The 55,910-nt window shown below is 67.2% G+C and carries 56 protein-coding genes (2 of these 56 only partly in view); 29 read left to right on the plus strand and 27 right to left on the minus strand.

The genetic code is table 11. From position 1 onward, the window contains the following. The 4 genes in view from gspF to gspC are tightly spaced (at most 18 nt apart) and all read right to left on the minus strand, a layout consistent with a single transcriptional unit that may run on beyond the window. On the minus strand, positions 1-165 hold the 5' end (the start) of the coding sequence (gene gspF, locus QT386_RS08100) for a type II secretion system inner membrane protein GspF (RefSeq protein ID WP_289273246.1). Its footprint begins 1,050 nt before the window's first position; only the first 165 of its 1,215 coding nucleotides appear in the window; the start codon lies at positions 163-165; the stop codon falls past the left edge of the window. Positions 166-183: 18 nt separating this feature from the next. Then, a complete protein-coding gene (gene gspE, locus QT386_RS08105; protein WP_289273247.1) occupies positions 184-1,668 on the minus strand; it encodes a type II secretion system ATPase GspE in 1,485 nt (494 codons plus the stop codon). 13 nt (positions 1,669-1,681) lie between these two features. Next, the gene (gene gspD / locus QT386_RS08110; RefSeq protein WP_289273248.1) at positions 1,682-3,748 is read right to left on the minus strand and encodes a type II secretion system secretin GspD; all 2,067 of its coding nucleotides are present in this window, start codon (positions 3,746-3,748) and stop codon (positions 1,682-1,684) included. A 7-nt stretch (positions 3,749-3,755) separates the two neighbouring features. Then, positions 3,756-4,637: a type II secretion system protein GspC gene (gspC, locus tag QT386_RS08115; RefSeq protein WP_289273249.1), complete on the minus strand. Its 882-nt coding sequence runs from the start codon at positions 4,635-4,637 to the stop codon at positions 3,756-3,758. A 99-nt stretch (positions 4,638-4,736) separates the two neighbouring features. On the opposite strand from gspC, the gene QT386_RS08120 reads away from it, so the two are divergent. The 3 genes from QT386_RS08120 to clpA all read left to right on the plus strand — a co-directional run bounded on the left by QT386_RS08120 (position 4,737) and on the right by clpA (position 9,841). After that, positions 4,737-6,962 carry a CHASE2 domain-containing protein gene (locus QT386_RS08120; protein ID WP_289273250.1) on the plus strand — a complete coding sequence of 742 codons (2,226 nt, stop codon included), beginning with the start codon at positions 4,737-4,739 and terminating at the stop codon, positions 6,960-6,962. A 247-nt stretch (positions 6,963-7,209) separates the two neighbouring features. Next, complete coding sequence (gene clpS, locus QT386_RS08125) at positions 7,210-7,530, plus strand: ATP-dependent Clp protease adapter ClpS (protein WP_289273251.1); 321 nt, start codon at positions 7,210-7,212, stop codon at positions 7,528-7,530. Between the two features lie 34 nt (positions 7,531-7,564). Continuing rightward, positions 7,565-9,841, plus strand: a complete 2,277-nt coding sequence (gene clpA / locus QT386_RS08130) for an ATP-dependent Clp protease ATP-binding subunit ClpA (RefSeq protein WP_289273252.1) — start codon at positions 7,565-7,567, stop codon at positions 9,839-9,841. Positions 9,842-9,986: 145 nt separating this feature from the next. Here clpA and infA read toward each other — a convergent pair whose 3' ends face one another. From infA to QT386_RS08155, 5 genes are all read right to left on the minus strand, one after another. After that, positions 9,987-10,205 carry a translation initiation factor IF-1 gene (infA, locus tag QT386_RS08135; protein WP_104231342.1) on the minus strand — a complete coding sequence of 73 codons (219 nt, stop codon included), beginning with the start codon at positions 10,203-10,205 and terminating at the stop codon, positions 9,987-9,989. Between the two features lie 93 nt (positions 10,206-10,298). Then, positions 10,299-11,015 (minus strand): arginyltransferase, encoded by a 717-nt coding sequence (locus QT386_RS08140; RefSeq protein WP_289273253.1) that lies wholly within the window; start codon positions 11,013-11,015, stop codon positions 10,299-10,301. 67 nt (positions 11,016-11,082) lie between these two features. After that, positions 11,083-11,838, minus strand: a complete 756-nt coding sequence (gene aat / locus QT386_RS08145) for a leucyl/phenylalanyl-tRNA--protein transferase (RefSeq protein ID WP_289273254.1) — start codon at positions 11,836-11,838, stop codon at positions 11,083-11,085. A gap of 2 nt (positions 11,839-11,840) precedes the next feature. After that, entirely contained in the window at positions 11,841-12,938 is a 1,098-nt protein-coding gene (locus QT386_RS08150) for a GNAT family N-acetyltransferase (protein ID WP_289273255.1), read from the minus strand. 47 nt (positions 12,939-12,985) lie between these two features. After that, a complete protein-coding gene (locus QT386_RS08155) occupies positions 12,986-13,318 on the minus strand; it encodes a hypothetical protein (protein ID WP_289273256.1) in 333 nt (110 codons plus the stop codon). A gap of 142 nt (positions 13,319-13,460) precedes the next feature. Here QT386_RS08155 and QT386_RS08160 point away from each other — a divergent pair, with 142 nt between their 5' ends. The 5 genes from QT386_RS08160 to serS all read left to right on the plus strand — a co-directional run bounded on the left by QT386_RS08160 (position 13,461) and on the right by serS (position 20,037). Then, positions 13,461-15,899 (plus strand): DNA translocase FtsK, encoded by a 2,439-nt coding sequence (locus QT386_RS08160; RefSeq protein ID WP_289273257.1) that lies wholly within the window; start codon positions 13,461-13,463, stop codon positions 15,897-15,899. 451 nt (positions 15,900-16,350) lie between these two features. After that, positions 16,351-16,974: an outer membrane lipoprotein chaperone LolA gene (lolA, locus tag QT386_RS08165; protein WP_289273258.1), complete on the plus strand. Its 624-nt coding sequence runs from the start codon at positions 16,351-16,353 to the stop codon at positions 16,972-16,974. After that, positions 16,971-18,305: a replication-associated recombination protein A gene (locus QT386_RS08170; protein WP_289273259.1), complete on the plus strand. Its 1,335-nt coding sequence runs from the start codon at positions 16,971-16,973 to the stop codon at positions 18,303-18,305. The genes lolA and QT386_RS08170 overlap by 4 nt, the downstream gene beginning before the upstream one ends. Beyond that, entirely contained in the window at positions 18,302-18,679 is a 378-nt protein-coding gene (gene crcB, locus QT386_RS08175) for a fluoride efflux transporter CrcB (protein WP_289273260.1), read from the plus strand. Before QT386_RS08170 ends, crcB begins: the two co-directional genes overlap by 4 nt. Positions 18,680-18,765: 86 nt before the next feature. Next, a complete protein-coding gene (gene serS / locus QT386_RS08180; RefSeq protein WP_289273261.1) occupies positions 18,766-20,037 on the plus strand; it encodes a serine--tRNA ligase in 1,272 nt (423 codons plus the stop codon). Between the two features lie 99 nt (positions 20,038-20,136). Here serS and QT386_RS08185 read toward each other — a convergent pair whose 3' ends face one another. The 5 genes from QT386_RS08185 to cysB all read right to left on the minus strand — a co-directional run bounded on the left by QT386_RS08185 (position 20,137) and on the right by cysB (position 24,657). After that, positions 20,137-20,334: a hypothetical protein gene (locus QT386_RS08185; RefSeq protein ID WP_289273262.1), complete on the minus strand. Its 198-nt coding sequence runs from the start codon at positions 20,332-20,334 to the stop codon at positions 20,137-20,139. Positions 20,335-20,362: 28 nt separating this feature from the next. After that, positions 20,363-21,148, minus strand: a complete 786-nt coding sequence (locus QT386_RS08190; protein ID WP_289273263.1) for a hypothetical protein — start codon at positions 21,146-21,148, stop codon at positions 20,363-20,365. A gap of 259 nt (positions 21,149-21,407) precedes the next feature. Then, positions 21,408-21,902: a DUF934 domain-containing protein gene (locus QT386_RS08195; RefSeq protein WP_289273264.1), complete on the minus strand. Its 495-nt coding sequence runs from the start codon at positions 21,900-21,902 to the stop codon at positions 21,408-21,410. An 8-nt stretch (positions 21,903-21,910) separates the two neighbouring features. Continuing rightward, complete coding sequence (locus tag QT386_RS08200) at positions 21,911-23,581, minus strand: nitrite/sulfite reductase (RefSeq protein ID WP_289273265.1); 1,671 nt, start codon at positions 23,579-23,581, stop codon at positions 21,911-21,913. An 89-nt stretch (positions 23,582-23,670) separates the two neighbouring features. Continuing rightward, complete coding sequence (gene cysB, locus QT386_RS08205; RefSeq protein ID WP_289273266.1) at positions 23,671-24,657, minus strand: HTH-type transcriptional regulator CysB; 987 nt, start codon at positions 24,655-24,657, stop codon at positions 23,671-23,673. Positions 24,658-24,757: 100 nt separating this feature from the next. Here cysB and QT386_RS08210 point away from each other — a divergent pair, with 100 nt between their 5' ends. Continuing rightward, the gene (locus QT386_RS08210; protein ID WP_289273267.1) at positions 24,758-25,555 is read left to right on the plus strand and encodes a sulfite exporter TauE/SafE family protein; all 798 of its coding nucleotides are present in this window, start codon (positions 24,758-24,760) and stop codon (positions 25,553-25,555) included. Positions 25,556-25,574: 19 nt separating this feature from the next. Then, positions 25,575-26,951 carry a siroheme synthase CysG gene (cysG, locus tag QT386_RS08215; RefSeq protein ID WP_289273268.1) on the plus strand — a complete coding sequence of 459 codons (1,377 nt, stop codon included), beginning with the start codon at positions 25,575-25,577 and terminating at the stop codon, positions 26,949-26,951. Here cysG and QT386_RS08220 read toward each other — a convergent pair. Continuing rightward, positions 26,935-27,975 (minus strand): AraC family transcriptional regulator, encoded by a 1,041-nt coding sequence (locus QT386_RS08220; RefSeq protein WP_289273269.1) that lies wholly within the window; start codon positions 27,973-27,975, stop codon positions 26,935-26,937. The genes cysG and QT386_RS08220 overlap by 17 nt on opposite strands. 176 nt (positions 27,976-28,151) lie before the next feature. Here QT386_RS08220 and QT386_RS08225 point away from each other — a divergent pair, with 176 nt between their 5' ends. From QT386_RS08225 to QT386_RS08255, 7 genes are all read left to right on the plus strand, one after another. Continuing rightward, positions 28,152-28,625, plus strand: a complete 474-nt coding sequence (locus QT386_RS08225; protein ID WP_289273270.1) for a DUF4282 domain-containing protein — start codon at positions 28,152-28,154, stop codon at positions 28,623-28,625. Then, positions 28,612-30,798, plus strand: coding sequence for a DUF1302 family protein (locus tag QT386_RS08230; RefSeq protein ID WP_289273271.1), 2,187 nt, complete (start codon positions 28,612-28,614; stop codon positions 30,796-30,798). The genes QT386_RS08225 and QT386_RS08230 overlap by 14 nt, the downstream gene beginning before the upstream one ends. Before the next feature lie 9 nt (positions 30,799-30,807). Continuing rightward, positions 30,808-31,536, plus strand: coding sequence for a hypothetical protein (locus tag QT386_RS08235; RefSeq protein WP_289273272.1), 729 nt, complete (start codon positions 30,808-30,810; stop codon positions 31,534-31,536). Next, complete coding sequence (locus tag QT386_RS08240) at positions 31,533-32,285, plus strand: hypothetical protein (RefSeq protein ID WP_289273273.1); 753 nt, start codon at positions 31,533-31,535, stop codon at positions 32,283-32,285. Before QT386_RS08235 ends, QT386_RS08240 begins: the two co-directional genes overlap by 4 nt. Further along, complete coding sequence (locus tag QT386_RS08245) at positions 32,282-33,001, plus strand: Abi-alpha family protein (protein ID WP_289273274.1); 720 nt, start codon at positions 32,282-32,284, stop codon at positions 32,999-33,001. Before QT386_RS08240 ends, QT386_RS08245 begins: the two co-directional genes overlap by 4 nt. A gap of 35 nt (positions 33,002-33,036) precedes the next feature. Then, a complete protein-coding gene (locus QT386_RS08250; RefSeq protein ID WP_289273275.1) occupies positions 33,037-34,290 on the plus strand; it encodes a DUF445 domain-containing protein in 1,254 nt (417 codons plus the stop codon). Between the two features lie 83 nt (positions 34,291-34,373). Beyond that, entirely contained in the window at positions 34,374-35,162 is a 789-nt protein-coding gene (locus QT386_RS08255) for an outer membrane lipoprotein-sorting protein (protein WP_289273276.1), read from the plus strand. A 13-nt stretch (positions 35,163-35,175) separates the two neighbouring features. On the opposite strand, the gene QT386_RS08260 is transcribed toward QT386_RS08255, so the two are convergent. Further along, positions 35,176-35,589 (minus strand): hypothetical protein, encoded by a 414-nt coding sequence (locus QT386_RS08260; RefSeq protein WP_289273277.1) that lies wholly within the window; start codon positions 35,587-35,589, stop codon positions 35,176-35,178. 130 nt (positions 35,590-35,719) lie between these two features. Here QT386_RS08260 and QT386_RS08265 point away from each other — a divergent pair, with 130 nt between their 5' ends. Beyond that, positions 35,720-36,091 carry a DUF4345 family protein gene (locus tag QT386_RS08265; RefSeq protein WP_289273278.1) on the plus strand — a complete coding sequence of 124 codons (372 nt, stop codon included), beginning with the start codon at positions 35,720-35,722 and terminating at the stop codon, positions 36,089-36,091. Between the two features lie 11 nt (positions 36,092-36,102). Beyond that, a complete protein-coding gene (locus tag QT386_RS08270; RefSeq protein WP_289273279.1) occupies positions 36,103-36,312 on the plus strand; it encodes a hypothetical protein in 210 nt (69 codons plus the stop codon). Here QT386_RS08270 and QT386_RS08275 read toward each other — a convergent pair. After that, positions 36,309-36,629: a hypothetical protein gene (locus QT386_RS08275; protein WP_289273280.1), complete on the minus strand. Its 321-nt coding sequence runs from the start codon at positions 36,627-36,629 to the stop codon at positions 36,309-36,311. The two genes, QT386_RS08270 and QT386_RS08275, sit on opposite strands and share 4 nt — an antisense overlap. Before the next feature lie 10 nt (positions 36,630-36,639). Next, the gene (gene crp, locus QT386_RS08280; protein WP_289273281.1) at positions 36,640-37,287 is read right to left on the minus strand and encodes a cAMP-activated global transcriptional regulator CRP; all 648 of its coding nucleotides are present in this window, start codon (positions 37,285-37,287) and stop codon (positions 36,640-36,642) included. Between the two features lie 267 nt (positions 37,288-37,554). On the opposite strand from crp, the gene QT386_RS08285 reads away from it, so the two are divergent. Genes QT386_RS08285 through QT386_RS08295 form a run of 3 tightly spaced genes read left to right on the plus strand, consistent with a single transcriptional unit; the run spans position 37,555 to position 45,046 of the window. Then, entirely contained in the window at positions 37,555-39,309 is a 1,755-nt protein-coding gene (locus tag QT386_RS08285; protein ID WP_289273282.1) for an ATP-binding protein, read from the plus strand. After that, positions 39,306-43,424: a GMC oxidoreductase gene (locus QT386_RS08290; RefSeq protein ID WP_289273283.1), complete on the plus strand. Its 4,119-nt coding sequence runs from the start codon at positions 39,306-39,308 to the stop codon at positions 43,422-43,424. Before QT386_RS08285 ends, QT386_RS08290 begins: the two co-directional genes overlap by 4 nt. Next, positions 43,418-45,046: an alkaline phosphatase D family protein gene (locus tag QT386_RS08295; protein WP_289273284.1), complete on the plus strand. Its 1,629-nt coding sequence runs from the start codon at positions 43,418-43,420 to the stop codon at positions 45,044-45,046. The genes QT386_RS08290 and QT386_RS08295 overlap by 7 nt, the downstream gene beginning before the upstream one ends. Here QT386_RS08295 and QT386_RS08300 read toward each other — a convergent pair. After that, positions 45,043-45,675 (minus strand): response regulator transcription factor, encoded by a 633-nt coding sequence (locus tag QT386_RS08300; protein ID WP_289273285.1) that lies wholly within the window; start codon positions 45,673-45,675, stop codon positions 45,043-45,045. The two genes, QT386_RS08295 and QT386_RS08300, sit on opposite strands and share 4 nt — an antisense overlap. Positions 45,676-45,760: 85 nt before the next feature. Next, on the minus strand, positions 45,761-47,392 hold the full coding sequence (locus QT386_RS08305; RefSeq protein WP_289273286.1) for an alpha-D-glucose phosphate-specific phosphoglucomutase: 1,632 nt from the start codon (positions 47,390-47,392) through the stop codon (positions 45,761-45,763). Between the two features lie 56 nt (positions 47,393-47,448). On the opposite strand from QT386_RS08305, the gene QT386_RS08310 reads away from it, so the two are divergent. After that, on the plus strand, positions 47,449-47,943 hold the full coding sequence (locus QT386_RS08310; protein WP_289273287.1) for a DUF1249 domain-containing protein: 495 nt from the start codon (positions 47,449-47,451) through the stop codon (positions 47,941-47,943). 24 nt (positions 47,944-47,967) lie between these two features. Here the strand turns inward: QT386_RS08310 and QT386_RS08315 are convergent, their stop codons facing one another. After that, positions 47,968-48,615, minus strand: a complete 648-nt coding sequence (locus QT386_RS08315; protein ID WP_289273288.1) for an arylesterase — start codon at positions 48,613-48,615, stop codon at positions 47,968-47,970. On the opposite strand from QT386_RS08315, the gene QT386_RS08320 reads away from it, so the two are divergent. Continuing rightward, positions 48,614-49,141: a gamma carbonic anhydrase family protein gene (locus QT386_RS08320; protein WP_289273289.1), complete on the plus strand. Its 528-nt coding sequence runs from the start codon at positions 48,614-48,616 to the stop codon at positions 49,139-49,141. The genes QT386_RS08315 and QT386_RS08320 overlap by 2 nt on opposite strands. A gap of 20 nt (positions 49,142-49,161) precedes the next feature. Here the strand turns inward: QT386_RS08320 and QT386_RS08325 are convergent, their stop codons facing one another. From QT386_RS08325 to QT386_RS08350, 6 genes are all read right to left on the minus strand, one after another. Next, positions 49,162-49,659: a histidine phosphatase family protein gene (locus QT386_RS08325; RefSeq protein ID WP_289273290.1), complete on the minus strand. Its 498-nt coding sequence runs from the start codon at positions 49,657-49,659 to the stop codon at positions 49,162-49,164. 69 nt (positions 49,660-49,728) lie between these two features. Further along, positions 49,729-50,442: a class I SAM-dependent methyltransferase gene (locus QT386_RS08330; protein ID WP_289273291.1), complete on the minus strand. Its 714-nt coding sequence runs from the start codon at positions 50,440-50,442 to the stop codon at positions 49,729-49,731. Further along, a complete protein-coding gene (locus tag QT386_RS08335) occupies positions 50,426-50,740 on the minus strand; it encodes an SCP2 sterol-binding domain-containing protein (RefSeq protein WP_289273292.1) in 315 nt (104 codons plus the stop codon). Before QT386_RS08335 ends, QT386_RS08330 begins: the two co-directional genes overlap by 17 nt. 96 nt (positions 50,741-50,836) lie before the next feature. Continuing rightward, positions 50,837-51,097: a hypothetical protein gene (locus QT386_RS08340; protein WP_289273293.1), complete on the minus strand. Its 261-nt coding sequence runs from the start codon at positions 51,095-51,097 to the stop codon at positions 50,837-50,839. Positions 51,098-51,104: 7 nt separating this feature from the next. Continuing rightward, a complete protein-coding gene (locus QT386_RS08345; RefSeq protein ID WP_289273294.1) occupies positions 51,105-51,575 on the minus strand; it encodes a PaaI family thioesterase in 471 nt (156 codons plus the stop codon). Further along, on the minus strand, positions 51,572-52,027 hold the full coding sequence (locus QT386_RS08350; protein WP_289273295.1) for a PaaI family thioesterase: 456 nt from the start codon (positions 52,025-52,027) through the stop codon (positions 51,572-51,574). Before QT386_RS08350 ends, QT386_RS08345 begins: the two co-directional genes overlap by 4 nt. Before the next feature lie 58 nt (positions 52,028-52,085). Between QT386_RS08350 and QT386_RS08355 the strand changes: the two genes are divergently transcribed. The 5 genes from QT386_RS08355 to carA all read left to right on the plus strand — a co-directional run. Next, positions 52,086-52,718 (plus strand): CoA pyrophosphatase, encoded by a 633-nt coding sequence (locus QT386_RS08355; RefSeq protein WP_289273296.1) that lies wholly within the window; start codon positions 52,086-52,088, stop codon positions 52,716-52,718. Next, complete coding sequence (locus QT386_RS08360) at positions 52,715-53,092, plus strand: MazG nucleotide pyrophosphohydrolase domain-containing protein (RefSeq protein WP_289273297.1); 378 nt, start codon at positions 52,715-52,717, stop codon at positions 53,090-53,092. Before QT386_RS08355 ends, QT386_RS08360 begins: the two co-directional genes overlap by 4 nt. A gap of 35 nt (positions 53,093-53,127) precedes the next feature. Beyond that, positions 53,128-53,937, plus strand: coding sequence for a 4-hydroxy-tetrahydrodipicolinate reductase (gene dapB, locus QT386_RS08365; RefSeq protein ID WP_289273298.1), 810 nt, complete (start codon positions 53,128-53,130; stop codon positions 53,935-53,937). Further along, the gene (locus QT386_RS08370) at positions 53,924-55,024 is read left to right on the plus strand and encodes a PA0069 family radical SAM protein (protein WP_289273299.1); all 1,101 of its coding nucleotides are present in this window, start codon (positions 53,924-53,926) and stop codon (positions 55,022-55,024) included. Before dapB ends, QT386_RS08370 begins: the two co-directional genes overlap by 14 nt. A 182-nt stretch (positions 55,025-55,206) precedes the next feature. After that, positions 55,207-55,910, plus strand: partial view of a glutamine-hydrolyzing carbamoyl-phosphate synthase small subunit gene (gene carA, locus QT386_RS08375; protein WP_289273300.1) — the 5' portion only. The gene runs 427 nt beyond the window's last position; 704 of the gene's 1,131 nt are visible here — the first part of the coding sequence; it begins with the start codon at positions 55,207-55,209; the stop codon falls past the right edge of the window.

The following is a 55,910-nucleotide window of genomic DNA, read 5'->3' on the forward strand; positions in this document are numbered from 1 at the left end:
CGGCATGCCGCCGGAGGAGCGGCGCTCGGCCACCTCGGTGATGTCCAGGGGCGACAGGCCGCGATCGCGCAGCAACTGGCGCGCCTGGCGCGCGGTATCGCCCTCGATCAGGCCCTTGACCTGGCGGCCGCGGGCGTCGAGTGCGCTGTATTCAAATGCCGACATGGCTTGGAAGGGGGCTCATCAATCTTCGATGGTCACGCGCAGGACTTCGCGCAGGGTCGTGAGGCCCTTGAGCACCTTGTTGCGGCCGGACTGGAGGATGCCGGGGCCGCGCGAGCGGGCGTAGGTTTCCATCGCTTGCTCGGATGCCTCGTCGTGGATCATGGTTTCCAGCTGACGGTCGATCTCGATGATCTCGTGGATGCCGCTGCGGCCGAGGAAGCCGGTGTGGCGGCAGGCCGGGCAGCCCATGGGCTTGTACAGCGTCAGCGGCGGTGCCAGCTCCACGCCCAGCTGTTCCTTCTCGGTGACGCTGGCCTCGTAGGGTTCCTTGCAATGTTTGCACAGGGAGCGCACCAGGCGCTGCGCCATCAGGCCGATCAGCGAGGACGAGAGCTGATAGGGCTCTACGCCCATGTCACGCAGGCGCGTGACCGCGCCCACGGCGGTATTGGTATGCAGGGTGGACAGCACCAGATGGCCGGTCTGCGAGGCCTGCACCGCGATCTGCGCGGTTTCCAGGTCACGGATTTCGCCCACCATCACCACGTCCGGGTCCTGGCGCAGGATGGCGCGCAGGCCGCGAGCAAAGGTCATCTCGACCTTGGTGTTGACCTGGGTCTGGCCGATGCCGTCGATGTAGTACTCGATCGGATCCTCGACCGTCATGATGTTGCGGCTGCGGTCGTTGAGCACCGACAGGCCGGAGTACAGCGTGGTGGTCTTGCCCGAGCCCGTGGGGCCAGTGACCAACATGATGCCGTAGGGCCGGAACAGGATGCGCCGCATCACGGCGATCTGCTCGTCGTCCAGGCCCAGTTGTTCCAGGTCGAGGCGTTCGGCCTGCTTGTCGAGGATACGCATCACCACGCGCTCGTTGTGCGCGCCGGTGGGGATCGTGGAGACACGCAGGTCCACCTTGCGGCCGCCGAAGGCACGCGAGATACGGCCATCCTGAGGCAGGCGCTTCTCGGCGATGTCGAGCTTGGCCATGACCTTGATGCGCGACACCAGGCGCGGTGCCAGCTGCTTGGGCGGCGACATGATCTCGCGCAGTACGCCATCGACGCGGAAGCGGATCTGCAGGCGGCTCTCGAAGCTCTCGATATGGATGTCCGAGGCGTTCTCCTTGATCGCCTCCACCAGCAGGCCGTTGATGAACTTGATTACCGGCGCGTCGTCGCTGGATTCCAGCAGGTCCTGGTTCTCACGCAGGGCCTGGGCCAGGGAGCCGAGATCCGCATCCTCTTCGCCGAGGCCATCCATCAGGCTGGCGCTGGCGGAACTCTGGCCTTCGTAGGTCTTCTGCAGCAGCGCGTCGAACTCCTGCGCACTGATGTTCTGCAGGCGCAGCGGGCGGCCGACGAAGCGGCGGGTCTCCTGGATCGCGTCCACCCCCACGCCGGGACGCGCCGATACCAGCACGTGGTCGCCCTGGTCCTCGGTGACGATCAGGCCGTGGCGCTTGGCGAAGGCGAACGGCGGGCGCCGCAATGCGGGTTCCATGCGCGGTGAAACCTCAGTTTGACGGCGGCGCCGGGGGCTGCGGGCGGGCCTGGCCGGCGACCGCGGGCGGCGGCACCTGCTGCTCGGCAACCGGCGGCGCCGGAGGCACGTCGCCCATCAGCTTGTCGAACGGCAGCAGCACCGGCGTTTCCCGGCGATTGGTCTGGGTGATGCGCGCCGCCTCGATCTGCGCCTGGCGCAGCGAGTCGTACTTCTTGCGGGTGTAGTAGTCCGCGTCCGACTGCTTGCGCAGGATCGTGGGGCGGATGAACACCATCAGGTTGCTCTTTTCCTTGCTGGTGGCGCGGGCCTTGAACAGGTTGCCCAGCAGCGGGATGTCGCCCAGGAAGGGCACCTGGTTCTTCGAGTCGGTGAGCCGGTCGTCGGTCAGGCCGCCGATCACCAGGATCTCGCCGGTTTCCACCACCACGGTATTGGTCAGCGTGCGCTTGTTGGTGGTCTGCTGCAGCGTACTGCTGGAGCTGGCGGTGAGGCTGGACGACTCCATGTCGATCTTCAGCTTGACCACGTTGCCTTCGTTGATCTGCGGCGTCACGCCCAGGGTCAGGCCCACGTCCTTGCGCTCGATGGTCTGGAACGGATTGACCGTGCCGGAGGTGGAGCCGGTATTGCTGAAGCTGCCGGTGAGGAAGGGCACTTCCTGGCCCACGGAGAACTTGGCTTCCTCGTTGTCCATGGTCAGCAGCGTCGGCGTGGACAGGATGTTGGTGTTGCCGTCGCCCTTCAGGGCCTTGAGCAGCAGTGCGAAGCTGGTGCCGTTCTCGTTGATGATGCCGCCGGCGGCGGTGGCACCCAGGCCCAGCAGAGACAGGGCCGCCGTGGTGGTGTTGCCGCTGCTGGAACTGCCGCTGGCCAGCGCGGTGGCGGCATTGCTCAGCGCCTGCGAGGTGCTGGGGTTGAGGATGCCCGCCGCGGCGATGCGCTCCTTGTTGAAGATGGCCCAGTCCACGCCCAGTTGGTTGCTGGTGGTGGCGCTGACCTCGGCGATGATGGCTTCCACCAGCACCTGCGAGCGCTGGATGTCGAGCTGGGCGATGACGTCACGGATCTGGCGCATCGCCTTGGGCGGCGCGGTGATGATCAGGGCGTTGGTGTCCTTGTCCGACAACACGCGGATGCCGTCGCGGCCGCCGCCGGAGGAAGCGCTGGATGCCGCCGCGGCCGGGGCGCTGCCTCCGGTGCTGCTCTTGCCGTCGGTCGAGGAGACCTGCTGGGCGTAGCCCTCCAGGATCGGGGCCAGGTTCTCCGCCGTGGCAAAGCGCAGGTACACCACCTGGGTGGCGCCGCCGTCGGCTACAGGCTGGTCGAGCTGGCGGATGATCTCGCGGTACTTCTGTCGCTCCGAGCGGTCGCCGCCGATCAGCACCGAGTTGCTGCGCTCGTCGGCGATGATCGCGGTCTGGCGCATGCTCGGATCGGCCTGCTTGTCCTGCTGGGTCAGCGAGGTGAGGATGCGCACCACTTCGGCCGCCGAGGCATTCTCCAGGCGGAAGCTCTCGATCTCGCGGTCGCCGACCTGGTCCATCTGGCGGATCAGCTGCTCCAGGCGGCGCACGTTGGCGGCGCGGTCGGAGATGATCAGGATGTTCGAGGGCTGGTAGGCGCCCAGGTGGCCCCACTGCGGGATCATCGGGCGCAGGATCGGCACCAGCTGGGTGGCCGATACGTTCTGCACCGGGAAGACCTTGGTGACGATCTCGTCCTTGGCCAGGCCGCCGGCCTCGCCCCCGTAGGAGGAGCCTTCCCAGCGGGCGTTGGTCTCCGGGATGATCTTGATCGTGTCGCCGGCCGGCACCGCGGCAAAGCCGTTCACCGCCAGCACCGCCAGGAAGGTCTCGTAGAGGCCGTCCGAGGACATCGGCGAGGACGAGATCACCGTGACCTTGCCCTTGACCCGGCTGTCGACGATGAAGTTCTTGCCGGTGACTTCGCTGACCGTGGCGATCAGCGTGCTGATCTCCGCGTCCTTCAGGTTCAGGGTCACGTCGGCGCGTACCGGCAGCGCAGCCAGGGCAAGGCCCAGCAGGGCGGCGCGCGTCGCAAGTTTGAGCAGGGTCATTAGAGGGCTAGTTCAGCGAGACGTTGACGGTTTGCGCCTGGCCGCCGCGATCGACGGTCAGGACGAAATTGCTGGCCCGGCTCAGGTCGTTGAGCATCTGCAGGGCCTTCTGGGCGTTGTCCAATTCTATGCCATTGACCGCGGTGACCACGTCGCCGGGGCGCAGGCCGGCGTTGTTGAACAGCTCGCGCTCGCGGCCGGGGTAGACGCGGTAGCCGCGCAACTGGCCGTTGACGCTGGCCGGCTGCACCCGGATGTACTCTGAGGCCCGGGACGGGTCCTGCAGGATCTGGTCGCGGGCGCTGGCCAGGTTGGCGGCCGTGGCGCTGTCCACGGCGGTGCTGTCGGACGGCCCGGCCGACGCCATCGCGCTGCTGGGCTGGTCCTTGTTGAGGCGCAGGGTCTCAGCCTTGCCGTTGCGCATCAGGATTACCCGGTCGGGGAAGATCGCTTCCAGGGTGACGCCGCGTGCGATGTCATCGCCCACGGCGTAGGGCTTCTCGTCGCCGGATCCGCTGGCGATCAGTGCCCGGGAGACCTGCTCCCCCCGGTCGGCCAGGATGCCCAGCAGGGTCAGGTCCAGGCGGGTGTCCGGTGCATTGTTCAGGTCCGTGGAGCCGGGGGCGGACTGGAAGCTGCCGAACAGGCTGGCGCCGATCAGGCGCTCGACATTGAAGGGGCCGGCGCTGGCCTGTGGCCCGGGCTGGGCGGGGGCGGCCGGGGCGGGGCGCCAGCGTCCCTCCTCCGGCACCGGCAGCAGGGTCCAGGCCAGGCGGGCGAGGGTGGCCGCGATCAGCACCAGCAATACCAGGTTGGCCAGCGGAGGCAGGCGCCGCCCGTAGCGCTCGTAGGCAGCGGTCAGCTTGTGAAGGGGGAGTGCAACGGTCATGTCGCATCATAACCCGCGAGTGTGATACGCAACACGCCCGGAATTGATGCAATCCGTCAGTTTCAGTAACTTGCCTGAAAGACTTGGGGGAGTCTCGCAATGTCGCGAACGGTTACTCGTTTTGCCATCAGTGGTTTTGTGCTCCTGCTGTTCCTGGCGCACAGCTCCGGCTGGGTGAACCTGCGCCTGCTGGAGCAGATCGAGCACTTCACCTATGACAACCGCGTACAGGCCACGCTGCCGGGAACCCTGGACCCGACGGTAGTGATCGTCGACATCGACGAGACGAGCCTGGCGGTGGAGGGGCAGTGGCCCTGGTCGCGCGACAAGCTGGCCACCATGGTGAACAACCTTTTCGAGACCTACCGGATCCGCGCCCTGGGCTTTGACATCGCCTTCCCCGAGGCCGACCGTAGCTCCGGCCTGCAGCTGCTGGATCGCCTTCAGCAGGGCGAACTGTCCGACCTGCCGGGCTTTGCCGAGCGCGCGGCGGCCCTGCGGTCCTCCATGGACAACGACCGCGCCCTGGCCGAGGCGGTGCGGGGCAAGCCGGTGGTCTGGGGTTACTACTTCAGCCAGCACCTGCAGTCGCAGCAGCAGGATGCGGTCGGGGCCGTATGTGCCCCCGCCATGGACTCCATGGCGGCCAAGCTCTACGACCTGGACTGGATCCGGCCCGAGGGCTACACCGGCAACCTGGCGGTGCTGCAGGGCACCGGAGCCGCCTGCGGCTTCTTCGACAACCCCACCCTGGACAACGACGGCGTCTACCGCCGGGTGCCGCTGGTGCAGCTCTACGGCGGGGCGGTCTACGAGTCCCTGGCCCTGGCCCTGGCGCGCCTGGCGTCGGGGCAGCCGGGCATCGAATTCGAGTTCGAGCCGCCCGATGTCCGTACCTCGCTGCACCTGGAGCGCCTGCGCGCCGGTCCGCTGCTGGCGCCGGTGGACGAGCGCATCGCGGTGATGGTGCCCTACCGCGGCCCTGAGGGCAGCTTTCCCTACGTGTCCGCGGCCGACGTCATCGCCGGCAAGGCCGATGCCGCCGTGCTCAAGGGCAAGATCGTGCTGGTGGGCACCAGTGCTCCCGGTCTGCGCGATCTCCGCGTGACCCCGGTGGCCAAGGCCTATTCGGGTGTGGAGGTCCACGCCAACATCATTTCAGGCCTGATCAACGGCGGCATCAAGCAGAAGGCGCCGTACTACAGCGGCATCGAGACGACCCTGTTGCTGGCGATAGGCGTCCTGATTGCCTGGGCATTCGCCGTCCTCTCGCCGCTGGCGGCCGGTGCCCTCGGCGCCGGGGTGCTGGCCCTGATCACGGCGCTGGCCTTCGGCCTGTGGAGCTGGGGCAATTTCGTGATGCCCTTCGGCGTGCCGGTGGCCTTCACCCTGATGCTGTACCTGGCGCAGCTGCTCTACGGCTACTTCATCGAGTCGCGTGGCAAGCGCGAGATCTCCAAGCTGTTCGGACAGTACGTGCCGCCGGAGCTGGTCGAGGAGATGGCGGCTCATCCGCAGGACATCTCCATGGAGGGCGAGAGCCGCGAGATGACGGTGCTGTTCTCCGACGTGCGCAACTTCACCAGCATCTCCGAGAAACTCGACGCCAAGGAACTGGCGGCGATGATCAACGCCTTCCTCACCAAGCAGACCGGCGTGGTCCAGAAGCACCGCGGGACTATCGACAAGTACATCGGCGACCTGATCATGGCGTTCTGGGGCGCGCCGCTGCCGGACAAGGATCATGCCCTCAACGGCGTGCTGACCGGCATGGAAATGCAGCGTGCGATCCGCGAACTGGACCCGGAGTTCGAGAAGCGCGGCTGGCCCAAGCTGCACATCGGGGTCGGCATCAACAGCGGCAAGATGAACGTCGGCAACATGGGCTCCGAATTCCGCATGGCCTACACGGTGATCGGCGACTCGGTGAACCTGGGTTCGCGCCTGGAGGGCCTGACCAAGGAATACGGGGTGGGAATCCTGATCAGCGAGGATACCCGCAACCTGCTGCCCTCGGACTGGGCCTTCCGCGAGGTGGACCTGGTGCGCGTCAAGGGGCGCGGCGAGCCGGTGGCGATCTACGAGCCGATGGGGCCTAAGGAAGAGCTCGACCCGGCGCTGCGCCAGGACCTGGCGCGCCACCGCGGCGCCATGAAGCTGTACCGAGCCCAGCAATGGGACCAGGCCGAGCAGGAGTTCTTCAACCTGATGCAATCCGGCCGGCCGCACCCGCTCTACGAACTGTTCGTCTCCCGCATCATGGAGATGCGCGACACCCCCCCGGGAAAGAATTGGGACGGCGCCTACAACTTCACCCACAAATAGCGAGTCCCCAGGCATATCCGGGACTTGTGCGGCGTTTGGCTGGACAGGGCGACCCCTGTCCAGCCAAAACCTTGGCGCTGCAATGCCGCCGGGCGCGCGGCCCGACGCCGCCCGTCGCGGCAATCCCGGCGGCTGTCGCCGGTGCCGGTGCAGAACGCCCGGCCGCCGCCGTGGTCTGACCGGCGGCACCCCTTTTGTGACGACCGAGCGGCCCCATATAGGATGTCGCAGCGCTACACTTTGAACCATGAGCAACGAGCCTGATCGACATTCCGACCAGGGCCTGGCGGTACAGGAAGCCAAGCCCAAGACGCAGCAGCCGCCGATGTACAAGGTGGTGATGATGAACGACGACTACACGCCGATGGAGTTCGTGGTCCAGGTTTTGCAACAGTTCTTCCGTCACTCCCGGGAGTCGGCGGTACAGATCATGCTGCACGTACATACGCAAGGCCGCGGCGTGGCGGGGATTTTCCCCGCCGAGATCGCCGAGACCAAGACGGCGCAGGTGAACGCGTTCGCGCGCGAGCACCAGCACCCCCTGTTGACGGTGATGGAAAAGGCCTGATAACGGCCGCGCGAGCGGCAGAGGCGGAACAAAAATGTTATCCGAAGAACTTCAGAAGGCACTGGACGCTGCATTCGTCGCCGCCCGCATGGAAGGCCACGAACTGCTGACGGTCGAGCACCTGCTGCTGGCACTGCTGTCGGACGCCAATGTCTCCGAGGCACTGATCGCCGCCGGTGGCGATATGGACCGGCTCGAGCAGTCCCTGCGTGACTATTTGAAGACGCACGTGCAGGCGGTCAAGGACAACGACAAGCACGAGGTACAGCCGACGCTGTCCTTCCAGCGGGTGCTGCAGCGCGCCATCTACCACGTCCAGGCGGCCGGCAAGAAGCAGGTCAGCACGCTCAACGTGCTGGTGGCGATCTTCGCCGAGAAGGACACCCAGGCCGTGTTCCTGCTCAACGAGCAGGGTGTGACGCGCCTGGACGTCGTCAACTTCATCTCCCACGGCATCAGCAAGAACGGCAACATGCCGGAGAAGTCGCAGCAGGATTCCGAGGAGCGCGAGGATGTGCCGGAGAAGCCCAGCGGCAAGTCGGCACTGGAGCAGTACGCCACCAACCTCAACGAGCGCTCCGCGCGCGGCCAGATCGACCCCCTGATCGGCCGCGAGCACGAGATCGAGCGCGTCATGCAGACCCTGTGCCGCCGGCGCAAGAACAACCCGCTGCTGGTCGGCGAGGCTGGCGTGGGCAAGACCGCGATCGCCGAAGGCCTGGCCTGGCTGGTGGTCGAGGGCAAGGTGCCCGACCTGCTGAAGAATGCGGTGATCTTCAGCCTGGACATGGGTTCCCTGATCGCCGGCACGAAGTATCGCGGTGATTTCGAGAAGCGCTTCAAGGCGGTGATGCAGGAACTGCAGCAGCGCCCGGGTGCCATCGTCTTCATCGACGAGATACACATGATCATCGGCGCCGGCGCCGCCAGCGGCGGCGTCATGGACGCCTCCAACCTGCTCAAGCCGCTGCTGGCTTCGGGTGACCTGCGCTGCATCGGTTCCACCACCTACCAGGAATACCGCGGCATCTTCGAGAAGGATCGCGCCCTGGCGCGCCGCTTTCAGAAGGTCGACGTGACCGAGCCCACCGTGGAGGACAGCGTCAAGATCCTGGAGGGGCTGCGCAGCCGCTTCGAGGAGCACCACAACGTGCAGTTCACCCGCGGGGCCATCCGCTCCGCGGTGGAGCTGTCGGCCCGCCACATCACCGACCGGCACCTGCCGGACAAGGCCATCGACGTCATCGACGAGGCCGCCGCGCGCCTGCGCCTGCTGCCGGATTCCCGCCGCCGCAAGACCGTGCAGGTCCGCGACATCGAAGAGACCGTCGCCAAGATCGCACGCATTCCGCCCAAGAGTGTGTCATCCAACGACCGCGACAAGCTCGCTACGCTGGAGCGCGACCTCAAGCTGGTGATCTTCGGCCAGGACGTTGCCATCGAGCAGCTGTCGGCATCGATCAAGCTGGCCCGGTCGGGCCTGGGCAACCCGGACAAGCCGATCGGCAACTTCCTGCTGGCCGGCCCCACCGGCGTCGGCAAGACCGAGGTCACCAAGCAGCTTGCGCAGCTGCTGGGCGTGGAACTGATCCGCTTCGACATGTCCGAATACATGGAGCGGCACACGGTCTCGCGCCTGATCGGCGCGCCGCCGGGCTACGTCGGCTTCGACCAGGGTGGCCTGCTGACCGAGGCGGTGATCAAGCACCCGCACGCCGTCGTGCTGCTGGACGAGATCGAGAAGGCCCATCCGGACGTGTTCAACCTGCTGCTGCAGGTCATGGACCACGGCTCGCTCACCGACAACAACGGCCGCAAGGCAGACTTCCGCAACATCATCCTGGTGATGACCACCAACGCCGGTGCCGAGGAATCGTCGCGTCGTTCGATGGGCCTGATCGAGCAGACCCATGTCACCGACGCGCTGGAAGTGATCCGCAAGATGTTCACGCCGGAGTTCCGCAACCGCCTCGATGCGATCGTGGCCTTTGCTCCGCTGGGCCGGGTGCAGATCGTGCGCGTGGTGGACAAGTTCCTGATGCAGCTGGAAGAGCAGCTCTCCGCCAAGGGTGTTCACCTGGACGTGGACGAGGACGCCAAGCAGTGGATCGCCGAGCGTGGCTACGACGTCCGGATGGGCGCCCGCCCCATGGCGCGCGTGATCCAGGAAAGCCTCAAGCGGCCGCTGGCGGAGGAGTTGCTGTTCGGCAAGCTCGCCAATGGCGGTAGCGTGAACGTCTCGGTCAAGGACGGGCAGCTGGAATTCGAGTTGGAGGCGCGCGAGCGTCCTGCAGCGCTGGAGCCGGTCTGAGCCGCGGATGTCGGTAAAAGCAAAAAGCCCGCGAAAGCGGGCTTTTTGTTGATGCCACAAGCAAAGCCCGCTGAGCGGGCCTTGGGGCTTTGACTACGATCTGCCGACCACCATCTGCTATCCGGGAAAGCCCAGATGCAGCCGCTTATTTGTCGCGGAAGGTAATACGGCCCTTGGTCAGGTCGTACGGCGTCAGCTGCACGGTGACCTTGTCGCCCGTGAGGATGCGGATGTAGTGCTTGCGCATGCGGCCGGAGATGTGGGCGGTCACGACGTGGCCGTTCTCCAGCTTTACGCGAAACGTGGTGTTCGGCAGGGTGTCGACCACCGTGCCAACCATTTCAATGTGATCTTCTTTTGACATGAGCGCCAGCTTTTGGGAGGCGCATTATCGGGAAGTCGCTGGCCGGCATCAACTTTTAGGGCGTTTTGGGGCAATTTTGCGCACTGCCGGGTCTCAGGGGCTGTCTTCGGGCAGGGGTTTCCAGCCGCCGTTCATCAGCACCTCCAGCGGGCGGAAATGACGCTTGTAGTCCATTTTCTGGCTCCCGGGCACCCAATAGCCCAGGTAGACGTGAGGCAGGTCGCGCTGGCGGGCGTCCTCGATCTGCTTTAGGACCGCGTAGGTGCCCAGGCTGCGGCGGGTTTCGTCGGGGTCGAAGAAGGTGTAGACCGCCGAGATGCCTCGTGGGGTTTCATCGACCACGGCCAGGGCCTGCAGGCGGCGCCCGGCACGGATCTCCCAGTAGCGGACCTCGCCCCAGGAGCATTCCAGGAACGTGTGGAAGGCCTCGCGGTTGTGGGCGTCCATGCCGCCGCCGGCATGTCGCGACAGCAGGTAGTCGCGGTAAAGCGCGTAGTGCTCCTCGTTGAGCCGGTGGACCACCTTCAGGCTCAGGTCGTCGTTGCGCGCCAGGCAGCGCCGCTGGTTGCGGTTGGCTTGGAAGCTGGCGGCCGGGATGCGGGCCGGGATGCAGGACATGCAGTGTTGGCAGTACGGACGATAGACATGCACCCCGCTGCGGCGGAAGCCTTGTTCCAGCAGCCAGCCATAGCGCGCCGGCGTCAGCGGGAACTCCGGATCGATGAAGGCATTGCGCGAAGAGCGCCCCGGCAGGTAGCCGCAGACGTGCTCGACGCTGAGGAACAGGCGGATGCGTTCCAGTTCGCTCAAGACACTCGTCCCGCCATGTTTGGCTCCCTGGAAGCGCCGTGACACCAGGAGCATGCCTCAAGCGGCCTCAAGCGGCTGCCCCCCGGCTGAGGTGCAGGGCATCGGCCGGCACATCGATATCGAAGCGCCAGCGGCCAATGCGCCCCGGCTGCTCGGCGGCGGGGCGCTGCAGGCGCAGGAATTCCTCGCGGGGCATCTCCACAGCGCCCAGGCTGGTCAGGTGCGGTGAGCTGACCTGGCAGTCGATCAGGGCGAATTCCCAGGAATGGAGTTGCCGGCACAGCCAGTACAGGGCGATCTTGGAGCCGTTGTCGGCGTGCGAGAACATCGACTCGCCGAAGAACGAGCGCCCCATCGCCACGCCGTAGAGGCCGCCGATGAGTTCGCCGTCTCGCCAGACTTCCACGGAATGGCAGTGTCCGCCGCGGTGCAGTTCCAGGTAGGCACGCTTCATGTCGGCACCCAGCCAGGTGCCGCGTGACTTGGCCCGCGCGCCGGAACAGGCCTCCACCACCTCCGGGAAGGCCAGGTCCAGGGTCACGGCGTAGTCGGCCCGCTCGACCGCCTTGCGGAAGGTGCGCGACAGCTTGATCCCCTCGGGCAGCAGGACACTACGCGGATCGGGACACCACCACAGGATCGGTTCGTCCGGGTTGTACCAGGGGAAGATGCCCTGGGCGTAGGCGCGCAGCAGGCGCACCGGCGACAGGTCGCCGCCGATCGCCAGGAGGCCATTGGGGTCGCGCATCGCCAAGTGCACCGGCGGGAAATGCTGGTGCGGGTTGCGCGGATCCAGCCAGTGCAGGCGGATGGGATTATCCATCTTTAGCTTGCGCCCTCCTTGTACGGAACGTGCCGCAGCAGCTCGGCATGGCGCAATTCTACAAAAGCCGTCTCGCGTTGCAGGTGGGCTGCAACCGCCTTGTGCAGCCGCTCGTCGGCGAGCACATGGGCGGAGCGGGTGATCACCGGATCGAAGCCCCGGGCCAGCTTGTGCTCGCCCTGGGTGCCGGCGTCGTAGCGCCGCAGGCCCTGGGCGATGCTGTACTCGATGCCCTGGTAGTAGCAGGCCTCGAAGTGCAGGGCGTGGTAACGGCCGGCGCTGCCCCAATGGCGGCCGTAAAGCGTGTCGCCGCCCTGCAGCGTCATCGCCATGGCCACCAGGCGTGGGCCGTCGTAGGCCAATGCAAAACGCAAGGGGGTGTCGGGGCTGCTCCCGCAATCCTCCAGGAAGGGCAGGCTCAGGTAAGGGGCCTGGCCGCGTTCCTCATAGGTGTTGGCGTAGAGATCGAAAACCTCCGCCCATTCGGAAGCTCGCAGCTCATGGCCGCTGCGCCACTCGAAGCGGATACCGGCTTCCGCCACCCGCCGTCGCTCCTGGCGGACCTTCTTGCGCTTGTCGCTGGACAGGCGGGCCAGGAAGTCGTCGAAACCGCCGTAGCTCCGGTTGAACCAGTGGAATTGGATGTCCTGGCGCTCCAGCATGCCGGCCTCGCGCAGGAGGGCCTGATCGGGCTCCTCGGCGAACAGGGCATGCATGGAGGGGGCCCCCAGGCCGCGGCCCAGTTCGGCCAGGTGGCTTGCCAGCGCGGCCCGGGTCTCCTCGTCCCTGGCGCCCAGGCGCGGCCCTGTCGCGGGGGTGTAGGGGATGGCGCAGAGCAGCTTGGGGTAGTAGCGGCGTCCGATGCGCTGGCTGGCTTCGGCCCAGCCGAAATCGAACACGAATTCGCCGTAGGAATGCTGTTTCAGGTAGAGCGGGACGGCCCCGGCCAGCGTGCCGTCCTCGGTCTCGGCCAGAAGGTGGCAGGGTTCCCAGCCGCTGTCGCCGCCGACGCAACCGTGGCGCTCGAGGGCGGAAAGGAAGGAGTGCCGGGTGAAGGGGTAGCCCGGCGGGAACAGGGCGTCCCAGGCGGGCGCCGGCATCTCCGCGATGCGGCCAATCTGTCTCAGCCGCATCGCGGGGGGAAGAGTTAGTGGAACGTCGGCGCGACCGTGGGAATGTTCTTCAGGGCCCACTGCACCACCGTATCGTGCTCGAAACGGGAGATCTGCTCGGCGTCCGACGGCGGGCCGGCCTCACGCAGGCGGCCGTCCTCGTCGAACACGATGCTGGCGCCGGAGGTCTGTACCTTGAGTTCGCCGCTGTCGGCACTGTCGTCCAGGGTCAGCTGGAGATAGCGCACGCGCAGGTCCGCCAACTCGGGCACGCTGCGCGTGCCGGCTGCGATCAGCGCCGCCTGGTCGGTCGAGAACTCACGAATCCCGCCCTCCGGGGTCAACACGAAATGCCTGGTCGTCGTCATGGTGCTTTCACCTGTCTTTTCGCTACCTGTAGGTTGGACCTCGTTGCAATATGAAGGTTTGACTCCGGTTTTCAAGGGCACCGGCGGCCCGACGGATGGCACGCTATCATTCACCGATGGCCCGTACCGACCGACTGTCCTGATGTTCCGAAGCAAATCCCAAGCCACCGACGAAGCCGCCGGGCCCAGCTGGCTGGAGCGCCTCCCACGTGAGGCGGCCATGCTGGCCTGCCTGGGGCTGTCCCTGTTCCTGCTGGTCACCCTGGTGTCCTACAGCCCCAATGACCCGGGCTGGTCCTCCTCCGGCACCCTGGAGCCGATCCGCAACCTGGCCGGCAGCGTCGGCGCCTGGCTGGCGGACGTGCTGCTGTCGCTGTTCGGGTATGTGGCCTTCCTGCTGCCCTGGGCGGTGATGCTGATGGGTATCCGCATCTTCCAGGCCCAGACCGAGGACGATGCGGCAATCCCGCGCGGCATCCGCGTGGCGGCCTGGATCCTGATGCTGATCAGCCTGGCCGGCCTTTGCGCCCTGCATGTCGGTGCCTCGCATAGCTGGGCGCCGCAGGGCGCAGGCGGCATCGGCGGGCAGGCACTGGCCCAACTGCTCGAGGGCGCCCTGAAGGCTTTCGGCGCGACGCTGCTGCTGCTGACCCTGTTCCTGGCCAGCGCCCCGTTCGCCCTGGCGTTCTCCTGGCTATCCCTGCTGGACCGGCTCGGTGCCTGGGCCTTGCGCAGTGCCCAGCGCCTGCGCGAAGGGCGTGTGCCGCCCCCGGCCGCGGATTCTGTCCCCGGGTTTCCCGAGGAAGAGAGCCGGGCGCCCGAGCAGCGCCCGCTGGACAGCTTCCTGGTGCCGGAGGAGCCTCCGGCGCGCGAGAAGCGCAAGCGCAAGATTCCGGTGCTGTCGGCGGTCGGCACAGAGGAAGAACAGTTCGACCTGCTGCCGGCGCCCCCGCCGGAGCCGATCGAGCTGGAGCCGATGGAATCGCTGGAGCCCCTGGAGGCGCCGCCCCCGCGCGCGCCCAGGCCGGTGGTAGCCAGCAAGCCGAAGAAGGTGGAGAAGGCCGACGTGCCGGCCTTCGAGGGCAATCCGCTGCCGCCGCTGTCGATGCTGGACCCGCCCAGGCCCAGCGGCCGGCAGTACACGCCGGACGAACTGGAGCGGCTGTCACGTGACGTGGAACGTCACTTGGCGTCATTCGGCGTCAAGGTCCAGGTGGTCAATGCCACGCCGGGCCCGGTCATCACCCGTTTCGAGATGCAGCCGGCACCGGGCGTGAAGGGCTCCCAGATCACCAACCTGTCGCGCGACCTGGCTCGCTCGCTGTCGGTGTCCAGCGTGCGCGTGATCGAGGTCATCGAAGGCAAGTCGGTCATCGGCCTGGAGCTGCCCAACCAGAAGCGCGAGATGGTGGTGCTGCGCGAGATCCTGGATTCCTCCAGCTATCGCAACATCGCCTCGCCACTGACCATCTGCCTGGGCAAGGACATCGCCGGCCACCCGGTATCGGTGGACCTGGCCAAGATGCCGCACCTGCTGGTAGCCGGTACCACCGGTTCGGGCAAGTCGGTGGCGATCAACGCCATGATCCTCTCGATGCTGTTCAAGGCGACCAAGGAGCAGGTGCGCTTCATCTTCATCGATCCGAAGATGCTGGAGCTGTCGGTCTACGAGGCGATCCCGCACCTGCTGACGCCGGTGGTCACCGACATGAAGGACGCCGCCAACGCGCTGCGCTGGTGTGTCGCCGAGATGGAGCGGCGCTATCGCCTGATGTCCGCGCTTGGCGTGCGCAACCTGGCGGGCCTCAACAAGAAGATCCAGGATGCCCGCGACTCTGGCGAGCCGATCCGCGATCCGCTGGCACGTGCGCCGGAGCTGTTCGACGAGGAACTGCCGCCGTTCGCCCCCAGCGTGCTGGAGGAGATGCCGCACATCGTCATCATCATCGACGAGCTCGCCGACATGATGATGGTGGTGGGCAAGAAGGTGGAGGAGCTGATCGCCCGTCTGGCGCAGAAGGCCCGCGCCGCTGGCATCCACCTGATCGTGGCCACGCAGCGCCCGAGCGTGGACGTCATCACCGGCCTGATCAAGGCCAACATTCCCTCGCGCCTGGCCTTCCAGGTAGCCTCGCGCATCGACTCGCGCACGATCCTGGACGAGATGGGCGCCGAGACCCTGCTGGGCCACGGCGACGGTCTGTTCCGCCCGATTGGCGCCAACCGCCTGGATCGCGTGCACGGCGCCTTCGTGGACGACCACGAGGTGCACAAGGTGGTGGCCTATCTCAAGCAGGTGGGGCCGCCGCAGTACATCGAGGACATCTGCGCCGACGAGGCGCCGGCGCCGGGCGAGGGCGGTGGCGGCGGTGACGACGCCGAGGCCGATCCGCTTTACGACCAGGCGGTGGCGCTGGTCCTGGAGACGCGCAAGGCCAGCGTGAGCTGGGTGCAGCGCCGCCTGAAGATCGGCTACAACCGTGCGGCGCGCATGGTGGAGCAGATGGAGGCGGCTGGGATCGTGGGGCCGAGTGGGCCTGGCGGTAACCGGGACATCCTGACGCCTGGTAGCCGCGATTGATGTGTTCCCTCTCCCCGCGCGCGGGGAGAGGGCTAGGGTGAGGGGCGCGTGCTTTTCGTGACTAGCTGAAGCTGGGATGCCGGCGACTACGCCGGTCAGGTGTCATGGACCTGTGAGGGTTGGTTTCGCCTAAGGGCAAGTTACTTTTCTTTGCGTGTCCAAAGAAAAGTAACCAAAAGAAGCGACACCCTCCATCCGCGGCCCCGCTTTGGCGGGGCAACCTGCCTGGCGGTCGCGCGCGATAGGTCGGACACACAGGCCATCCATGGCCTGCGTGTCCTCGGCCGGACGTCCTGTCCGGCTCGACGCTGCGCCCGACCACCAGGCGGGCGCTTCTGGAAGTGGCCCGAGCGTCAAAAGCATTCGCTGTCGCTCATCAAGATTTGGATTCAGAACCGATTCAGGGCGTAGTTACATACTGGAGCTGTCATTTTTGAACGGAATCACCACCATGAAGCTTCGCCTTTTCGCCGCCCTGCTGGGCCTGGCCGCCGCGCTGCCTGCGCAGGCGGACGATCCCCAGGTCACGCTGCGCAAGTTCGTGGACGGCGTGCAGACGCTGACGGCGGACTTCAGCCAGGTGCAGACGGACGAGGGGGGCAAGGTCACCGGCAGTAGTTCCGGCAAGCTGGCGCTGTCGCGGCCGGGCAAGTTCCGCTGGACCTACGAGAAGCCCTACAGCCAGCTGATGATCTGCGACGGCAAGCGCATCTGGCTCTACGATCCGGACCTGGCACAGGTCACGGTGCGTTCGGCCGAGCAGGCGCTCAACGGCACGCCGGCAGCGCTGTTGTCGCAGAAGGCGCTGCTGTCGGACGCCTACACGCTGCAGGACGGCGGCACCGAGAACGGCGCCAGCGTCGTGCGCCTGCTGCCCAAGTCATCCGAGGGCGACTTCAAGTCGATCGAGCTGTGGCTGGCCAATGGCGTGCCGCAGCGCATGCGTTTCCATGATCAATTGGGTGGGCGCACGGACATTCGCTTCACGGCGATCAGGTCCAATACCAAGCTGGACGCGGCGCAGTTCAATTTCACCCCGCCCAAGGGCGTCGAAGTGGTGGACGGGGGCGGATGAGCGCACCGCGCACCACGGCGGCGGCGCGCAGCACGCAGCCGGCACAGCCGCTGGCCGAGCGCATGCGCCCGCGCGTGCTGGGCGAGGTCTTCGGCCAGGATCATCTGCTGGGGCCGGGCGCGCCACTGCGCGTGCTGCTGGAGGCGGGCAGCATCCCCTCGATGGTGTTCTGGGGTCCTCCGGGTGTGGGCAAGACCACGCTGGCGCGGCTGCTGGCACAGCACAGCGATGCGCAGTTCCTGACGCTGTCGGCGGTGATGGCGGGCATCAAGGACATCCGCGAGGCGATGGCGGCGGCCCAGGCGGAACGGAGTGGGCTGACGCCGCGGCGCACACTGCTGTTCATCGACGAGATTCATCGCTTCAACAAAGGGCAGCAGGATGCGCTGCTGCCCTTTGTTGAAGATGGCACGGTGATACTGGTCGGTGCCACCACCGAGAATCCCTCCTTCGAGCTCAACGCGGCGCTGCTCTCGCGGTTGCGCGTGTTCGTGCTGCGCGCGCTGGACGAGACCGCGATCCTGGACCTGCTGCGCCGCGCGCTGGGCGACGCGGAGCGTGGGCTGGGGGCAGGCGAGGGTGGGATCCCTGAGAGTTGGCTACAACGCATTGCCGAAGCCGCTGACGGCGATGCGCGGCGCTCGCTGATCCTGCTGGAGACGGCGGTGGAATTGTCTCGAGCCGAAGCCTCGCGCGACGACGCGCTGCTGGAGCGGCTGATCGGCCGCGGGTTCCGCCGCTTCGACAAGCAGGGCGAAAACTTCTACGACCAGATTTCGGCCCTGCACAAGTCCGTGCGCGGCAGCGACCCGGATGGGGCGCTGTACTGGCTGGCGCGCATGCTTGACGGCGGTGCCGACCCTGGCTACCTGATGCGCCGCGTGACGCGCATGGCGGTGGAGGACGTGGGCCTAGCGGACCTGCGTGCGCAGGGGCTCTGCCTGGAAGCTTGGGACACCTACGAGCGCCTGGGTAGCCCCGAGGGCGAACTGGCCATTGCCCAGGCGGTGGTCTACTTGGCGGTGGCGCCCAAGAGCAATGCGGTCTACACGGCCTACAACACGGCCCGCGCCGTGGTCGAGCAGACCGGTACGCTGGAGGTGCCCATGCACATCCGCAATGCGCCGACGAAGATGATGAAGAACCTCGGCTACGGTGAAGGCTACCGCTACGATCACGACGAGGCGGGTGGTCATGCCGCCGGCCAGCAGTTCCTGCCAGACCGCCTGCGGGATACCGAGTTCTACCAGCCGACCCGCCGCGGCTTCGAGATCAAGATCGCCGAGAAGCTGGAGCAGCTGCGAGCGGCCAAGAAGGGAGCCCCCAAGTGAATGCCTGGCTCGCGGTCTTCCTTGGCGGTGGCCTGGGCTGCGTCCTGCGTTTCGCGGTGGTGCGCTGGGCCACGGCCCTGGGCGCGGTGAGCTTTCCCTGGGGCACGCTGGCGGTGAATGTCGGCGGCTCGCTGCTGGCGGGCGTGGCCTATGCCCTGCTGGTGGAGCGCTTCGACGCGGCCGCAGAGTGGCGGGCGCTGTTCATGACCGGCTTCCTGGGCGGCTTCACCACCTTCTCGGCCTTCTCGCTGGAGACGGTGCGCTTGGCGGAGGAGGGGCAGCTGGCCGCGGCCGCGGCCAATGCCACCCTGAACCTGGTCCTGTGCCTGGCGGCCTGTGTCGTGGGGCTGCTGTTGGTGCGTCGCTACGCCTGAGCCTGCCATGCGGCAGGCCGATTACCCGTAGGCTCCGGCGTCCCCGGCGCCTACAATACGCGCCACAAGAATCACGGACTCCTCCCATGCTCGACCCCAAGCTTCTCCGCAGCCAGACGGAGCAGGTCGCCGCGCAGCTCGCGCGCCGCGGCTTTGTCTTCGATCTCGACCGCTTCAATGCCCTGGAAGCTCGCCGCAAGCAGCTCCAGACCGAGACTGAGCGCCTGCAGTCCGAGCGCAACGCCGGCTCCAAGCGGATCGGCCAGGCCAAGGCCAAGGGCGAGGATGTCACGCCGATCCTGGAGAGCATGGACGCCCTCAAGCGCCAGCTTGGCGATAACGAGCAAGCCTTGGCCGCGCTGCAGACGGAGTTCGAGGATTTCGCGCTACGGCTGCCGAACCTGCCGCACGCCTCGGTGCCGGACGGCAAGGACGACAACGACAACGTCGAGGTGCGCCGCTGGGGCACGCCGAGCAGCATCGAGAATCCCAAGGACCACGCCGATCTCGGCGAGGCGCTGGGCCAGATGGACTTTGCCGCCGGCGCCAAGCTGACCGGCGCGCGCTTCACCGTGCTGCGCGGCGGCCTGGCGCGCCTGCACCGTGCCCTGGTGCAGTTCATGCTCGACGTGCATACCCGCGAGCATGGCTATGAGGAGGTGTATGTCCCGTACATCGTCAATGCCGCCTCGCTGCGCGGCACCGGCCAGCTGCCCAAGTTCGGCGAGGACCTGTTTGCGCTCAAGGGTGAGCAGGAGTGGTTCCTGATCCCGACGGCCGAGGTGCCGGTCACCAACCTGCTGCGCGAGGAGATCGTCGCGGCGGAGACGCTGCCGCGCCGCTGGGTGGCGCACACGCCCTGCTTCCGCTCGGAAGCGGGCTCTGCGGGCCGTGATACCAAGGGCATGATCCGCCAGCACCAGTTCGAGAAGGTGGAGCTGGTGCATGCGGTGGAGCCCTCGCAGTCCTACGAGACGCTGGAGCAGCTGACCCGGCATGCGGAGGCGATCCTGCAGAAGCTGGAGCTACCGTACCGCGTCCTGGCGCTGTGCACCGGCGACATGGGTGCCGGCGCGGCCAAGACCTACGACATCGAGGTCTGGCTGCCGTCGCAGCAGCGCTACCGCGAGATCAGCTCCTGCTCCAACTGCGAAGACTTCCAGGCGCGCCGCATGCTGGCGCGCTACCGCGGCGCCAACGGCAAGCCGGAACTGCTGCATACGCTCAACGGTTCGGGCCTGGCCGTGGGGCGCACCCTGGTGGCGATCCTGGAGAACTATCAGCGGGCGGACGGTTCCGTGGAGGTTCCGGCGGCGTTGCGCCCGTACTTGGACGGCGTCGAAGCCATCACGGCCTGAACCCGGCGTGCTTGCACCCCGGAGACTTGCTCTCCAGGGTGCAGCCAACAAAAAAGCCCGCAGCATGAGCTGCGGGCCTTTTTGTTGAAGCCAGGAAGCTTACTTCTCTTCCTTCTTGCTCTCTTCGACGGCGTCCTTGTCGTTGCGAGCGGCGTCGGAGGCCTTGACGGTGCCGAGCGTGATGACGACGCTGCCGCTGGACTGGAAACCGCCGAGGGTGGTCGGGGCTTTGCCGGCGAACGCAGCGCTGGAAACCACCGCCAGAGAGGCGGCGAGCAGCAGGTTACGGATGTTCATGTCGAATACCTCGCGGTCAAGCAGGTTTTTAGAAACGGAAGGTGTAGCCCAGAGCGCCACCGAATTCGGTGTCGTCACCGAACTGAGCGCCCTGGTTCTCGCCGGTCACGTTCAGTGCGCCCAGCGTGAGTACCAGCGGGATCGAGCGCAGCGGAACGGCCGAGATACCCAGGTTCAGGGCGCTGCCGGTCCAGTCGCTGATCAGCGAGAGCTGCGGGTGCACGTACAGGGCCAGGCCGCCGAACACGTTGGCGCCCGTGTCACCGTTGTCGTTGAAACGGTTGTCGCCGATGCCCAGGTTCACGGCCAGCGGCATGCTTCCCAGGCTGAAGAACTTGGTGCCCACGGCGTAGACGCTCGACGTCCCGGTCTTGGCCCGGCCCCAGCGGCCGACGTTCTCGACGCCCACGGCGAAGGCGGCGTTGCCGGGCAGGTTGGTGTGGAGCTTCAGTGCAAAGGCGCCATCATCGCCGAAATCGTTGCGCAGGCTGATGACGTCCACGACGGCTTCCAGGCCGACATACTTGTCTGCATCGCCGAGGCCGACGACCAGGGCAGCGGAACCGTCGACATCGTCGGCGGCGGTGTTCGGGAGCGTCTGGCCGCCGACGCCGATGCCGATGTCGCCCCAGCTGGCGCCGAAGCCGATCGGCGAGCCGATCGAAAGACCGGGCGCGGCGACGGCCGGAGCATTGGTGGCGCCGGAAGCAGCGGCGGAAGACTGAGCAGTGGCCACGCCGCTGGACAGAACGCCAGCGACGAGGGCGCTAGCAGCGAGGACGGTTTTGACGTTGGTGGAGCGTTCGGAACGCATGTTGTAATCCCCTTGAAATTGCTTAAGACCCTATTCAAAGCGTTCCGCTGTGCGGATGCCTTAAAAAATTAAAGCACATTCTTACGGCGAATGCGAGCTCGGTGCCCCCCTTTTTGGGTTGTATGAACAGAGGGTTAGCACCTGAACAGCCGATGAACGAATTGCCCAGGCAGCACCGAAACGGAGCATGGCCGGCACGACGGGTCGAGTCTAGGCGATTACGTGCTTCACGCCTGTGAAGCGCGTCATGGTTCGAGCCTCAGGATGCCCTGCGACGGAGCACCGTCAGGGCGCCGTCGGCCGCCGGCTGGTAGGCCAGGCCGAAGTCCTCGAAGGCCTTGAGGCAGACCTGGGGATCCTGGTCCGCGCGCAATTCGAAGCCATTGATGCCGCAACGGGCCATGCTGTGCAACTGGTCGCGCACCACGGCGCCTCCGCTGGCGCGGACTTCGCCCCGGTAGCCATAGCGGTCGCGCAGGACCCGGGCCTGGGAATAGGCGCGGCCGTCGGCGAAGCCCGGGAATTCCAGGTTGATCAGGGGGCGATCGGATATCTCCGCCCAGATATCTTCCACGTTGACCGTGTTGGGGATGCGCACGCCCACTTCCAGGCCGGGGCCACGCAACTCTGCGGCGTCCTTGCGCCAGCGCTCCAGGCTCACGATGAGCTTGCCCGAGGCAGGCGGGGCGGCGTCGTCGGCCAGTAGGGGGAAGTCGTGCTCGACCAGCTGCTGGTCGCGGATCAGGTGGGTCATGGGAAAGCTCAGGCCGCCACGGCTTCGTCGGCGTACAGGCGGGTCTTGAAGGGCGTCATGCCGACGCGGCGGTAGGTCTGGAGGAAGGTCTCGTCCTCGCTGGAGCGCTGGTCGAGGTAGACCTCGATGATGCGCTCCACCGCCTGCACGATGTGCGCACGGTCGAAGGACGGGCCAGTGCGGTCGCCCAGCGTGGCGTCGTTCTCGGCGGAGCCGCCCAGCGTCACCTGGTACCACTCCTCGCCCTTCTTGTCGACGCCGAGGATGCCAATGTGGCCCACCGTATGGTGGCCGCAACCGTTCATGCAACCGGACATCTTGATCTTCATCTCGCCGATGTCGTAGAGATCGTCCATCGACTCGAAGGCATCGGTGATCTCGTCCGACACGCCGATGGAGCCGGCGTTGGCCAGCGAGCAGAAATCCAGGCCTGGGCAGCAGATCAGGTCGGTCAGCAGGCCGATGTTCGGCGTGGCCAGGCCCTGGGCCCTGAGCGCCTTCCAGACCGCGTACACGTCCTGCTGGCGCACCTCGGCCAGGACCAGGTTCTGGTCATGGGTGGAGCGGATCTCGCTGAAGCTGTAGTCGTCGGCGAGCTGTGCCACGAGCTCCATCTGCTCGGCGGTGATGTCACCCGGGGCTACACCCGGCGCCTTCAGCGACACGAACACGGCCTTGTAGCCGGGCACGCGGTGCCCCTTGACGTTGCGCTTCACGAAGGCGGCAAAGGCCGAGTCCGCTGCCACGGCGGCGTCGAAGCTGGTGTCGGCGTCACTGCCGGCCACATAGGGGTGCGCGTCGAAGTGCGCGGCGATACGGTCGAAGTCGGCGCGCGTCAGCTTCAGCTCGCCGTCACGGATCTTGGCCCACTCGGCCTCCACCAGCTCGGTGAACTTGGCCGGGCCGGTTTCCTTGACCAGGATCTTGATGCGCGCCTTGTAGATGTTGTCGCGGCGGCCCAGGCGGTTGTACACGCGCAGGATCGCCTCGAGGTAGGACAGCAGGTCCATCTCGGGCAGGAAGTCGCGGATCTTCGGGGCCACGATCGGCGTGCGGCCCAGGCCGCCGCCGGCGTAGATCGAATAGCCCAGCTCGCCTTGCTCGTTGCGCACGATGAACACGCCGATGTCGTGCAGTCGCGTGGCCGCACGGTCGGTTTCGGAGGCGCAGAAGGCGATCTTGAACTTGCGCGGCAGCCAGTTGAACTCGGGATGGAACGTGGCCCACTGGCGGGTGATCTCGCAGTAGGGACGCGGGTCCACCAGCTCGTCGGCGGCAACGCCGGCCAGGTGATCCGTGGTGATGTTGCGGATGCAGTTGCCGGAGGTCTGGATCGCGTGCATCTGCACGCTGGCCAGATCCGCAAGGATGTCGGGTACCGTCTCCAGCTTCGGCCAGTTGTACTGGATGTTCTGTCGCGTGGTGAAGTGACCGTAGTTCTTGTCGTACTTGCGCGCGATATGACCCAGCATGCGCATCTGCCTGGACGAGATCAGGCCATAGGGGATGCTGACACGCAGCATCGGCGCGAAGCGCTGCACGTACAGGCCATTGCGCAGGCGCAGGCTGCGGAACTCGTCATCGGGGAGTTGCCCGGCGAGGAAACGCTCGGTCTGGCCGCGGAACTGTGCAACGCGGTCGTCCACCAGCTGCTGGTCGAAAGAATCGTAACGGTACATGCCTGCCTCAAAAAGCGCGGTAGCGAGCCCAAAATTATAACAGGCTCCTGCTTATGCTCGCTTTCGGTGGCGATCGCCCCTGCCGCCGCTCAGGATTCCGGCAGGGCCGCCGGGTCGATCAGCTGCTGGGTGCGCTGCATGCGGGCGTCATGGTCGGCGATGCCGGTCAGCTCGTCGACCAGGTCATGTGTTAGATGCTCTGCGAAAACCGACATGAAATCATACATGTAGCGCCGCAGAAACATGCCGCGGCGGAAGCCGATATGGGTCACGCTGGGCTCGAACAGATGGCTGGCGGCCAGGCGTTTCAGGTCCTTGTCGGCGCGCTCGTCGTAGGCCATGTTGGCGATGATGCCCACGCCCATGTCCAGGCGGACATAGGTCTTGATGACGTCGGCGTCCACGGCGGTCAGCACCACGTCGGGCTTCAGGCCGCGGGCGGCGAAGGCCTGGTCCAGCTTGGAGCGGCCGGTGAAGCCGAAGGTGTAGGTGACGATGGGGTACTGCGCCACGTCCTTCAGGGTCAGTTTGCGGATCGCCGCCAGCGGGTGGTCCGGCTTGACCAGCACGCAGCGGTTCCACTGGTAGCACGGAAGCATCACCAGGCTGTCGAAGTGGTGCATGGCCTCGGTGGCGATGGCGAAGTCCGCCTGGCCCTCGGCCGCCATCTTGGCGATCTGCGGCGGCGAGCCCTGGTGCAGGTGCAGGGTGACCTTGGGGTACAGCTTGCGGAAGCGCTGGATCACCTGGGGCAGGGCGTAGCGCGCCTGAGTATGGGTGGTGGCGATGGAGAGATCGCCGCGGTCGGTATCGCGGAACTCCTCGGCCACGTTCTTGATGTTGTCGGCCTCGGCCAGCAGCCGGGCGGTGTAGTCCAGGATGCGCTTGCCGGCCGGGGTGATCTCGGACAGGTGCTTGCCGTTACGCACGAAGACGTCGACGCCCAATTCCTCTTCGAGCAGCTTGATCTGCTTGCTGACGCCGGGCTGGGAGGTGAACAGCGCCTCCGCAGCGGCCGTGACGTTGAGGCCGCGGCGGGCCACCTCGTGGATGTAGTGGAGCTGGCGGAGCTTCATCGGCGCACCCATATTCGATCGGGAAATAACACTATAGCCAATAATTCTTTCGTGGGCTAAAGCTCCATGCTAGCTTGCCGCTCTTTTTGGTGGCGATAGCATGCAGGATTGGGCCTTTTCCCTGGCGGGACTCGTGGTGGGTACGGCGGTCGGTGCGACCGGCGTCGGTGGCGGCTCGCTGATGACGCCGATCCTGATCCTGTTCTATGGCATCAGCCCGGCGGTGGCCGTCGGCACCGACCTGCTCTACGCCAGCATCAGCAAGGCCTTCGGCGTGGTCCTGCACGGCCGCAACGGCTCGCTGGACTGGAAGATCGTCGGCTGGCTGTCGGCCGGCAGCGTGCCCGCGGCCCTGCTGACCTTGCTGTTCCTGCGGGAGCACGGTGCCGACAAGGAGCTGGATCACCTGATCAAGCTGGTGCTGGCCATCGCCGTGCTGGTCACGGCCACGGTCTCGCTGCTGCAGGATCGCTTCTGGCAAGCCCTACAGCGCCACCAGGGCGGTTTCGTGGAGTGGCTGCACGGTGCCGGCCAGCGGCCCATGACCGTGGTCTGCGGCGTGCTCATCGGCGCCCTGGTGGCGATCTCCTCGGTCGGCGCCGGCGTGATCGGCATGATGATGCTGCTGATCCTGTATCCGAAGCATTCCCCGATCGGGCTGGTCGGCAGCGACCTGGCGCATGCCGTGCTGATCACCGGCATCGCCGGCATCGGCCATGCCGGCATCGGTACGGTCGACTACAACATGCTGGTGTTCCTGCTGATCGGCGCCCTGCCGGGCATCTGGATCGGCAGCCGCATCGGGTTCAAGCTGTCGGACAAGGCGCTGAAGAAGACCATCGCCAGCCTGCTGATCTTCATTGCGCTGACCATGCTCTGGAAGCTCTTCGCCCACTGACGCGCGTTAAACTGCGCGCATGGAACACTTCCCGATATTCCTGCGCCTGAAACAGGCGCGGGTGCTGGTCATCGGCGGGGGCGAAGTCGCCGCCCGCAAGATCCGCCTGCTGCGCAAGACTGGCGCCCGGATCGAGGTGGCCGCCCGGGAACTGAACCCCGAACTGGCCGAGCTGGCCGCCAGCGGCGAGCTGGCCCACGCCAGCACGGAGTTCGATCCTGCCGCTGTCATCGGCTGCCGCCTGGTGGTGGCCGCCACCGACGACCTGGCGCTGAACTCCCGTGTCGCCGCCGCGGCCATTGCCGCCAACATCCCGGTCAACGTCGTCGACGACCCCGAGCTGTCCACCTACATCACGCCCTCGATCGTCGAGCGCGCGCCGGTGACGGTGGCCATCGGTACCGGCGGTGCCGCCCCGGTGCTGGCGCGGCGCCTGCGCGAGCGCATCGAGACCCTGCTGCCGGTGGCCTATGGCCGCCTCGGCGAGTTCATGGGGCGCCAGCGCCCGCGGGTGAAGGCCTTGCCGCCCCAGGCGCGCCGGAAGCTATGGGAAGACTTCCTCGACGGCCCCGGCGCGGAGCGCCTGTTCGTGGGCGACGAGAGCGCCGCCGCCATTGAGCTGGAGAGCCTGCTGCGCGGCGTGCCGCCGCGCGGCGAGGTCTACCTGGTAGGGGCCGGCCCCGGCGATCCGGACCTGCTGACCTTCCGCGCCCTGCGCCTGATGCAGCAGGCCGACGTGGTGCTCTACGATCGCCTGGTGTCGCCCGCGATCCTGGACCTGGTGCGGCGTGATGCGGAGCGCCTGTTCGTCGGCAAGAAGCGCAACCTGCACACCGTGCCGCAGGACGAAATCAACGCCGAGCTGGTACGGCTGGCGGAGCAGGGCAAGCGCGTGCTGCGCCTGAAGGGCGGCGATCCCTTCATCTTCGGTCGTGGAGGCGAGGAGATCGACCAGATCGCCGCGCGCGGCATTCCCTTCCAGGTGGTGCCGGGCATCACCGCCGCCAGCGGCTGCGCCGCCTACGCCGGTATCCCGCTGACCCACCGCGACTACGCCCAGTCCTGCATCTTCGTCACCGGCCATGCGCGGGCCGACGGCACGCTGAACCTGCATTGGGACCAGCTCGCCCGTCGCGGCCAGACCGTGGTGATCTACATGGGCCTGGCGACGCTGCCAGAGCTGTGCCGCCAGTTCATCGCCCACGGCCTGCCGCCGGACTGGCCCGCCGCCATCGTCGAGGACGGCACCTCGCGCCAGCAGCGCGTGCTGGCGGCGACGCTGGCCGACCTGCCCGAACAGGTTGCCGGCTCGGATGTGAAGGGCGCCACCCTGGTGATCGTGGGCGAGGTCGTGCGCCTGCGCGAACGCCTGCAGTGGTTCAAGGCGGGGCGCTGAGGTCCGCCTGCGGTGATTTGCGGTAGCGCTGCGGCGACACCGCCTTCCAGCGCTTGAAGGCGCGGATGAAGGTGGATGGCTCGGAGTAGCCCAGGCGTTCCGCCACCTCCGAGATGGCCAGGTTGGTGCCGCGCAGCAGTTCCTCGGCCAGCGACTGGCGGGTCTCCTCCACCAGGCTCTCGAAGCGCGTGCCCGCCGCTTCCAGGCGGCGGCGCAGTGTGCGCGCGGTTTCCTTGAATTCGGCGGCCACCATGTCCATCGTCGGCATGCGGTTGGGGTCGCGCAGCAGGCGCTCGCGCACGCGGCCGGCGATGCCGGCCAGCGCCTGGTGGCGCTGCAGCAGGCGCTCGCACTCCGCCTCGAACATGCGGCGCATCGGCAGGTCGGCCTGCGGCAGCTTCCAGTCCAGCATCGTGCGGTGGATGCCGACTCGATTCTGTGCCTGGCCGTAGGCGATCGGCCGGCCGAACAGCGCCTCCGCCCGCTTGTGGTAGGCCGGCGCCGCCAGGCGCGTATCGACCTGCGTCAACGTGAAGCGCGTGGGCAGGATGTCCCTGGCCAGGTTCATCAGCGTGGCGCCATCGCGTTCCAGCAGGAAGTCGCGCACATCCGCCGGCAGTTCCGAATCGTCCGCCAGGATCTGCAGCTCGCCGTCGGACTGGACCACCAGGCGGATGCGGCAGTAGAACGAGGTCAGGCGCAGGTAGCGCAGGCCGAGGTCCACCGCGTACTGCAGCGTCGGGCTGGACAGGATCATGAAGCCCCAGACCCCAAAGGTGGTGGGGTGGTAGCGCAGGCCGGCGTCCAGGCCCAGCGGCAGCGAGGTGCCCAGCCGTTGCTGGATGTTGCGGATCACCTGCAGCTCGTCGTGCGCGGCGACCATGGCGGTATGGTCCTGCAACAGGGCAGGGTCCAGGCGCGTGCCGCGCAGGCATTGGGCGGCTGTCATGCCGTGCTCCGCCGCCACCTCGGTGAGCACGCGTACGCTGCAGATGTTCCGCGGATAGTCCCAGTAGGCCGACACCGTTGTCCCCAAATGCCTATTTCTGGCTCATTGTGCCATTATCCGCTGGAAGAATTGTCGCTAAGTTTGCGGTCATGGCCCTCCCGCTTTGGGTGAGGTCATGAATAAATATTCAGACTATCTCCCAGAGAGCTGAAAATAAATAGAAAAGCCCGGGTGCTGGCGGAGAAATGGGGTTGAACAGACAGACCGAAGACGAGGCTGGCCGGGGTGATTCCGGCTGGCAGGCCGCCCGCCTCGGGTTGGCCGACATCCTGCGTGGCCTGACCGACTGGCAGCTGCGGCAGATCATCACCACCTCCATGGCCCCGGCGATCTACGTGGTCTGCGTCGGTGCCGTGCTGGCGCTCAACCTGTTCATGGCGCTGCGGGCCTTCCAGCAGTCCCTGGCCGAGGGTTTGGTCTGGCTGCTGCTGATCATGCCCATCACCTCCATCGCCGGCATCGTCATCGTGCGCGTGGTACTGGAGTCGCTGCTGTCGCTGTTCCGCATCGTGGTGCACATGGAGTCGCTTATGGAGCAGCTCCATACCCTGCGAGGCCAGACCGAATCGATCGCCGACCGTGTCGAGGACCTGCCGCTTCCACGCATCCAGTTCTGGCGCAGCCGCCGCCGCGACGCCGAGGAAAAGTCCCGTGACCGTGATTGAGCGCTGCCTGCTGCTGGCGCTGCTGTTGCCGGGCCTGGCCGCCGCGGAGGACTGGGAATCGCAGTGGAAGAACCGCCTCACGCTCGGCGCCGCCATCCGCACCGAGGCGCGTGATCCCGCACTGATCGGCAAATCCAACCTCGATCCGCAACTCTGCGCCAGCGACGACTGCCTCTCCGCCAGCCCCAACAACACCGCGCCCAACGAGCGCTACATGGCGGCGCCCGGCGCCTTCAATTCGGTCTACGACGAGGGCAACCTCAACTACGACCGCGGCGACCTGATCTCCGCACCAGTGAAGTGGACCTCGCGCTTCCAGTTGCGCCGCGGCGACCTGCTGATGGAAATCGGCGGCCTGGCGTTCTACGACCCGGTCAATGCCGATCTCAAGGAATACCACCCCAACCAGATCGTCACGGCGGGTCCGCAGCCAGGGCAGGTCGTGCGCAGCAAGCGCCCCAGCAAGACCCGGGAGGAGATCGGCTATGGCTTACAACTGCTCGATACCTACATCCAGGACACTTTCGACATCTTCGGCCAGCCGGTGGACATCGGCATCGGCCGCCAGCGCATCGTCTGGGGCGAGTCCAGCTTCGTCACCCAGGGCAGCCTCAACGTCATCAACCCGCCGGACGTGAACAACCTGACGCGCCCTGGGCAGGACCTGGACGAGGTCTATCGTCCGGTCGGCATGCTGCTGGTGCGCGGCCCGGTCAACGACGAGCTCAGCGCCGAGGCATTCTACCAGCTCGAATGGCGCCCGGTGGGTATTCCGCCGCGAGGCTCGTTCTTCTCGTTCTTCAATGCCGGCAACGAGGTGACGGAGAACGAGGGCATCATCGCCCCGTTCGGCAAGGCACCCTACGACCCGCAGCAGATCGGCACGCCGGCCAACGACGTCTTCGCCCTGGTGACGCAGACCAGCTACACGCTGCGCCGCGCGCCCAACCGCGAGCCCGACGACCTGGGGCAGTACGGCATGGCACTGTACTTCCACCCGGAATGGCTGGGTGGCTCGGAGCTGGGCGTCTACTTCGCCAATTACCACTCGCGCATCCCCGCGGCCAGCGCCTACGCAGCGGAACCCAGCTGCACGCGCCGCGAGGGCAACCCGGCCGGCATCGACGCCGTGGACCTGACCAGCTTCATGGCGGCCTGCGGCGTGCCCGGCACGCAGCTGCGCGAGGCGGTGCCGTTGGATACCGCGCGCTATTTCCTGGACTACCCGGAGGACATCAAGCTCTTCGGACTGAGCTTCAGCAGCCTGGTGGGCGGTGTCGCCGTGCGCGGCGAGCTGGCCTACCGGCCCAACCAGCCGGTGCAGGTGGACCTGGAAGATGTGCTGTTCGCCGCGCTGCAGCCGGCGCTACCGCGCCAGGACATCCCGCTGTTCGGCACCACCGATACCCTGCCGGGCCTGCTGGCGGCGATCCAGGACCCGGGCAACATCCTCAACGTGGCGGCCGGTGCCGCCGGCAACCTGCCAGGCGTCATCAGCGCGCTGCAGGGCCTGCTCACGGCACCGAACCTGCTGGGCACCACGGTGCCGGGTTCGCGCACCGGCATCCCCGATTTCCTCACCGCCTATCGCGGCGGCACGCCGGGCGAGATCGAGGCCGGGCAGTACATCCGCGGCTATGAGCGCCTGAAGGTGCTGCAGGGCTCGCTGGGCCTGACCAGCATCTTCGGCAACAGCGCCTTCCTCGGCACCACCGACGCGCTGGTGCTGGCGGAGTTCACCGCCATCGGCGTGCTCAACCTGCCGTCGCGCTCCAGGCTGCAGTTCGAAGGGCCGGGTACCGACACCCACGCCGGCCCCGGCGCGGCCGATACCGGCAACGCGCTGCACATCAACCCGGTGCGCAACACCGGTGGTTATGTCGATGCCTTCTCCTGGGGCTATCGCCTCGGCACCATGCTCCACTACAAGGACGTCCTCATCCAGGGCTTCGACCTGCGGCCCTTCCTGGTCTTTACGCACGACGTCTCCGGTGTCTCGCCAGGCCTGGGTGAGAACTTCCTGGAGGGCCGCAAGCTGGCCGTGCTCGACGTGCGCCTGAGCTACGGCGACTTCGACGCCAGCCTGGCCCAGGCCTTCATGTTTGGCGGCGGCAATCGCAACACGCTGCATGACCGCGACTTCTTCACCGCCAGCATCGGCATGCGCTTCTAGGACATTCCCGTGAGCAAAACCACGATCTTCTTCCTCGCGATCCTGCTGGGCGCCGTCATCGGCGGCGCCATCGCTGGCTGGTGGGTGTTCCGCAACGTCGATGCACGCCTGATGCTGCGAGACCAGCCCGCCATCATCGTGCTGCCCGAGCCTTTGAGCGTCAACGCCGACGTGCTCAACGACCTGTCGATCGAGATCGACACCGCCATCACCACCACCGTGCCGGTGGACCAGCGCATCAGCATTCCGGTGGAGGAGACGCTGCGCGTCAACGCCAGCTTCGACAGCGAGATTCCGATCAAGATGAACGTGCCGGTCAAGGACTACATCGTGATCGACCAGTTGCTCGACGTGAACACGGTGGTCAAGGCCGACCTGCTGGGTGATACGCACGACCTGCCGCTGCGCGGCAAGATCCCGGTGAAGGCCAAGGTGCCGGTCAACCTCAACATCCCGGTCGACCAGATGGTGCACCTCAAGTTCACCGCGCCGGTGGAGGCCAAGCTCAAGCAGGCGCTGGATGTGCCGCTGAAGGCCGACATCGCCGCCACCATTCCCATCCGCAGCAAGATGGACGTGCCGGTGAAGTCGGCGCTGCAGGCCCGTATCACCGTGCCGGATCCGGCGCCGGTGGTGATCACCGAGGCCGACCTGCGCCTGCCGCTGCGCACGCTGCGCCTGGGCACCGCGGGCGACGATGCCGCTCCTGCGCCTGCGGCCCAGGACCCGGCGCCGTGATGCGCCTGCTGGCCAAGCTGGGGCTGGGCCTGCTGCTGGCGGCGGGAGGCGCCGCGCTGGGCTTCTGGCTGTACCTGCACCTGGTCGTGCGGTTGACGCTCAGCGACCAGCCGGGCCACGTCCTGCTGCCACCGCAGGCTCGCGTCAGTGCCGAAGCCACCAACAAGATCACCATCAAGCTCGACGGCTACATCGATGCCCAGGTGCCGTTCAAGCAGACCCTGGACCTGCCCCTCAAGGGCAACTATGACGCCGACATCAAGCTGGACACTTCGGTGCCGATCCGCATGGTGATCCGCTACCGTGGCGTGGTGCCGGTGGATACCTATGCCGACATCGAGGGCACCACCGACTTCACCTACCAGAACGTCAAGCGCCTGCGCAACGTGAAGTTCAAGGCACGCATTCCGCTGCGCTTCGAGCAGCCGGTGTCGTTCACCGTGCCGGTGGATACGAATATTCGCCTGAATTACCGTGGCCCGCTGCGCCTGGCGCTGGACCAACGCATCCGTGCGCCGGTGGACACGGTGCTGAAGACGCGGCTGAAGGCCGTGCGCGAGATCACCACGCCGATCCTGGCTCGTTTCGGCATGGACGTGCGTTTCCCGCAGGAGCCGGTGCCGGTGATCGTCAAGCACGCCGACCTTGGCCTGCGCATCAAGGGCCTGCGCCTGGAGCGCATGCCGGCCGCGGCCGAGGGGCCAGCCGCCGCAGCCGGCTCAGCAGGTACCGGGCGAGGGGAATCATGAAGGCATTGGGTGACAGCGGTGCAGGCCGGCGGGTGGCGAAGCTGCTGCGGCGCCTGCCGGGGGCGGACCGCGCCAGCGAGCGCCTGCAGGCCGTGGAACGCGGCCTGCTGCAGCAACTCAAGCGACGCATGGACCGGCTGGAGCCGCCGAGCTCGGTCTCGGTGCTGGCGGTGGCCATGCGCTCGGTGGCGGACCGTTCCCTGGGCGGGGCCAGCCTGCAGGACCTGCTGCAGCGCTCCTCCGAGCAGGGTCGCGACGAGGTCCAGGCCGAGTACTTCGGCTGGGTGACCTCGCAGCTGGTACCCGTCCAAGCGCGCCTGCTGTCCGCCTTATCGGACGGCTCAACGTATCCCGTGATCCACGTGCTGGCAGGCTCTCGCATCGGCTTCACCGCCGAGCCGGTCGTGGAGTGGATCAGCAACATCGGACGCAATGCCGGCGTGCAGTGGAACGACACCACGCCGGTCTACATCGGACGCCTGCGGGCCCTGGGCCTGGTGGACACCGGCCCGGAGGACCCCGCGCGCCGCGTCCAGTACGAGATGCTGGAAACCGAGCAGCCCGTGCGCGACAGCATCGCCCGGCTGCACAAGGGCGGGCTGAAGGGTCATATCGTGCGGCGGGTGCTGATGCTGTCGGCGCTCGGGCGCGCATTTTGGGAAGACGGTCGCATCACCGAGGACCTTGACGGGTCGCTCGCCGCTTCGGTGGGCTAGAAAGAACAAAGCAGCTATAGGTAGGGGAGAGAGACATGCAAAGCTGGGCAGAAATCGTTGTCGACGTACAGCAGAACTGGTTCCTGTATGCGTCGATGCCGTTCGTGGCGGCGATCATCGGCTACGTCACCAAGATCGTGGCGATCCGGATGATGTTCGAACCGATCGAGTTCGTCGGCATCAAGCCGCCATACCTGGGCTGGCAGGGCATCGTGCCGCGCAAGGCCGCCATCATGGCCGGCATCGCCTGCGACACCATGACGCAGAAGCTGATCAAGCCGGAGGACGTGTTCGACCGCCTGGACCCGGACCGCATCGCCCAGGAGATCGAGAAGCCCCTGCTCGAAGCCGTGGAGGAGATCACGCGCAACGTCGCCGAGCAGTATGCGCCTGGGCTCTGGGAGGCCGCGCCCGAGACGGTCAAGCGCATGATCATCAACCGTATCCAGGAAGAGGCGCCCGAGATCGTCCGGCAGATCATGGTGGACATCAAGTCCAACATCAATTCGGTGTTCGATCTCAAGGAAATGGTAGTCAGCAACCTGTTGCGCGACAAGCCGCTGCTGAACCGCATCTTCCTGGAAGCCGGCGCCGGCGAGTTTCGCTTCATCCGCAACTCCGGCCTGTTCCTCGGCTTCGCCATCGGCTGCGTGCAGGCCGTGGTCTGGGCGATCACCCAGAACGTCTGGGTCATGCCGCTGTTCGGCGGCTTCACCGGCTGGTTCACCGACTGGCTGGCGCTGAAGATGATCTTCAACCCCAAGCACCCCACCAAGTACCTGGGTGGCCTGTTCACCTGGCAGGGCCTGTTCCTCAAGCGTCGCCTGGAAGTCTCCGCCGAGTACGGCCGCCTGATCGCCGCCGAGATCGTCACGCCGCACAACATCATCGACGCCGTGCTGCGCGGCCCGCTGTCGGACCGCCTGTTCGGCATGATCCAGAAGCAGGTGCAGCGCGTGGTCGATGCCCAGTCCGGCGTGGCCAAGCCCTTCGTCGTGCTGGCCGTGGGCAGCTCCAAGTACCAGGAGATGAAGCGCCTGGTCTCGCAGGAGATCATGAAGCGCCTGCCGGACACCATGAAGCACGTCGAGAAATACGCGCACGACGCCATGGACCTCGAGCGGACCCTGGCCACCAAGATGCAGGACCTCACCGTCGAGGAATTCGAGAACCTGCTGCACCCGGCCTTCGAGCAGGACGAATGGATCCTGATCACGGTCGGCGCGGTGCTCGGCTTCCTGGTCGGCGAGCTGCAGGTACACGTGATGCTGCACTTCGCGGTCCACTGACCGCCGGCAGCGGATTGATCCGCCATTGCCCGGTGATCCCCAAGGCACCGGGCTTCTTTATTCGGTATCGGGAGAAACGATACATGGCCAAGCTGCTGCGCTCCGCCTGGATGCTCGGCTCGCTGCTCGCGGCGGCCCTGCCGGGTCCGGCCGCCGCCGCGCGCGACGAGGCCGCGCTGCGCAGTTGCCTGGCCGCCAATCTCCCGCAGAAGTCGCTGGCGCAGGACATCACCCTGCGCCAGACCGATGCCGGCGGTACCGTGCGCGAGCTGGTCGGCAGCTGGTACTGGCAGCGCGACTCCGAGGGCCACCAGGCCACGCTGCGGCTCTCCGCGCCGGCGGACCTCGCCGGTGCCGCCTACCTGTTCGTCACGCGCAAGGGCAAGGAGGACTACTACGTTTACCTGCCCGCCGTGCGCAAGGTGCGGCAGGTGACCGGCGCCACGGTGGCCCAGAGCCTGTTCGGCAGTGGCCTGTCGGCTTTCGATCTCAAGTTCCTGTTCAGCGGCCTGCACGGCGGCAAGCTGTCGCGCATCGGCAGCGGCTACAGTGGCGGCCGTGCCGTGGAGCAGTGGCGCTTCCTACCCGCCGGCAACGACCCCGACATCCTCTACGACCGGCTCGACCTCACCATCGACAACGCCTGGTGCCTGCCGCTGAAGGCCGATCTTTATGGCGGGGTGCCCTGGAAGAAGCTGGAGGTCGACCCCGCCTCGGTGCGCCAGGTCAACGGCCGCTGGGCCCCGGGCCGAGCTATCCTCACCGACCTGCGCGAGCGCAACACCACCGAAATCCGGTTGCGCAACGACCGCGTGGACGTGCCGCTGGCGCCAGAGCTGTTCAGGCCTAATCGCTTCTATAAGACCCGCTGAGAGGCCGGCTGCTTCAGGCGGCCTGCTCCGCCCGTCGCAGGTCCAGGCCCAGCCAGCCCAGGATCGCCACCGGCCCCCAGATGCCGAACAGCTCGATCAACACGCTGCGGGTCGGCACGCCGAAGCTGCCGTACTCCCAGACGTGATGCACGGCATGCAGGGCCGAGAACAGCAGCGCCACCACCACCAGAGGCAGTGCCCGGGCGAGGCTCAGCGCCGCCCACAGCAGCGCCGCGCCGATGGTCAGGTAGGCCGTACCCACATCGGTGACGAAGTGTTCGCTGTACAGGGCCGCGCGCGCCGGGTTGGCGATGCACAGGTACCACTGCTCGGTGAAGGCCACCATCAGCACGCCGTTGGCCAGCGAGGTGGCGGCCATGAACATCAGCAGGAAGTAGCGCAGGGGTGGGTGCGGATCGTGGGTCATGCGGAAGCTTGGCAGGGAGAATGAGCCGAAGCCTAAGCCATCCGCGGGCCGCCGCGATTACCTCCAGAGTAATTGCCGAGTCGCCGGCCCGGGATGAGCATGGACTCCAGAAACCACGGAGATGCCCGCCATGATCCCGATGTCCATCGTCGCCGCCCTGTTCCTGCTGATGGGCCTGGCGGCCTTTGCCGTACCGCGGCGTTTCCTGCAGAGCTTCGATCTGCCGGCCGAGACGCCCACGGCGCGCAACGAGATCCAGGCGGTCTACGGCGGCTTTGGCCTGGCGATGGCGCTGGTTCTGGTTGTGCCGCTATGGCTGCCGCAACTGCGCGATGGCATTGCACTGACCGTGGCATTGGCCCTGGGCGGCATGGCCCTGGGCCGGGTGATCGGCGCCCTGCGCGAGCGTCCGGGGCTCTGGCCGGTGGTGTTCTTCTTCGTGGAGGCCGTCGGTGCCGTCGTGCTGCTGGGCGTGTTGCCGGCCGGCAGCCTGTCGATCTGAGGGGAAGGCCGATGATGACGCTCGCGAGCCTGGCGGCGCTGCTGCGCCGGCTACTGGATCTCGGGGCCGAGGCCTCGGTGATGGAGGAGGGGCTGCAACTGACCTGCGGCGGGCTGGGCCTGGCCAGCTACGGCATACCGGTGGCCCCGGTATGGTTGCCGGAGTTCGCGGTGCGCCAGCGGCTGGAGACGCCGAGGCAGCAGGACCCGGAGAGTTTCTAGAGCAGCAGCCCGGCGGCGCCCAGCGCCTCGCCGATGGAGCCGCGCGGTGGCCAGTACTGCAGGTGCCCCGGCACGGTGACGCCGATGGCGCCGTAGAGGCCCGGCTGTTCGCGCACCAGGCACAGCGCCAGGCGGCCGTCCTCGCCGTAGACCAGCACCGCCGGGGTCTCGCCCGGGATGCTGGTCCAGCGGTGCCAATAGGGCCGGAACAGGCGCGGCAGCCGGGCCTTGACCCGCTCGAAGCTGGAGGCGAACTCCGCCAGTTCCCCGGCGCTGAACGGGGGCGGCTCAAGCTGCATCGGTTCATGCAGGCCCATGGCGGGCTCCTCAGGCGGCCGCATGCATCATGCTGCCGTTCTGGCCGTTGCGGTAGATCAGGATGTTGCGGCCCTGGGAGTGCACGAAGCCGTCGTTCTTCAGCTTCTTCAGCACGCGGCCGGCCATCTCGCGCGAGCAGCCGACGTGGCGTGCCAGCTCCTGGCGACTGATCCGCACGACGATGCCGCTCGGGTGGGCCACGGCGTCCGGTTTCTTGCTGAGTTCCAGCAGGGCATGGGTCAGGCGGCCGGCCACGTCCATGAAGGCCAGGTTGGCGACGCGCTGGTTGAGGTCGCGCAGGCGGCAGGCCATCTGGCCGGACAGCTCGAACATGATGTCCGGCTGGTCGCGGACAAAGCGGCGGAAGTTCTGGTAGCTGAACTCGGCCACCAGCGCCTGGGTGCGGGTGCGCACCACGGCGCTGCGCAGGTTGTGCTCCGGGAACAGGCCCATCTCGCCAAAGAACTCGCCCGGGTTCAGGTAGGCCAGCACCACCTCGCGGCCCTCGTGATCCTCGAGCACCACGCTGATGGAGCCTTCCAGGATCAGGTATAGCGAGTGCGGCTCGTCACCCGCGTGGATGATCGTGTGCTTGGCCGCGAAGCTCTTCTTGTGCGCCTGGCAGATGAATGCCTGAACCGCCGGTTTGTGCAGCATCGCCCTGTTCTCCCTGAGATGCCTGTAAGGAGGAATTCCCGCTCCGGGGAGCGGATTCCGCTGAACCTGCGCCTGGAACCCCCGAAGCATCCGAGCCCGCCCAGAACGCCAGATCATCCTGATCCCCGGCCAGGTACGGCACAATTGGCCTGACGGTGTAGTCAGTTTCAAAAGGGGATTAGCCAAATGGCTAATAGTCGCGGGCAGCCGGGAGCGGTAGCGTTGAACGACGCCAATTCATCCAGCCGGAGCGCCACGGACTTGGGCATGTCGCACCTACCCATCGAACTGCGGGAGCGGGACGCCGAATTGCGTTCCCAGCAGGGCGAGCTGGTGCTGCTGATGGCCCAGCAGGCGCGGCGCATCCCGCTGCAGCGCTACCTCACCAGCGTGCTGATGGCGGCGCTGCTGTGCTACTACATGTCGCCCCTTCTGCCACTGCTGTGGCTGGGGGTGGTGGTCGCGGCCGTGGCCTGGCGCACCCATGTGCTGCTGCGTTTGCCGGAAGACCGGACGAGCTCCGACCACAGCAAGCTGCGCCGGGCCTCGAACCTGTTCCTGCTGACCGGCGTGGTGCAGGCGCTAGTGGTGCTGTTCTTCCCGGTGGTGCCGGTGCTGATCGGCGCCATCGTGACGATCTACATCGTCGGCGTCTGTTCCGCCACGATCCAGGCCACGGCCGGCTACCGACGCATCTGCCTGCCCTACGTGCTGACCATGATGGTGCCGGTGGGGGTGGTCTGGACCCTGACGCCGGTGGCCGACGTCGCGGTCTCCGAGCGCCTGCTGTTCGCCGGCCTGATCCTGATCTACATCACCACCATGCTGAGCCATGCCCGAGGCGTTTCCGGGGTGTTCATGGAGTCCTACGACATCCGCCAGCAGCGCGTGGACCTGAACCGCAAGCTGCGTTCCGCCCTCGGCAATGCCGAGACCGCCAACCGGGCCAAGACGCGCTTCCTGGCGTCCGCCAGCCACGACCTGCGCCAGCCGATCCACGCGCTGTCGCTGTTCAGCGGCTCGCTGCTGCTGCGGCCGATGGATACCCGCACGGCCGCCATCGCCGAGCAGATCGACAAGGCCGTCAAGTCCCTGGCCGGCCAGCTTGATGCTCTGCTCGACATCTCGCGCCTCGACGCCGGCGTGATCGAGCGCTCCATCTCCAGCGTGGACCTGCCCATCCTGCTGTCGCAGCTGATGGACGAGTTCCAGCCGCAGGCCGAGCGCAAGGGCTTGCGGCTGACGCTGCAGGGCCTGGACGGCAGCCTGGTCCGTACCGATCCGATGCTGCTGCAGCGCATCCTGCGCAACCTGGTCTCCAACGCCATCAAGTACACCGAACAGGGCGGCGTGCACCTGTCGGTGGAGCCGCTGGGCGACAAGCTGCGCATCAGCGTCGCCGATACCGGGCCGGGCATCCCCGAGTCGGAGCAGGAGCGGGTCTTCGAGGAGTTCTACCAGCTCAACAATCCGGAACGCGACCGCAGCAAGGGGCTCGGCCTGGGCCTGGCGATCGTGCGCCGCCTGACCGAGCTCCTGGATATCGGCCTGAAGCTGGCGTCCAGCCCCGGTGGCAGCCGCTTCTCGGTCGATATCCCGGTGACACGCAATCCGGGCGTGCCGGTGGCGGACCAGGCCGTACCGGCTGGGCCGCTGTGGCGCCATGTCCAGGTGCTGGTGATCGACGACGAGGAAGCCATCCGCCTGGGTATGCAGACGCTGCTCGAGGAGATGGGCTTCACCGTCGAAACCGCCGCTTCCACCGACGCGGCCATCGACAAGGCGCTGGGTTTCACCCCGTCGATCGTGCTGGCCGACTTCCGCCTGCGCGGCGACGACAACGGCATCCGCACGATCCGCGCCCTGCGCCAGACCTGGCCCGAGCTGCCGGCCCTGCTGATCAGCGGCGACACCGCTCCCGACCGCCTGCGCGAGGCCCGTGATGCTGGCGTCGAGCTGCTGCACAAGCCGGTCAACGCCATGATGCTGCGGGAATCCATCCTCAAGGCCGTCAACGAGTGACGCGACCGCGGCCGGCACCGGGGGACCAGTCCGGGCGCTGGCTGTCGCGTGAGTTTTCCGAGCTGCTGTCCGCTCCCGGCAAGTGCCATCTCACGCCGGTACTCGAGCCGGCCTACGACATCGTCATCGTCGGCAGCGGCTATGGCGGTGCCGTCGCGGCCGCCGAGCTGGCCGGTTGCACGGAGGACGGCCGCCCCCTGAAGGTCTGCGTGCTCGAGCGCGGCCGCGAATACCTGCCCGGTGCCTTTCCCTCGCAGCTCGCGGACCTGCCAACCCATTTGCGCGGCAGCTTCGGCGGGCAGCCGAAGGGAGGCGAGGGTCTCTTCGACATCCGCGCCGGACGGGACCTGGGGCTGCTGGTGGCCAACGGCCTGGGCGGTGGCTCGCTGATCAATGCCGGCGTCATGGAGGTTCCCCGGCCGGAAGTGTTCGACCGACGCTGGCCCGTCGCGTTCCAGAAGGGCACCGCGCTGGACGTCTGGTATGTGAAGGCCAAGGCCCTGCTCGGAGCCTCGCACGGCGGGATAGACAACCATATCGGCGGGCATCGCGACCTGGGCGGCGAGCGCTTGGCCAAGACCCGTGTGCTCGACATGCTCGGCCGTGGCGCCATGCGGGAAGCCGCGGTGACCGTGGCCATGCGCGACGGTCCCAATGCCGAGGGGGTGCAGCTGTCTGCCTGCAAGCTCTGCGGCGACTGTGCCACCGGCTGCAACTACGGCGCCAAGGAGTCGCTCGACACCAACCTGCTGGTACGCGCCGCCCGATACCAGGCGGATATCTGGTGCGGCGTCACCGTGCTGCGGCTGCAGCGCCCGGCGGAGCATGCGGAAGCCTGGAGCCTGGAGTTGGCGCACACCGACCCGAAGCTGCGTCTGCAGGATGCCGGTCCGCGCTGGCTGACGGCGCGGCGGGTGATCTTGGCCGCGGGCACGCTGGGCTCCAGCGAGATCCTGATGCGCACGCAGCGTCGCGCCGCGCGCACGCTGTTCTCGATGCGGCTGGGGCAGGGCTTCTCCGGCAACGGCGATCTCATCGCCTTTGGCTATGGCTACGGGCCGCAGGCCCAGGCCAATGCCGTGGCCGACGAAGAGCAGCCGCCAGGGCAGCGCCGTGTGGGCCCCACCATCACGGGCGTGATCGACACCCGGATCGCGGCACGGCCAGCCGTGCCCGCACAGCAGATCGTGGTGGAGGAACTGGCGGTGCCCGGCTCGCTGCGGCGTGCCGCGGAGGAATCGATCACCACCGCCAGCACCCTGCATGACCTGGCCTGTTTCGATGACGTGGAGCACCTGGAGGGTCATCCGGCGGGTGATCCTTTCGCCGTGCAACGCGAGCGCATCCGTCATATGTCGGTGTTCGCGGCGATGGGTGACGACGGTGCCGGCGGCCACCTGGAGCTGACGGGCGACGCCGACACGCATACCGGCGACGGCCATGTCGCGGTGGTCTGGCCGGAGCTTCCCCATCACCCGCTGTTCGACGCGCAAATGCAGCGTATCGATGCGCTGCGCGCCGCCGCGGGCTTCGGCGGTCGTACGCTGCCCAATCCGCTGTGGCGCTTCATGCCCGAGTCCATGGACTTCCTGGTGCAGGACGAGCGCGGACCGGCGGTGAGCGTGCATCCGCTCGGCGGCTGCGCCATGGCCGACGATGTCGATGGCGGCGTGGTGGACGATTGCGGGCGCGTGTTCGATCCCGCGCGCCACGGCCAGCCGCGCGGCTGGCACGAGGGCCTGGTGGTGCTCGACGGCTCCGTGCTGTGCTCCGCCCTGGGTACCAATCCCGCACTCACCATCGCGGCGGTGGCCCTGCGCGCCGTGGAGGCCCTGCGGCGTGACTGGGGCTGCGAACCGCCGCGCCATGCTGCCCCTGCGCCCCCGCAGTCGCGCCCCCAACTGGCGGACGTGGAGCAGGCCATCACCGCGCGTTACCAGTTGCCACGCCAGGGTACGCAGGTAGCCGTCTGCGAGCGCCTGGCCGGACCGGTGAGCCTGGCCGATGCGCAGGGCTCGCGGCGCGACTGCTGGGTGGAGCTCACCTTGGGTTACCAGCCCCTGGCCCTGCACCATCTGTTCCGGCCCGACGAGAACGGGCGCCTCGGCAATGCCCGCCTGGAACTGGGCGACGAGGGAGCGGCGCAGTTGCGCATCTTTCCTTTGAACCAATGGCAGCGTCTGAAGGCAGAGGTGCTGTCCGTCGAGGAGCGCCAGCGGCGCGAGGAGTGCCTGGCGCGGGTCTATCGCGTCAAGGGCAGCCTCGTCGTGATGAAGCGCGATCCCAGCGGCTTCCTGCAGCGGACCGCGCGCGGCAGCCGCGCCTGGTGGTGCAACCGCGGCCTGCGCGACGCGGGCCTCGGGCTGTCGGATTGGGCGCGCAAGGCCATGGCCGGCGAGCGCAGCAGCGGCCCCAGCATGGCCAAGCGCATCTGGGGCATGTTCAAGCTCGCCAGCCGTGCCGGCGAATGTCGCCGTTTCGACTACGAGTTGCAGGTCGTCGAGGACCTGACGCCCGAGAGCGTGAAGAGCCTGCTGCCCTTGCGCGACCTGGTCGGGTCCGATGTCCGGGGCCACAAGCACATCACCTACGAGCGGCCCAGCAATCCCTGGCGGCAATTGCAGGAGCTGTCGCTGACGCAACTCGGGGATCGCCTGGAAGGCCAGCGGCTGCTGACGCTGGATCCCCGATACCTGGCCGCGAGCGGCCGCCCTCTGATGCGCATCGAAGCGCAGGACTGCCATGTCGAGGCCCTGGTCGACTTTGCCTCGCTGGCCGCCTACTTCGCTCGGCTATTGCTGACCATCCATGTCTGGAACCTGCGCAAGCCGGATACGCCGCGGCATCGCCCGGTGCAGCGCCTGCCGGGCCGGCTACCGGGCCTGCCGGCGCCGGAAATCCACTGGCTGGACCTGGGCAAGGCCGGCGATACCCCGGTGCGCCTGCGCCTGGCGTGCTACCGCAACGTGCGGCGGGGCGTCACGGCGAACCCGGTGCTGCTGATCCACGGCTACAGCGCCAGCGGTACCAGCTACGCGCATCCCGCCCTGGAACCCAGCCTGGCCGCCAGGCTGGCCGAAAGTGGCCGCGATGTCTGGGTGGTCGACCTGCGCAGCAGCGCCGGGCTGCCCACGGCCTGCCTGCCCTGGACCTTCGAGCAGGTGGCGCTCAACGATATTCCCGCCGCCGTGGACTACATCTGGAAGTGCAGCGGACAGCAGGCGCTGGACGTCGTCGCCCACTGCATGGGCGCGGTCATGCTGAGCCAGGCCATCCTCTCGGCCGGCAAGGAGGGCATGGAACTGGAACGCCTGCTGCGCCCGCGCGGATCGTCCACCGATAGCGGCCCGGATCGCCACGCGGTGGCGCGCCGTGCCCTGCCGCAGCGCCTGCGCCGGGTGGTGCTGTCGCAGAACGGCCCGGTGATGGTGATGAGCCAGCAGAACATCTTCCGCGGCTACGTCATGTCCTACCTGGAGCAGCTGTTCGGGCCACTGCGCCACGACTTCCGCCCGGAGCCCGGCCAGGGCCTGGGGATGGAACTGCTGGACCGCTTCCTCGGCAGCCTGCCGTATTCCGACGAGGAACTGCGCCAGGAGAATCCCTGGCTGCCCTGCCGTACCGAGTATCTCGCCTCGCGCCACCGCATGGACGCGATCTACGGCCGCACTTTCTCGCTGGATGCCCTGAGCCCGCGGGTGCTGGACCACATCGACGACCTGTTCGGGCCGCTCAGTCTCGATACCGTCGCCCAGGTCATCCATTTCACGCGGCACCAGGTCATCACCGACCGCAGCGGCCGCAACCGCTTCGTTTCGCGCGAGGGGCTGCGGACCCACTGGCGTTTCCGCACCCTGGTCCTGCACGGGCAGGACAACGGCCTCGCCGACGTCGCCACGGCGCATCGGGCGGAGGCGCTGCTGCGTGATGCCGGCTGCGAGGTGGAGAAGCGGATCCTGCCCGGCATGGGGCACCAGGACAGCCTGATCGGGCAGCGGGCCGGTGAGACCTGCGCACAAATCCTCGACTTCCTCGATGCCCGAGAGGAGGCCGCCGAACGGCCTGCCGATCCGCCACCTATGTTGCGGAGCCGCCCTGGCTGGGGCCGATGCTGAACCTGCAGAACCCCGACGTGCCGTTGCTGGGCCTAGGCGCGAGCCCGCAACTGGGCCGGCCCGAGAAGCTGTGCATGCTGCCGGTCGAGCGTGACGCCGCCGGCTGCTGGCGCTATGCGGAGCTGATGCGCCGTCTCGAACTGGGGCCGGAGCAGATCCTGTTCAGCCTGGACGGCAGGGACACCGACTGGTTCTCGCATCCCTTGCCGGACTGGGCCAGGAGAGCGGAGGTGCAGCACTTGCTGCTGCTGCCGCTTTACCCGCAGCCGCCGTTCATGAACCAGACCCTGTTCGATACCGCTGACGGCCTGGCCGCGCAGCGGCTATGGTCGGGCAGGGCGCCACCACCGGGCGAGGAACTGGCGTCCACCGCCATGGCCGATGCGATCGAGCAGGCGGTGAACCAGATCAACCGCGAAGGGCCGGCCAGCCCGCCGGGCTTGGTTCGTGTTCCGCCGGCACCGACGAAAAATGGCCTGCGGCTGGCGCTGGGCAGTTGCGGCTATCCGCCAGGCATCCTCAACGAACATCCGCCGTCGCGGGGCTGGGACCTGCTCAACGATCGCCTCGATGGTACCCAGCCGCCGCAATGGCTGGTGCTGACCGGAGACCAGATCTATGCCGACGCCACAGCCGGGCTGTTCGATCCGACGCTGGCCGACGACCGCTACCGCAAGCCCTACGAGACCTGGCTGCATGGGAAAAGCGTGCGCCGGGCGCTAGGTCGCGTGCCGCTGGTTTGTCTGCCGGATGACCATGAGCTGGAGGACAACTGGGAGCCGCTGGCACCGGACGCGCCCGCCGATGCCGCGCAGCGCAACCGGGACGTGCATGAGCGCGGCCTGCGCTACTTCCTGCGCTACCAGCGCCTGCGCTTCACGGCCACGGCCGAGGAGACGCTGGCGGAGCCGCTGTGGCATGCGTTCGAGGCCGAGGGCATCCCGGTGTTCCTGCTCGATACCCGCAGCCGTCGCCAGGGGCGTCATGGCGATACCGGCTTTGGCGCGGCGGGTCTGCTGGGGGCCGAGCAATGGCAGGCCCTGCGCCGCTGGCTGCTGGAGGGGCCACGCGACCGGCCGCGTCTGATCGTGTCGCCGGCCATCTTCCTGCCGCGGCACCGCTATGCCCTGCCGGCACGCCTGGCCTTCGGCCGCGAGGATGCAAGCATCCGGGCCTGCCGCCGCTCCGACGGCTGGGACGGCCACCCGGAAACCCTGCTGTCGCTGCTGGAACTGATCGGCGAACATCAGTTGCGCGGCCTGGTGTTCCTGTCCGGCGACGAGCACTTGGGGGTGTTCACTACCGCCCGCTTGCGACGGCCGGGTTCGAAGCAGGAAATCGCCGTGCATTCGATCCATACGGCGGGCCTTAACACACCTTACCGCTTCGCCAACGCCGACGCGGCCGAACTGGTGCAGGATGAAGTCCTGTCTTTCGAAGGCGTGAGTGGCAGCTGGGAATGCGTGATCGGCAGCCGCGTCTTCGGCGGCGCCGGATTCACGCAGCTGTCGCTGCAGCCACAGACGTCGGGGAGCTGGCAGTTGCACTGCGAATTCAGCACCTGCGAACCCTGTGCGCAGCCGCCGGACCGGGAGGTACTCGAGACCCTGGATCTTTTCTAGATCTTCAGTCCGAGCCGCGCGGCGGTAAACACCGCCTCGGTGCGATTGCGTACACCCAGCGCGCGGAACGAGGCGGACAGGTGCGCCTTGACCGTCGCCTCGGACACATCCATCTCGCGGGCGATCACCTTGTTGGCCTTGCCCTGCATCGCCAGCCTCAGCGTCTCCACCTGGCGCGGCGTCAGCTCGGCCAGCGGGTCACCCGGCTGCTGCGCCGTGGCGGCCTGCGGTGCGGAACCCAGCAATGCGTGCGGGGGCAGGTAGGTTCCGCCGGCCAGTACCAGGCGCAGCGCGGCCATCATTACCGCGTGGCTGGAGGTCTTGGGGATGAAGCCGGCGGCACCTTCATCGATGGCCTGCACGATCAGCGCCGGGTTCTCCTCGGCGGACAACACCACGATGGCCGGTTGCTCGAAGTGTGCGCGCAGGGCGCGCAAGGCATCGAAGCCATGCGTGCCCGGCAGGTGGAAATCGAGCAGGATCACATCCAGCGGCGAACTGGCCGGGTGGGACAGGGCGGCATGGCAACTCGGTGCTTCGACGAAGACGACATCCTCGGCCAGGTTGGCCAGCAGCAGCTTGATGCCTTCGCGGAACAGCTCGTGGTCGTCAACCAGCAGGATATTCAACGTCGCCCTCCATGGACGGCGTCCATTGTCCGGGTGCGGCGTGCAATTTGCCAGCCTTGGCCGCCCCGGACTCTGGTTCGTGGATTCAGGTAATCACGCTCGGCGCCTTGCGGCCGGTCAGCTCGCCGATGCGCGTCAGGCGGTCGGCCAGGTTGACCAGCGGCGCCAGCGCGTCCCGAGTGTCCCAGTTCAGCGCGCTCTCGCGCGTTTCGTAGCGCTCCAGGTACACGCGCAGCGTCGAGCCCTTGGTGCCGGTGCCGGAGAGGCGCAGGATGATGCGCGCCGCGTCACCGAAGATCACGCGCAGGCCCTGGTTCACGGCAATGCTGTTGTCCACCGGATCGTGGTAGCTGAATTCGTCGGCCTCGCTGATCGTGTAGTCGCCGAGGCTGCGCCCCGGCAGTTCGGCGAGCTGGTTGGCCAGTGCCTGCATCACGCTGTCGGCGGCGGGGCCGGGCAGCTCATCGTAGTCATGGCGTGCGTAGTAGTGCCGGCCGAAGCGCTTCCAGTGCCGCTGGGCGATCTCCTTCACCGACAGGCCGGTCACGGCCAGCACGTTGAGCCAGGCCAGCACCGCCCAAACGCCATCCTTTTCCCGGGCATGGACGCTGCTGGTGCCAAAGCTCTCTTCGCCGCAGAGCGTCAGCTTGCCGGCATCCAGCAGGTTGGCGAAGAACTTCCAGCCGGTGGGAGTTTCGTAGAGCGGGATCGCCAGCGCGCTCGCCACCTTGTCGGCGGCACGGCAGGTCGGCATCGAGCGCGCCAGGCCGGCCAGGCCGCGGCGGTAGCCTGGCAGTTCGTGCAAGTGTGCCGCCAGCATCGCCAGCGAGTCGCCCGGCGAGATGAAGATGTCCTTGCCGAGGATCATGTTGCGGTCGCCGTCACCGTCGCTGGCCGCTGCCAGGTCGGGGCCGTTGGCGCTGAAGGCCAGGTCCACCAGCGGCTTGGCATAGATCAGGTTCGGGTCCGGATGACCGCCGCCGAAATCCTCCAGCGGGCTCGCGTTCTGCACGCTCAGCAGCGGCGCGCCGAGCTGCTCGACGAAGATGCGCTCGGCGTACGGGCCGGTCACGGCATGCATCGCGTCGAAGCGCAGCGTGTGGCCGCGGCGGAACCAGTCGCGGATGCGGTCGAAGTCGAACAGCTCCTGCATCAGCTGCGAGTAGTCGTCGACGCAGTCGATCACCTCGATCTCGGTGCTGCCCAGCGTCTGCAGCCCGCGACGGTCCAGGTCCACCTGTCCGCCCTCATGCGCCCGATAGCGCGCGATCTGCTTGCTGGTCTCGTAGATGCGGTTGGTGAGGCCCTCACTGGCCTGTCCGCCGCCGGCCACGTTGAACTTGATGCCGAAGTCGCCGTCCGGCCCGGCCGGGTTGTGGCTGGCGGTGAACAGCAACCCGCCCTGGGCACCGCGCTTGCGGATCAGGTGCGAGGCGGCCGGCGTCGACAGCAGGCCGCCCTGGCCGATGACGATGCGCGCCACGCCGTTGCCGGTGGCCACGGCGCAGGCGGTCTGGATTGCCGTGCGGTTGTAATAGCGGCCGTCGCCCCCAATGATCAGGGTGCCGCCGTGCAGTTCCTGCACGCAGTCGAAGACCGATTGCAGGAAATTCTCGAGGTAATGCGGCTGCTGAAAGACCGCGACCTTCTTGCGCAGTCCCGCCGTGCCGGATTTCTGGTCGAGGTAGGGTTTGGTGGAGATTTCGCGGATCGCCATGATGCTCTCCTTTGTTCTGTTTGTCCCAGTCGTGAGCCCTATCTTATAGTCCCCACATGCAAGCCTCTACTGGCCATGGTTATGTCTGTCCCTGCTGCGGCAAGCCGCGGCGGCTGGCGCACCTGCTCGATCTGTACGAACGCAACTACCATTTGCTGGAGCGGCTGATCCCGGAGCTGGAACTGCCGTTCGACGAGGCCGTCTCCCGCAGCCAGAGCGACCTGCCGCTGCATCTGCGCGTGACCGATCGTGATCGCTATACGGTCAGTTTCAAGCTGTCATACGAATTCGTGGACCAGGACGGCGTACGTCGCCAGCCGGACCTGTGGGTGCGCGTCTACCGTGACGCCGCCGTGGCCGAGGCCCTGGCCTGCAGCCAGCGGCCGCCCTGGGACGCGACCGAGGAGGGAGACCCCAAGGCGGGTCAGTTCCTCAGCGCGCAGTGGCAGCGCAACCTGACCTTGGGGAAGTGGCTGGAGTACCTTCTGGAGCACGGTCATGGCTTCAGCCTGGCAGCGCGCCCGCGCATCCTGCCTGCCGCTGCGCTCTGATCCCGCCGCGATCGGCGGGCGGCGTTACACGGCTCCGGCCTTCTTCAGCAGACCCGCGATCTTCTCCGCCATTTGCCGGTAACCCTGGGCATTGGGATGGATCTGGTCCGACTTCAGGCTGCGGTCGCCCAGCACCTCGGCGATGACCCGGTTCTCGATCGGCAAGCCATGCTCCTGCGCCAGCGCCGCGTAGCCGGGCTCGGCCTGCAGCGACAGCAGCTTCGGCTCCGGCACGCCCAGCAGGATCAGGGGAATGCCGCGCCCGCGGATTTCCTGGATCATGGCACTGAGGTTGGCGCGCATCTGGGCGCGGTCCATCTGTCGCAGCATGTCGTTGCCGCCCAGGCAGAGGATCACCAGCCCCGGTTCGGTTTCGTCCAGGATTTCGGGCAGGCGCTCGCGCCCTTCCGCGGTGGTTTCGCCCGGCACGCCGGCGTTCACCACCTTGCGGCCGATCAGGCCCGCCAGCACCGCTGGATAGCTCTGGCGCGGGTTGGCGCCGGTGCCATAGGTCAGGCTGTCGCCAAAGGCCAGCACCACGGCATCCTGCGGCAGGGCCGGAAGCCTGGGCGTCTTGTCGCTACAGGCAACGAGCAGCAGCAGGGCTTGCAGCATCAGCAGGCTGCCCGCCAGACTGCGGAAATCAATCATCCCTTTACGGAAGCCGCGCATGATCTACGCCCTCGATGGACGGGAGCCCCAGTTTAAGGGGGATTGCTGGGTTGCACCCAATGCCACGCTGATCGGTGCGGTAACCTTGGAACACAACGCCAGCGTCTGGTTCAACGCCGTGCTGCGTGGCGATTGCGACGAGATTGTGATCGGCGAGAACAGCAACGTGCAGGATGGCTCGGTGCTCCATACCGATCCCGGCATCCGCCTCACCATCGGCCGTGACTGCACCATCGGCCACCTGGTGATGCTCCACGGCTGCGAGATCGGTGACAACTCGCTGGTCGGCATCGGCTCGGTGATCCTCAACCGCGTGAAGATCGGGCGCAACAGCATCGTCGGCGCCAAGTCGCTGATCCCGGAAGGCAAGACCTTCCCGGACAACTCGCTGATCATGGGTTCGCCGGCCAAGGTAGTGCGCGAGCTTGGCGAGCAGGAGACGGCGTTCCTGAAGCTGCAGGCCCAGCACTACGTGCAGAACGCACAGCGCTATAAGGCCAAGCTGCAGTCGGTTAAGAGGGGCTGATCACCGCTGTCCCCTGCGAGCTAGTCGCTGCCATCCTTCGGATAGAGGTACTGGCGCAGCTTGCCCAGTCCCGGGCCGGCATCGCGCCAGTGTTCGATCTCCAGCGCCACCTGCACCACCGCGCAGGTCGGCACCTCGTCGAAGGGGCAGGGTGCCAGCAATCCCGCGAGCTGGCTGAAACCCGGATTGTGGCCGAACAGCATCACGTGGCGGTCGCAGTCGTCGAGTTGGTTCAGGATCTGCACCAGCGTTGCCGGTGACGCTTCGTAGATGCGCGGCTGCAGCTGGATTTCCTCGCGTCCCAGGGCGAAGGCGTCGGCGAAGAGGTGCGCGGTGGTGATCGCTCGCAAGGCGGGGCTCGACACCAGCCGGTCGGGGATGCCCAGCAGCCGGCGCGCGCGCTGTGCCATCGCTGGCGCATCGCGACGCCCGCGTTCATTCAGCGGGCGCTCGAAGTCGCTCAACTCCTCGTAGTCCCAGGAGGACTTGGCGTGACGCACCAGGCTCAGCAGTCGCATTTCTTCCTCTAGGGGTTCGGCGGCCATCGCAAGCGTATCGCAAGCAGGTGTTGGTGCGTCACCGTATTCCTACGAGGAGCTTGTGCTCAGGTAGATATCGAAGCGCGCCTGCGTGCCGCGTTGCTCCAGCGAAGGCTTGCGGGCGGCCATCCAGGGGGCGTTCAGCGGCCGCTTCACCGCCACGCGCAGGCGCGCCGCCTGCAGCGCCGGCTCCAGCAGGGCGTCGGCATCCTCGTCGGCGCCGGCCAGGTCGCGGAAGATCTGCATCTCCTTCTGCGGCAGCGCGGTCTTGCCGCTGTGCGGGTACATCGGGTCCAGGTAGACGCTGTCCCAGCGGCCCTCGCCCAGAACCAGCGCTGCGTTGCCGCGGCGCAGTTCGATACGTGCCGCTATCGGCGCTAGCGCCGGGTCGGCCAGCGCGCGCCGGTGTGCGTCGGCCAGCAGGTCGGCGATCTGCGGCTGGCGCTCCACCAGCGTCACGCGGGCACCCAGTGACGCCAGCGTGAAGGCGTCGCGGCCCAGGCCGCCGGTGGCATCCAGGATGTCCAGTTCGGGCCGCTTGGCCAGGCCCAGCGCGCGGGCCAGCAGTTGCTTGCGTCCGCCGGCGATGCGCCGGCGCTGTTCGCTGCTGCCCCAGTCGATCCAGATCGCGCCGTAGTCCGGGCGATGCAGCGCGCGCAGTTCCAGGCGTCCCTGGTTCTCCTGCAGCGCAAACGAAAAACCCCGGGCATCGCTGCCCAGGGCTTGTTCGGCACCGATCGCGGGATCAGAGCTTGGAGGCATCGAAGAAGCTGGCCATGCGCTGCGCCAGCATCAGGTCGCCGTCGACCTGCAGCTTGCCGGTCATGAAAGCGGTCATGCCGTTGAGCTCGCCCTTCATCAGCGCGATCAGGTCGTCGTCTTCCATGGTGATGGTCAGGTCGGCGGTGCCGGCGGTGCCGTCGTTGACCGCGCAGGTGCCGTTGTTGATCACGACATTGACCGGCTTGGAGCAGACGAAGTTGATCGTGCAGTTGGTGCCCGAGGCTTCGGCGGCGTTGAACGCGGACGGCAGCTTCTTCAGGAAGTCGGCGGCGGACATGGTGTTCTCCAGAGTGTGGTAATTGTAAGGCCCCGGATCGTAAACCCGGCGCGCCGGTCTGGCAATTTCAGATCGTGCGGCAAGGGACAAGGCGCATTACTGCCCCGGTTCCAGGCTGCCCGACAAGTGTTTCAGGAGTCTTTCGGCCAGGGCATCGTCCAGCAGGACGATGTTGACGCTGTTGCGATAGACCCGGTCCTGCGTACGCAGTTCACCAATGAGTGTGTCGTCGCGCCCCGGCCACAGCAGCAGGAAGTCCTGTCCCTCGCGCAGGCCGGGCTCCAGCCGCTTGAAGGCGCGGAAGGCGGCGCCCTTGGCCTGCCCGGTGGCCTCATCCAGCTCGCGGAAAGTCTTCAAGCGGGTTTCAGTCCGGCGTCATCAGCAGGAAATGCGCGCGGGCAACCGCCACCGGACGCTCCTGCGACTTCTGCCAGCAGCGGATCGTGGCCTGTGCCACGCGGCTGCCCATGCGGCCGATCTCGCAGTCGGCGTACAGCTCCTCGGTGCGCGCCGGCAGCAGGTAGTCAATCGAGAAGTCGATGCTCTTGGGTACGCGCGCAGTATCCAGTTGGTAGAGCAGGTGCAGCACCGCGGCATTTTCCATGAAGGCCGCGGTGATGCCGCCGTGCAGGGCCGGCAGGCGTGGGTTGCCGATCAGATTCTCCCGGAAGGGCAGGGTCGCGCGCGGCTTGCCCTCGTGCAGCGACAACTGCACGCCCAGGTACTTCGCATAGGGAACCGTGGCGACCAGCACCGAGAAATCTCCGCTTTCGCGGGCCAGGCGGCGGGCCTCGCCGAAGGGATCGGCCGCGGATTCGATCAGTGGTTCGCTCATGTGCGGGCCTCCGGCTTCCAGGGCTTGCCGGTCGACGAGCGCATGAACGCCGATTGGCTGATCGCCACCGGCTGCTCGCGGTCGTCCTGCCAGACCGTGGCGCGCACGAAGGCGATGTGCGTCGTCATGCGGAAGCACTCGGCGCGGCAGTACAGGTCCTTGTCGCGCAGGGCCGGGCGCAGGTAGTCCATGCGCAGGTCCAGCGTGGCGATGGTCTCCGGCACCGGCGTCGCGGCCAATACGGCCAGGCCACAGCTGCTGTCCACCAGCACGGTGATGGGGCCGGTGTGCAGCACGCCGCGGATCGGGTCGCCGACCCATTCCTCGCGGAAGGGCAAGCACAGTTCCACGCCCTCCGGCGAGCCCCGGACCAGGCTTAGCCCGCACTCGCGCATGTGCGGGATGTAGCCCAGGAAGGCGGCCGCGATGGTTTCCAGGTTGGGGGTGGTCATGCCGTAAGTGTAGGTGAAGGGGGTAAACTCGCGAACAGAAATCGATACTCCGGTAATCATGATGACCGACTGGGAGCCGCGCCTGCGCCGCGCGCTGGCCGACACGTCCGAGCAGCCGCCGCGGCCGATGTCGCGCCTGGAACTGCCACTGAACATGGACAAGCTGCTGCTGACGCCGGCGCTGCTGAAATCGCTGCGCCCGGCCGCCGTGCTGGCGCCGGTGATCCGGCGCCAGCACGGCCTGACCATGATGCTCACGGTGCGCTCCGACCGCCTGCGCTCGCACAAGGGGCAGATCAGCTTCCCCGGCGGGCGCCGTGACGAGGGCGATGCCAGCGCCGCCGCCAACGCCCTGCGCGAGGCCGAGGAGGAAGTGGGCCTGCCGCCGGCCAGCGTCGAGGTGCTGGGCTACCTGGACGACTACCCGACCATGACCCGCTACCTGGTGACCCCGGTGGTCGGCATCGTCAGCGGCGAGCCCGAAATCCGGCCCTGCGAGGACGAGGTAGCGGAGGTGTTCGAGGCGCCGCTGGACTTCGTGCTGGACCTGCGCAATTTCGAACACAAGCTGCTGTCCCGCGAGGGGCTCAATGTGCCGTTCTTCGAGCTCAACTTTGGTCGCCACCGCATCTGGGGCGCCACTGCCGGCATGCTGTGGAACCTGGCCAACAAGGTGGCGGAGACGGCATGAGCGCAAATCCCTTGAGCGAGGCCCTGCGCCTGCAGCTGGAGGCCGCCGAACTGGGATTCGATTGGCGCCACCTCGACGAGCTCTGGGACAAGCTGGCCGAGGAGGTCGGCGAGCTGAAGGAGGCGGCGGGGCAGGGGCGCGACCGCTCCGAGGACGAGCTCGGCGACCTGCTGTTCATGGCCGTGAACCTGGCACGTCACCTGGGCGTGGATGCCGAGCGCGCCCTTGCGCGTACCAATGCCAAGTTCGAGCGCCGCTTCGGCCACGTGCTGAAGCACCTGGCGGAGCTGCCGCCGCCTGGCGACCCGCGCCGGCTCGACGAGATGGAAAAATACTGGCAGCAGGCCAAGCAGGCGGAACGGGCGAAAGGCTAAAATAGCGGCCCGTTTTTGAACCCGTTGCCGTTGCCATGACCCAGTCCCCCGTTCGCATTGCCGTCCTCGGCGCCAGTGGCCGCATGGGCCGCGCCGTGATCCAGGCCACCGACGCCTCGTCGCGGGCGAAGCTGGGTGCCGCGCTGGAGCGCGAGGGTTGCCCCGAGGCCGGGCAGGATGCCGGCCAGCTCGCCGGGTTGGCCGCCAACGGCGTCAAGATCGTGACCCAGCCGGCCCAGGTCGTGTCCGACTTCGACGTGCTGATCGACTTCACCCGCCCGGAAGCCACCGTGGCGCTGCTGCCGTTCTGCATCGAGCACGGCAAGGCCGTGGTGATCGGCACCACCGGCTTCACTCCGGAGCAGCAGGCCGCGGTGGATGCCGCCGCCCGGCGCATCCCGGTGCTCAAGGCCGGCAACTTCAGTATCGGCGTCAACCTCTGCCTGAAGCTGCTGGAGGATGCCGCCCGCGTGCTGGCCGAGGACTTCGACATCGAGGTGGTGGAAGCCCATCACCGCCACAAGGTGGATGCCCCCAGTGGTACCGCCCTGATGATGGGCGAGGCCGCCGCCCGCGGCGCCGGCCGCGATCTCAAGGACTGCGCGGTCTACGAGCGCTACGGCCACACCGGCGCGCGTGACCGCAACACCATCGGCTTCTCCACCGTGCGCGGTGGCGACGTGGTCGGTGACCACACGGTGATGTTCCTGGGCGAAGGCGAGCGCGTGGAGATCAGCCACAAGGCCAGTTCGCGGGCCATTTTCGCCAAGGGCGCGGTGCATGCCGCCAGCTGGCTGGCCGGCCGCCAGCCGGGTCTCTATTCGATGCGGGATGTCCTCGCCTGAGCAGCCCCCTCAGGGGATAAAGGGTCGCGGAGCGGCTTCCAATCCGGAAGGTCGCTTCGAATCGCGTGCCCGCGAGGATTTCGACGACGGCTGGTTGCTGGATGAACCGGAGACCCCGCGCCCGGACACCATCGTCACGGCGGAAGCCTCCAAGAGCATCATCACCCGCAACCAGTCGCCGGACATCGGCTTCGAGCAGTCGATCAATCCCTACCGCGGCTGCGAGCACGGCTGCATCTACTGCTACGCCCGCCCGGCGCATGCCTACCTGAACCTGTCGCCGGGCCTGGATTTCGAGACCCGGCTGTTCTACAAGCCGGACGCGGCCAGGCTGCTCGAGGAGGAACTGCGCAAGCCCGGCTACCGCTGCTCGCCGATCGCGCTGGGCTCCAACACCGACCCCTACCAGCCGGTGGAGCGGGAATATAGGGTCATGCGCTCGATCCTGGAGGTGCTGCAGCGCTGCCGGCACCCCCTGACCATCGTCACCAAGGGCGCCGCCCTGATCGAGCGCGACATTCCGCTGCTAGCGGACATGGCCAGGGACAACCTGGTGGAGGTGGCCATTTCCATCACCAGCCTGCAGCCGGAGCTGAAACGGGCCCTGGAGCCGCGGACGGCCGGCCCCCAGGCCCGCTTGCGGATCGTCCGCCAGTTGGCCAACGCCGGCATCCCGGTAATGGTGCTGGTGGCCCCGGTGATCCCCTTCGTCAACGACGCCGAGATCGAGCAGATCCTGCAGGCCTCCCATGAGGCCGGTGCGCGCGAAGCCTCCTACATCATGCTGCGGCTGCCGCACGAGGTGAAAGGCCTGTTCCGGGAGTGGCTGCAGGTCCACCACCCGCAGCGGGCGGAGCACGTCATGAGCCTGGTGCAGCAGATGCGCGGCGGCAAGGACAACGACCCGCGCTTCGGCAAGCGCATGACCGGGGAGGGGGAGTACGCCCAGGTCATCGCCCAGCGCTTCAAGGTCGCCGCGGCCCGGCTGGGGCTGGGCCGGGGGCGCCGGCTGAAGCTCGATACGGCGCTGTTCCGACCACCGCCACCACCGCCGCCCGACAAGGGCCAGATGGGCTTCGGCTTCTGAAGGGGGCGGCGTTGCGTTTTCACCGAAAGTTCGATGGCCCGGCGGACCTTTAAATTATTTTCACCTGAAAAGCTGAAAAGCCATGGACGTTGTGCACTGCACACACTAGAATTCGCGCCTAATCCACGACGGGGGCCAAAAGCCCCCGTTTTAGTGTCCGTCCCAAGGATTAGGCCAGCTCTATGACCCCTTCCAAACCGGCTCTGCTCGCACTCGCTGACGGATCTGTTTTTCACGGTATCTCCATCGGCGTTGACGGGCAGACCGTTGGCGAAGTGGTTTTCAATACCGCAATGACGGGATATCAGGAAATCCTGACCGATCCCTCATATCGCGAGCAGATCGTCACCCTCACGTACCCCCACATCGGCAACGTCGGCACCAACGACGAGGACGCCGAATCGGAGAAGGTACAGCTCGCTGGCCTGGTGCTGCGCGAGGTGCCGCGGCGCCACAGCAACTTCCGCTCGACCCAGGACTTCAGCGAATACCTGAAGGCCCAGAAGGTCGTCGCCATCGCCGGCATCGATACCCGCCGCCTGACGCGCCTGCTGCGCGACAAGGGCGCCCAGAACGGCTGCATCCTGGCCGGCCGCAAGATCTCGGAGAAGACCGCGCTCAAGCTGGCGCGCGAGTTCCCGGGTCTCAAGGGCATGGACCTGGCCAAGGTCGTGTCGGTGAGCAAGTCCTACCCCTGGACCACCGGCTCCTGGGAGTTGGAGAGCAACCGCGAAACCACGCTGAAGAACGAGAAGTTCCACGTCGTGGTCTACGACTTCGGCATCAAGCGCAATATCCTGCGCATGCTGGTGGACCGCGGCTGCCGCATCACCGTCGTACCGGCCCAGACCAAGGCCGCCGAGGTGCTCAAGCTCAAGCCTGATGG

It is taken from the genome of Solimonas sp. SE-A11 (assembly GCF_030345715.1).
In the GTDB taxonomy this organism is placed as follows: Bacteria; Pseudomonadota; Gammaproteobacteria; order Nevskiales; family Nevskiaceae; genus Solimonas_A.

Coding starts and splice junctions, on each gene's coding strand:
- QT386_RS08255 (WP_289273276.1), top strand. CDS start 34,374: ATGGCCAAGCTGCTGCGCTCCGCCTGGATGCTCGGCTCGCTGCTCGCG.
- gspD (WP_289273248.1), bottom strand. CDS start 3,748: ATGACCCTGCTCAAACTTGCGACGCGCGCCGCCCTGCTGGGCCTTGCC.
- QT386_RS08310 (WP_289273287.1), top strand. CDS start 47,449: ATGCAAGCCTCTACTGGCCATGGTTATGTCTGTCCCTGCTGCGGCAAG.
- QT386_RS08275 (WP_289273280.1), bottom strand. CDS start 36,629: ATGGGCCTGCATGAACCGATGCAGCTTGAGCCGCCCCCGTTCAGCGCC.
- QT386_RS08335 (WP_289273292.1), bottom strand. CDS start 50,740: ATGTCCGCCGCCGACTTCCTGAAGAAGCTGCCGTCCGCGTTCAACGCC.
- QT386_RS08195 (WP_289273264.1), bottom strand. CDS start 21,902: ATGACCCACCTGATCCGCGACCAGCAGCTGGTCGAGCACGACTTCCCC.
- QT386_RS08330 (WP_289273291.1), bottom strand. CDS start 50,442: ATGCCTCCAAGCTCTGATCCCGCGATCGGTGCCGAACAAGCCCTGGGC.
- lolA (WP_289273258.1), top strand. CDS start 16,351: ATGAAGCTTCGCCTTTTCGCCGCCCTGCTGGGCCTGGCCGCCGCGCTG.
- cysG (WP_289273268.1), top strand. CDS start 25,575: ATGGAACACTTCCCGATATTCCTGCGCCTGAAACAGGCGCGGGTGCTG.
- QT386_RS08315 (WP_289273288.1), bottom strand. CDS start 48,615: ATGCGCGGCTTCCGTAAAGGGATGATTGATTTCCGCAGTCTGGCGGGC.
- QT386_RS08360 (WP_289273297.1), top strand. CDS start 52,715: ATGAGCGCAAATCCCTTGAGCGAGGCCCTGCGCCTGCAGCTGGAGGCC.
- QT386_RS08355 (WP_289273296.1), top strand. CDS start 52,086: ATGATGACCGACTGGGAGCCGCGCCTGCGCCGCGCGCTGGCCGACACG.
- gspC (WP_289273249.1), bottom strand. CDS start 4,637: ATGACCGTTGCACTCCCCCTTCACAAGCTGACCGCTGCCTACGAGCGC.
- QT386_RS08260 (WP_289273277.1), bottom strand. CDS start 35,589: ATGACCCACGATCCGCACCCACCCCTGCGCTACTTCCTGCTGATGTTC.
- crp (WP_289273281.1), bottom strand. CDS start 37,287: ATGCTGCACAAACCGGCGGTTCAGGCATTCATCTGCCAGGCGCACAAG.
- QT386_RS08190 (WP_289273263.1), bottom strand. CDS start 21,148: ATGCGTTCCGAACGCTCCACCAACGTCAAAACCGTCCTCGCTGCTAGC.
- QT386_RS08370 (WP_289273299.1), top strand. CDS start 53,924: ATGTCCTCGCCTGAGCAGCCCCCTCAGGGGATAAAGGGTCGCGGAGCG.
- QT386_RS08265 (WP_289273278.1), top strand. CDS start 35,720: ATGATCCCGATGTCCATCGTCGCCGCCCTGTTCCTGCTGATGGGCCTG.
- QT386_RS08200 (WP_289273265.1), bottom strand. CDS start 23,581: ATGTACCGTTACGATTCTTTCGACCAGCAGCTGGTGGACGACCGCGTT.
- QT386_RS08320 (WP_289273289.1), top strand. CDS start 48,614: ATGATCTACGCCCTCGATGGACGGGAGCCCCAGTTTAAGGGGGATTGC.
- serS (WP_289273261.1), top strand. CDS start 18,766: ATGCTCGACCCCAAGCTTCTCCGCAGCCAGACGGAGCAGGTCGCCGCG.
- aat (WP_289273254.1), bottom strand. CDS start 11,838: ATGGATAATCCCATCCGCCTGCACTGGCTGGATCCGCGCAACCCGCAC.
- QT386_RS08245 (WP_289273274.1), top strand. CDS start 32,282: ATGAAGGCATTGGGTGACAGCGGTGCAGGCCGGCGGGTGGCGAAGCTG.
- QT386_RS08295 (WP_289273284.1), top strand. CDS start 43,418: ATGCTGAACCTGCAGAACCCCGACGTGCCGTTGCTGGGCCTAGGCGCG.
- QT386_RS08325 (WP_289273290.1), bottom strand. CDS start 49,659: ATGCGACTGCTGAGCCTGGTGCGTCACGCCAAGTCCTCCTGGGACTAC.
- QT386_RS08160 (WP_289273257.1), top strand. CDS start 13,461: ATGTTCCGAAGCAAATCCCAAGCCACCGACGAAGCCGCCGGGCCCAGC.
- QT386_RS08155 (WP_289273256.1), bottom strand. CDS start 13,318: ATGACGACGACCAGGCATTTCGTGTTGACCCCGGAGGGCGGGATTCGT.
- QT386_RS08270 (WP_289273279.1), top strand. CDS start 36,103: ATGATGACGCTCGCGAGCCTGGCGGCGCTGCTGCGCCGGCTACTGGAT.
- dapB (WP_289273298.1), top strand. CDS start 53,128: ATGACCCAGTCCCCCGTTCGCATTGCCGTCCTCGGCGCCAGTGGCCGC.
- QT386_RS08170 (WP_289273259.1), top strand. CDS start 16,971: ATGAGCGCACCGCGCACCACGGCGGCGGCGCGCAGCACGCAGCCGGCA.
- clpS (WP_289273251.1), top strand. CDS start 7,210: ATGAGCAACGAGCCTGATCGACATTCCGACCAGGGCCTGGCGGTACAG.
- QT386_RS08150 (WP_289273255.1), bottom strand. CDS start 12,938: ATGCCGGCGCCCGCCTGGGACGCCCTGTTCCCGCCGGGCTACCCCTTC.
- QT386_RS08305 (WP_289273286.1), bottom strand. CDS start 47,392: ATGGCGATCCGCGAAATCTCCACCAAACCCTACCTCGACCAGAAATCC.
- infA (WP_104231342.1), bottom strand. CDS start 10,205: ATGTCAAAAGAAGATCACATTGAAATGGTTGGCACGGTGGTCGACACC.
- gspE (WP_289273247.1), bottom strand. CDS start 1,668: ATGGAACCCGCATTGCGGCGCCCGCCGTTCGCCTTCGCCAAGCGCCAC.
- QT386_RS08345 (WP_289273294.1), bottom strand. CDS start 51,575: ATGAGCGAACCACTGATCGAATCCGCGGCCGATCCCTTCGGCGAGGCC.
- QT386_RS08120 (WP_289273250.1), top strand. CDS start 4,737: ATGTCGCGAACGGTTACTCGTTTTGCCATCAGTGGTTTTGTGCTCCTG.
- QT386_RS08250 (WP_289273275.1), top strand. CDS start 33,037: ATGCAAAGCTGGGCAGAAATCGTTGTCGACGTACAGCAGAACTGGTTC.
- QT386_RS08285 (WP_289273282.1), top strand. CDS start 37,555: ATGTCGCACCTACCCATCGAACTGCGGGAGCGGGACGCCGAATTGCGT.
- clpA (WP_289273252.1), top strand. CDS start 7,565: ATGTTATCCGAAGAACTTCAGAAGGCACTGGACGCTGCATTCGTCGCC.
- cysB (WP_289273266.1), bottom strand. CDS start 24,657: ATGAAGCTCCGCCAGCTCCACTACATCCACGAGGTGGCCCGCCGCGGC.
- QT386_RS08210 (WP_289273267.1), top strand. CDS start 24,758: ATGCAGGATTGGGCCTTTTCCCTGGCGGGACTCGTGGTGGGTACGGCG.
- QT386_RS08185 (WP_289273262.1), bottom strand. CDS start 20,334: ATGAACATCCGTAACCTGCTGCTCGCCGCCTCTCTGGCGGTGGTTTCC.
- QT386_RS08350 (WP_289273295.1), bottom strand. CDS start 52,027: ATGACCACCCCCAACCTGGAAACCATCGCGGCCGCCTTCCTGGGCTAC.